Annotated in this window: 48 protein-coding genes and 3 pseudogenes (1 of these 51 running past the window's edge); 14 read left to right on the top strand and 37 right to left on the bottom strand. The window is 39.6% G+C overall.

What is annotated here, in order from left to right; genetic code table 11:
- The 4 genes from lepB to GF867_RS08930 all read right to left on the bottom strand — a co-directional run.
- Positions 1–162, bottom strand: partial view of a signal peptidase I gene (gene lepB / locus GF867_RS08940; protein WP_153832761.1) — the start only. 339 nt of this gene lie to the left of the window's left edge; 162 of the gene's 501 nt are visible here — the first part of the coding sequence; the start codon lies at positions 160–162; the stop codon falls past the left edge of the window.
- A 332-nt stretch (positions 163–494) separates the two neighbouring features.
- On the bottom strand, positions 495–1,022 hold the full coding sequence (locus GF867_RS14395; protein WP_366927803.1) for a transposase: 528 nt from the start codon (positions 1,020–1,022) through the stop codon (positions 495–497).
- 24 nt (positions 1,023–1,046) lie between these two features.
- The gene (locus tag GF867_RS14390) at positions 1,047–2,042 is read right to left on the bottom strand and encodes a transposase (protein WP_495524953.1); all 996 of its coding nucleotides are present in this window, start codon (positions 2,040–2,042) and stop codon (positions 1,047–1,049) included.
- Positions 2,043–2,259: 217 nt separating this feature from the next.
- The gene (locus GF867_RS08930; RefSeq protein WP_172973999.1) at positions 2,260–2,865 is read right to left on the bottom strand and encodes a sortase; all 606 of its coding nucleotides are present in this window, start codon (positions 2,863–2,865) and stop codon (positions 2,260–2,262) included.
- Positions 2,866–3,041: 176 nt separating this feature from the next.
- Here GF867_RS08930 and GF867_RS08925 point away from each other — a divergent pair.
- Positions 3,042–3,596, top strand: a pseudogene (locus tag GF867_RS08925) (IS30 family transposase); the annotation flags it as partial.
- A gap of 159 nt (positions 3,597–3,755) precedes the next feature.
- Here the strand turns inward: GF867_RS08925 and GF867_RS14495 are convergent.
- From GF867_RS14495 to GF867_RS08900, 4 genes and pseudogenes are all read right to left on the bottom strand, one after another.
- Positions 3,756–4,240: pseudogene (locus GF867_RS14495) on the bottom strand (S41 family peptidase).
- A 565-nt stretch (positions 4,241–4,805) separates the two neighbouring features.
- Positions 4,806–5,483: a hypothetical protein gene (locus GF867_RS08910; RefSeq protein WP_153832757.1), complete on the bottom strand. Its 678-nt coding sequence runs from the start codon at positions 5,481–5,483 to the stop codon at positions 4,806–4,808.
- 1,108 nt (positions 5,484–6,591) lie between these two features.
- On the bottom strand, positions 6,592–7,074 hold the full coding sequence (locus tag GF867_RS08905) for a hypothetical protein (protein WP_153832756.1): 483 nt from the start codon (positions 7,072–7,074) through the stop codon (positions 6,592–6,594).
- Between the two features lie 181 nt (positions 7,075–7,255).
- Positions 7,256–7,816: a TetR/AcrR family transcriptional regulator gene (locus GF867_RS08900; RefSeq protein ID WP_366927802.1), complete on the bottom strand. Its 561-nt coding sequence runs from the start codon at positions 7,814–7,816 to the stop codon at positions 7,256–7,258.
- A gap of 187 nt (positions 7,817–8,003) precedes the next feature.
- Here GF867_RS08900 and GF867_RS08895 point away from each other — a divergent pair, with 187 nt between their 5' ends.
- From GF867_RS08895 to GF867_RS08875, 5 genes are all read left to right on the top strand, one after another.
- Positions 8,004–8,942 (top strand): ABC transporter ATP-binding protein, encoded by a 939-nt coding sequence (locus GF867_RS08895; protein ID WP_153832755.1) that lies wholly within the window; start codon positions 8,004–8,006, stop codon positions 8,940–8,942.
- Positions 8,929–9,822, top strand: coding sequence for an ABC transporter ATP-binding protein (locus GF867_RS08890; RefSeq protein WP_153832754.1), 894 nt, complete (start codon positions 8,929–8,931; stop codon positions 9,820–9,822). The genes GF867_RS08895 and GF867_RS08890 overlap by 14 nt, the downstream gene beginning before the upstream one ends.
- Positions 9,823–11,382, top strand: coding sequence for an ABC transporter permease subunit (locus GF867_RS08885; protein WP_153832753.1), 1,560 nt, complete (start codon positions 9,823–9,825; stop codon positions 11,380–11,382).
- A gap of 220 nt (positions 11,383–11,602) precedes the next feature.
- Complete coding sequence (locus GF867_RS08880) at positions 11,603–12,064, top strand: Dps family protein (protein ID WP_076767045.1); 462 nt, start codon at positions 11,603–11,605, stop codon at positions 12,062–12,064.
- A gap of 167 nt (positions 12,065–12,231) precedes the next feature.
- Complete coding sequence (locus GF867_RS08875) at positions 12,232–12,477, top strand: hypothetical protein (protein WP_216650285.1); 246 nt, start codon at positions 12,232–12,234, stop codon at positions 12,475–12,477.
- 75 nt (positions 12,478–12,552) lie between these two features.
- Here GF867_RS08875 and rpsI read toward each other — a convergent pair whose 3' ends face one another.
- From rpsI to GF867_RS08860, 3 genes are all read right to left on the bottom strand, one after another.
- Positions 12,553–12,945: a 30S ribosomal protein S9 gene (rpsI, locus tag GF867_RS08870; RefSeq protein WP_153832752.1), complete on the bottom strand. Its 393-nt coding sequence runs from the start codon at positions 12,943–12,945 to the stop codon at positions 12,553–12,555.
- 14 nt (positions 12,946–12,959) lie between these two features.
- The gene (gene rplM, locus GF867_RS08865; RefSeq protein WP_311454115.1) at positions 12,960–13,403 is read right to left on the bottom strand and encodes a 50S ribosomal protein L13; all 444 of its coding nucleotides are present in this window, start codon (positions 13,401–13,403) and stop codon (positions 12,960–12,962) included.
- Between the two features lie 249 nt (positions 13,404–13,652).
- A complete protein-coding gene (locus GF867_RS08860) occupies positions 13,653–15,008 on the bottom strand; it encodes a CapA family protein (protein WP_153832750.1) in 1,356 nt (451 codons plus the stop codon).
- Positions 15,009–15,129: 121 nt separating this feature from the next.
- Between GF867_RS08860 and GF867_RS08855 the strand changes: the two genes are divergently transcribed.
- The 4 genes from GF867_RS08855 (at position 15,130) to GF867_RS08840 (ending at position 18,568) form a co-directional block, all read left to right on the top strand.
- Positions 15,130–15,654: a transcription repressor NadR gene (locus GF867_RS08855; protein ID WP_153832749.1), complete on the top strand. Its 525-nt coding sequence runs from the start codon at positions 15,130–15,132 to the stop codon at positions 15,652–15,654.
- A 101-nt stretch (positions 15,655–15,755) separates the two neighbouring features.
- Entirely contained in the window at positions 15,756–16,337 is a 582-nt protein-coding gene (locus GF867_RS08850; protein ID WP_366927801.1) for a hypothetical protein, read from the top strand.
- 343 nt (positions 16,338–16,680) lie between these two features.
- The gene (locus GF867_RS08845; protein WP_366927800.1) at positions 16,681–17,994 is read left to right on the top strand and encodes a BaiN/RdsA family NAD(P)/FAD-dependent oxidoreductase; all 1,314 of its coding nucleotides are present in this window, start codon (positions 16,681–16,683) and stop codon (positions 17,992–17,994) included.
- A 151-nt stretch (positions 17,995–18,145) separates the two neighbouring features.
- On the top strand, positions 18,146–18,568 hold the full coding sequence (locus GF867_RS08840; RefSeq protein ID WP_153832747.1) for a hypothetical protein: 423 nt from the start codon (positions 18,146–18,148) through the stop codon (positions 18,566–18,568).
- 1,013 nt (positions 18,569–19,581) lie between these two features.
- On the opposite strand, the gene GF867_RS08835 is transcribed toward GF867_RS08840, so the two are convergent.
- Positions 19,582–19,779, bottom strand: a complete 198-nt coding sequence (locus GF867_RS08835; RefSeq protein WP_153832746.1) for a hypothetical protein — start codon at positions 19,777–19,779, stop codon at positions 19,582–19,584.
- Between the two features lie 305 nt (positions 19,780–20,084).
- Here GF867_RS08835 and GF867_RS08830 point away from each other — a divergent pair.
- Positions 20,085–20,345, top strand: a pseudogene (locus GF867_RS08830) (RtcB family protein); the annotation flags it as partial.
- Positions 20,346–20,509: 164 nt separating this feature from the next.
- Here GF867_RS08830 and GF867_RS08825 read toward each other — a convergent pair.
- The 12 genes from GF867_RS08825 to GF867_RS08770 all read right to left on the bottom strand — a co-directional run bounded on the left by GF867_RS08825 (position 20,510) and on the right by GF867_RS08770 (position 34,612).
- Positions 20,510–21,703, bottom strand: coding sequence for an ATP-binding protein (locus tag GF867_RS08825; protein WP_153832745.1), 1,194 nt, complete (start codon positions 21,701–21,703; stop codon positions 20,510–20,512).
- Positions 21,704–22,965: 1,262 nt separating this feature from the next.
- Positions 22,966–23,985 carry an ABC transporter permease subunit gene (locus GF867_RS08820; RefSeq protein ID WP_153832744.1) on the bottom strand — a complete coding sequence of 340 codons (1,020 nt, stop codon included), beginning with the start codon at positions 23,983–23,985 and terminating at the stop codon, positions 22,966–22,968.
- 1 nt (position 23,986) lies between these two features.
- Complete coding sequence (locus GF867_RS08815; RefSeq protein ID WP_153832743.1) at positions 23,987–25,057, bottom strand: ABC transporter permease; 1,071 nt, start codon at positions 25,055–25,057, stop codon at positions 23,987–23,989.
- 1 nt (position 25,058) lies between these two features.
- Positions 25,059–26,576 (bottom strand): sugar ABC transporter ATP-binding protein, encoded by a 1,518-nt coding sequence (locus tag GF867_RS08810; RefSeq protein WP_216650284.1) that lies wholly within the window; start codon positions 26,574–26,576, stop codon positions 25,059–25,061.
- A gap of 127 nt (positions 26,577–26,703) precedes the next feature.
- The gene (locus tag GF867_RS08805; protein WP_153832742.1) at positions 26,704–27,681 is read right to left on the bottom strand and encodes an ABC transporter substrate-binding protein; all 978 of its coding nucleotides are present in this window, start codon (positions 27,679–27,681) and stop codon (positions 26,704–26,706) included.
- A gap of 142 nt (positions 27,682–27,823) precedes the next feature.
- Positions 27,824–29,269 carry a sensor histidine kinase gene (locus tag GF867_RS14380; RefSeq protein WP_153832741.1) on the bottom strand — a complete coding sequence of 482 codons (1,446 nt, stop codon included), beginning with the start codon at positions 29,267–29,269 and terminating at the stop codon, positions 27,824–27,826.
- Positions 29,270–30,994 carry a response regulator transcription factor gene (locus tag GF867_RS08795; protein WP_216650283.1) on the bottom strand — a complete coding sequence of 575 codons (1,725 nt, stop codon included), beginning with the start codon at positions 30,992–30,994 and terminating at the stop codon, positions 29,270–29,272.
- Positions 30,995–31,400: 406 nt separating this feature from the next.
- Positions 31,401–31,706, bottom strand: coding sequence for a magnesium transporter (locus GF867_RS08790; protein WP_153832739.1), 306 nt, complete (start codon positions 31,704–31,706; stop codon positions 31,401–31,403).
- An 82-nt stretch (positions 31,707–31,788) separates the two neighbouring features.
- A complete protein-coding gene (locus GF867_RS08785) occupies positions 31,789–31,974 on the bottom strand; it encodes a hypothetical protein (protein ID WP_153832738.1) in 186 nt (61 codons plus the stop codon).
- A gap of 33 nt (positions 31,975–32,007) precedes the next feature.
- A complete protein-coding gene (locus GF867_RS08780) occupies positions 32,008–32,157 on the bottom strand; it encodes a CBS domain-containing protein (protein ID WP_172973997.1) in 150 nt (49 codons plus the stop codon).
- Positions 32,158–32,225: 68 nt separating this feature from the next.
- Positions 32,226–32,633: a magnesium transporter MgtE N-terminal domain-containing protein gene (locus tag GF867_RS08775; protein ID WP_366927805.1), complete on the bottom strand. Its 408-nt coding sequence runs from the start codon at positions 32,631–32,633 to the stop codon at positions 32,226–32,228.
- 302 nt (positions 32,634–32,935) lie between these two features.
- On the bottom strand, positions 32,936–34,612 hold the full coding sequence (locus tag GF867_RS08770; protein ID WP_153832735.1) for a muramidase family protein: 1,677 nt from the start codon (positions 34,610–34,612) through the stop codon (positions 32,936–32,938).
- 221 nt (positions 34,613–34,833) lie between these two features.
- Between GF867_RS08770 and GF867_RS08765 the strand changes: the two genes are divergently transcribed.
- Complete coding sequence (locus GF867_RS08765) at positions 34,834–35,124, top strand: hypothetical protein (protein WP_153832734.1); 291 nt, start codon at positions 34,834–34,836, stop codon at positions 35,122–35,124.
- A 638-nt stretch (positions 35,125–35,762) separates the two neighbouring features.
- Here the strand turns inward: GF867_RS08765 and GF867_RS14245 are convergent.
- The 6 genes from GF867_RS14245 to GF867_RS08735 form a co-directional block, all read right to left on the bottom strand.
- A complete protein-coding gene (locus tag GF867_RS14245) occupies positions 35,763–38,144 on the bottom strand; it encodes a LysM peptidoglycan-binding domain-containing protein (RefSeq protein WP_153832733.1) in 2,382 nt (793 codons plus the stop codon).
- Between the two features lie 162 nt (positions 38,145–38,306).
- On the bottom strand, positions 38,307–38,498 hold the full coding sequence (locus tag GF867_RS08755; protein ID WP_153832732.1) for a hypothetical protein: 192 nt from the start codon (positions 38,496–38,498) through the stop codon (positions 38,307–38,309).
- A 263-nt stretch (positions 38,499–38,761) separates the two neighbouring features.
- Positions 38,762–40,657, bottom strand: coding sequence for a Rib/alpha-like domain-containing protein (locus GF867_RS08750; RefSeq protein WP_172973996.1), 1,896 nt, complete (start codon positions 40,655–40,657; stop codon positions 38,762–38,764).
- A gap of 150 nt (positions 40,658–40,807) precedes the next feature.
- The gene (locus GF867_RS08745; protein ID WP_153832730.1) at positions 40,808–43,744 is read right to left on the bottom strand and encodes a LysM peptidoglycan-binding domain-containing protein; all 2,937 of its coding nucleotides are present in this window, start codon (positions 43,742–43,744) and stop codon (positions 40,808–40,810) included.
- Between the two features lie 411 nt (positions 43,745–44,155).
- On the bottom strand, positions 44,156–44,386 hold the full coding sequence (locus tag GF867_RS08740) for a DUF2922 domain-containing protein (RefSeq protein ID WP_153832729.1): 231 nt from the start codon (positions 44,384–44,386) through the stop codon (positions 44,156–44,158).
- Positions 44,386–44,595, bottom strand: coding sequence for a DUF1659 domain-containing protein (locus GF867_RS08735; protein WP_153832728.1), 210 nt, complete (start codon positions 44,593–44,595; stop codon positions 44,386–44,388). Before GF867_RS08735 ends, GF867_RS08740 begins: the two co-directional genes overlap by 1 nt.
- Positions 44,596–44,736: 141 nt before the next feature.
- Here GF867_RS08735 and GF867_RS08730 point away from each other — a divergent pair, with 141 nt between their 5' ends.
- Positions 44,737–45,765, top strand: a complete 1,029-nt coding sequence (locus GF867_RS08730; RefSeq protein ID WP_153832727.1) for an acyltransferase family protein — start codon at positions 44,737–44,739, stop codon at positions 45,763–45,765.
- A 1,178-nt stretch (positions 45,766–46,943) separates the two neighbouring features.
- Here the strand turns inward: GF867_RS08730 and GF867_RS14375 are convergent.
- From GF867_RS14375 to GF867_RS08695, 7 genes are all read right to left on the bottom strand, one after another.
- Positions 46,944–48,353, bottom strand: a complete 1,410-nt coding sequence (locus GF867_RS14375) for a prolyl oligopeptidase family serine peptidase (protein WP_172973995.1) — start codon at positions 48,351–48,353, stop codon at positions 46,944–46,946.
- 2,344 nt (positions 48,354–50,697) lie between these two features.
- Positions 50,698–51,087: a VOC family protein gene (locus GF867_RS08720; protein ID WP_216650282.1), complete on the bottom strand. Its 390-nt coding sequence runs from the start codon at positions 51,085–51,087 to the stop codon at positions 50,698–50,700.
- Positions 51,088–51,100: 13 nt separating this feature from the next.
- A complete protein-coding gene (gene phnE, locus GF867_RS08715) occupies positions 51,101–51,910 on the bottom strand; it encodes a phosphonate ABC transporter, permease protein PhnE (protein ID WP_153832724.1) in 810 nt (269 codons plus the stop codon).
- Between the two features lie 12 nt (positions 51,911–51,922).
- The gene (gene phnE, locus GF867_RS08710; RefSeq protein WP_153832723.1) at positions 51,923–52,765 is read right to left on the bottom strand and encodes a phosphonate ABC transporter, permease protein PhnE; all 843 of its coding nucleotides are present in this window, start codon (positions 52,763–52,765) and stop codon (positions 51,923–51,925) included.
- Positions 52,765–53,538 carry a phosphonate ABC transporter ATP-binding protein gene (phnC, locus tag GF867_RS08705; protein ID WP_153832722.1) on the bottom strand — a complete coding sequence of 258 codons (774 nt, stop codon included), beginning with the start codon at positions 53,536–53,538 and terminating at the stop codon, positions 52,765–52,767. Before phnC ends, phnE (GF867_RS08710) begins: the two co-directional genes overlap by 1 nt.
- Before the next feature lie 184 nt (positions 53,539–53,722).
- Positions 53,723–54,712 carry a phosphate/phosphite/phosphonate ABC transporter substrate-binding protein gene (locus tag GF867_RS08700; protein WP_153832778.1) on the bottom strand — a complete coding sequence of 330 codons (990 nt, stop codon included), beginning with the start codon at positions 54,710–54,712 and terminating at the stop codon, positions 53,723–53,725.
- Between the two features lie 1,328 nt (positions 54,713–56,040).
- Positions 56,041–56,640 (bottom strand): YczE/YyaS/YitT family protein, encoded by a 600-nt coding sequence (locus GF867_RS08695; protein WP_153832721.1) that lies wholly within the window; start codon positions 56,638–56,640, stop codon positions 56,041–56,043.
- 169 nt (positions 56,641–56,809) lie between these two features.
- On the opposite strand from GF867_RS08695, the gene GF867_RS08690 reads away from it, so the two are divergent.
- A complete protein-coding gene (locus GF867_RS08690; protein ID WP_153832720.1) occupies positions 56,810–57,166 on the top strand; it encodes a hypothetical protein in 357 nt (118 codons plus the stop codon).
- Positions 57,167–57,671: the final 505 nt, after the last annotated feature.

Raw genomic sequence — 57,671 nt, 5'->3', positions numbered from 1 at the left:
CGGATTATTGTTATTTAAAGCAACAACATAACTTCCAACTTCAAGGTTTGGATCCATTGAGTCACTAAACAAACGATAAAAACTGAAAAAGTAATTAATACCGAATAATATACCAGAAATAATTACTATTTTTAGAAATCGGTTTCTTGATCCTTCTTTCAATTTATTCACTCCTTTGACAATCTATAAATTTTATTGATGATTAACAACGTTAACAATTTTTAGAATTTAATATCTTTACCAAAAATGAAAGAGAATAATAAAGTATCTGTATTCTCTATAAAAAATCTATAAAACCTTCAGTTTCAATATTAATTCCTGGATATCAAATCAAAACTTATGAAAACTCGAGCAAACCCTTACGTTTCATTACAGTTTTGTTTCGAATGCTTACTAATAAAATTCGAACTTTTATGCCAACATTTATTAATATATCAAAATCATTAAAAAAATGGAATAGCAATATTATTGTTTTATCTAATTTAAAATTTAATTTAACTGAAAATATAAAAAAAGAAAAGCGAACCCCTTGTTTTTCTTCTTATCCTTTCTGCTAATCTGGTTAAATTCATTGCCATTAACAGGATTCCAATATCATTTGAAACCCCAATTTTTCCTCTTACATGAACTCTTCGCATCCCAAAATTGCGCTTCATTTGACCAAAAACAGGCTCAACTTCTATTTTACGTTGAGCGTATAGTTGGCAACCTGAATCGCTTTCTAAGTATTCTTTGGCTTTACTTTTATAATAGTCCCATACTTCATTGACACTTATCATCCGTTGTTTACCAGATGGAGTTAATGCCAATTTATCCAATTCTGGAGTTAATTGTACTTTGTCTGTTTTATAAACCTTAAATTCACGTTCAAAACCTGTTTTATCTTTTCGTTGACTGTAATGACTAAAGCTGAATTGAACTCCCTGATCGTCTACATAACAATCTATATCTTCAACATAGTGCCAATTATGACGAAGCTTGGGATTATTTTTATCTTTTCTAGTTTGTTCTTTTCGATACATGGTGTACGGTATTAAGGGTATTTTTTACATATCATCGATAATATGTTGATAATTCTCTTCACTCCCATAACCTGCGTCAGCCACAATGCAGTTAAACTCATGGAAAAGGTCATTCGAATTTAAGAACGGAATCAGTGTGCGTGTATCGGATGGATTTGGATAGAGGTCATACGCTAAGACAAATAGATTTTGAGTGGCAATTTGAAGATTATAACCTGGTTTTATGGTGCGATTTTTCATCGCATCTTCTTTCATACACATAAAAGTGGCATCTTTATCCGTTTTGGAATAACTGTTTCTACCATCGAATTGCTTATTCGCTTCTTCGTATTTGTGTTTTCTTGGAAGATAATCCTTGGAAAGCTTTCTAAGGTGTTTTTTAACCCATCTTCTTTTTCGTTTATTAGGAGAACCACCCGGTATGATTTTGGGTTCTTCACTAATTTCATCATTTAATTGTTCCAATTTTTCTTTTGTTTTCTGAATCATGGCTTCAATGCCGACACTCGATTGAAGCTCATCTTCTTGTAGTGCAGAGTTAATCTCATTCTTTACCAACTCAACGTAGAGAGTGGCCACCTCTTGATTCAATTTAGCCTCATGTTTTTCAATTGACTTACGCCAAACAAAGGAATAGCGATTCGCATCAGCTTCTAACTTGGTCCCATCAATAAAAATAGCCTCTTCATTAACATATTGATGTTCTTTTAAAAGAGAATAAAAATGAACGAAAGCTTTACGAATTAACGTAGCTGTTAAAGGATGCACTCTGAAATCATTAATAGAATGATAGCCAACATATTGGTCATTGGTTAACCATTTCATTGGAATCATTTCCTCATTCATTTGAACAATTTTTCGACCACTATAAATGGCTCTAGAATAGGCGAAGAGAATCATCTTTAACATCATACGTGGATGATGGCCTGGACGACCTGTGGAGGTGGGTTTAGGAAATTCATTATCAGGGATTGAATCAACGAATAAGCTAATGAAACGCGCATCGTGATTTTTTGGAATATCGAAGTCTAAATTTAATACTAAAGAACAATCAGATGTGTTATAGGTTTATACATGAAAGCCACTCCTTTAAGTGTATTTGTTGGTATTTACATGATATCATGTGAGTGCTTTCATGTTTACTAAAACGATAAAATAAGGTCATTATCACAATTGCGATAATGACCTTGTCTTTTTATAGACTGGACTTTTTGCCCAGCCTCTGCTTCAGCAATTATTAAATATCACTATCAATTTGACGACATCTCACAATCTGTCTAGCCAAAGTAGAACTTGTGCACGTAAATAATGTTAAATCCCAATCCTGATTTTCTCTCTGAACTAGTTTTGAAAGTTCTGTTGGTTTTAACTCTTGCATATCTACGACCTCATAGCGATAAACATTTCCATTCACATCGATTATTTCCACTAATGCTCCCTTATTGATATATAATAACGGACCAAAATGCGTTTGATAATTATGCCCAGCAATTATTAAATTATGATTGAAATAATTTCCTTGATACCGACTAGGTGAAATTTTTAAACGATCATAATCCCACTGATCCATAACTGGTAATTCAATCCCTAAACTTTCAATTCGAATTTCTCCAATATACCAATAATCGTCTATTTTTTGCTTTGGCATTTCTTTTTCTTGATTAATAATAGGTTGATTAGCTGTGACTAGCTTCCCTTTAGGCATTGCTACTCTTAACTCTTGTATGACTTCTGCTGACTGTAATCCTGCTTCTTTATTTTCATAGTAGTTAAATGCACCCCAACTGATACTGATTAATAACAATATTATTGAGGATAATTTCCAATAATTAATCTGTTTCATGATTTTCTCACATTCTATTTTTAGGTGTTCATATCCAATTAAATACTGTAACATTCACTGCTTAATGATTCAAGTAAAATAGATGAATTGTAAAATTAAATGCGACAACAAAGAAACTCATAATAGATTCGTGTAAGATGTTAATAACCACAAAAACATACACACGGAGGTCTATTATGAGTCATACATATCTTACCATAGAAGAACGGTCAAAAATAGAAGTGCTTGTTCAAGAAGGTTATAAAATTAACCATATTGCGAACTTGTTAGGTCGTCATCGTTCAACTATTTATCGTGAACTTAATCGATGTTCGACTCCATCCTATGTTGCGAAAGCTTCTCAAGCAGATGCGAATCAACTTGCTTCTCACAAAGGCAGAAAAGCGAAACATACACCAAAGTTGCTTGAGGATATTCAACATAAACTAGAAATGACCTGGTCACCCGAACAGATTGTGGGTCGAGATTATCAAGAGAAACTATCCTTTAAAACAATCTATAACTGGATTTATGAAGGCATCTTAAACGTTCCCTTACAAGTGCTAAGACACAAAGGTAAAGGTCGCCAACCTCAAGAAACACGTGGTAAGTTCAATATTGGTCGCTCGTTCTCCGAACGACCTAAGTCAGTTAGAAACAGACAAGAGTTTGGACATTGGGAATTGGATACAATGGTTTCTTCACGCGGAAAGAGTAAAGGTTGTTTAGCGACCTTCGCAGAGCGTAAAAGTGCTAATTTGAAAAACGGTTAGTACTCGACTTCTTTGAAATATCAGTCTCAGATTGTATACTTTCTCAAAGATTTCACTAACTAATATTTTGAGCAGTTGTCATTGGAACCTTTATATACTTCATTCATTTAGCTTTGATTTATCAAAATATAGAAGAAATCATTTCAATAGCCATCCTTTGGAAACTTCAATCACATCTTCTTCTTTAAAATTTACTGAAGTATCCGGAATGATTGGCTGATCTAGATATGTTTCACCGGATAAAGTGACTATTTTATTTGTTGCTAGGTACATGTGATAGTTTTCGGCAATATAAAAAAGAGTTAAAGCAGACGTAAAACCAGCGCTATTCTGACCAAAAACGTGAACATTTTCTTGATTTTTAAACATGAGTGTCACTATTTCTGGAGCACTAGTTGTTGATTATCAGTAATAATTGCTACTTTGGAGTCACATTTTTTATCCACTGAATCAAAAAACCATACTGGCTCATCATCCAACAATACTTGTTTGTCAGTTAATTTAATAACTGAACGTTCACCACTGTTATTCTCGTAATAGAGTAATTCTCCTTCAGGTAGAAATGCTGCAAGACTAGCTAAAATTGTTGGAAAATAGCCACCATAATTATTTCGAAAATCAATAATAATACCATCAACCGTCTCAATTTCATTAAATTTGGTATGAACTGTGTTTACATATTCTTCTATAACATAACTAGTACAAAACTCGGTGTTGGAATGGTCAATAAATAAATATTACTCTCTAAATTTTCAATCACTGGATACTTAAACCATTCATTATTCTCTTTAAATTCTTCGATTAAATATGTCTTTTTTCCTCAGTCAATTCATTCCCTTCAATTTATCATATTATAGATTTCAGCCACAGCTTGCGTTGAATCATCAGTCGTTAATCCATAAGAGTGTTTCTTACCACCTTTTGGTATCGCTTTATAAAATAATTCATGTTTCATTATAGATTCACTAACGTCTTCTTCAAGATGTGGCATATTTTCATAGTATTCAACCCACGTTTCATCTATCGAGTAAATACTATGCTTATTAATTACTTAACTGCTTCGTAATAAATCTCATAAGGAGTGCTTGAGACTTCTTCAGCATTACCAACAGTAGACATTACAAACAAACATCATACTAAACATAGACATATCAAATACCTTTTCAATTTACCAATTCCTTTCAAGGTTTATCCTGGAGTTACCCATTTTGCGACAATCTCTTTATGCTGCATAATGATTGAATTTTGTTCTCTCTCAAATTCTTTATCGATCATTGAATTTGGTACACGAAATTCTTGAAAGAAAATTCGTGACTGACTTATAAATCCAAGTTCCGTTAGCTTTTCATCTATAAGTTTATAGCCCTTGCCAACTCTTATCGCCGTAGTTTGTTCATCTTCAAATGTCACAACTGATTCTAATACTAAGTAGATATTCCCATCAATTTGGAAGTATAAATATCCTTTGGAATCTCGTCCTAAGTACTCCACTTCTTCTACAAATTCTTTTGATTGATATAATCCAACCCCTTCAAAATGTTGACTCATATATGCGTTTCGAAATAAATTTTTTGACGTAGCTGAGTATTGTTCATCACGGTAAACATTTCGTTTGAAATCTCGATTTGCTGGACTGACATATTTTGCTTTGGCCATTAATTCACCATGTTGATTGATATTATTAAAAATAAATATTCCTGAAATAATAACAAATACTAAAAAGATGCCATTAACTACCTTCGAAAACCAATGAGACAAGTGACTTATCGTTGAAATAGATAGAATTGCCCCAATAATAAAAAATATTAAAATAACACCCACATCTTCATAATAAAATTGTTCCATTGCAAGCCATTGTTCATACATTCCATCACCACTTTCTATTTATAATGAATCTGCCATTTTTAGTATTAAAAATTATAATAGATGATTCTGCTTAGAATAAAATACTAAGTATTAAATTTATTTATATAGAATTAGTCTACGTTCTTTATATTACGTTGCCATCCACAGAATAACAGGCACCCTTATACATTTGCATATGGTTATGCTTTTTATATCATAACATTTTTTGTTTTTGATTACATAATTATGACCCAACATTTTAATTATTGCAAAAAGAAATTATTCGAATTTTATAATAATGGTTAATAATCTTCTTGCATTGTAACTAAAAAATCTCCTTCCTTTTCGAAATCAAAAAGGAAGGGGATCGAACGAGTCAAAAACAGCCTATGCTGAGTAATATGTTTAAGCTAACATTCAGCGAAATAGATAAAATTCTCTTGTTTCGCGCATATCTACAAATTAACAATCAAATCTTATTAAACATTCTTGCTAAGTGTTTATAAGAGTCTAAGCGTTTTTGCGGATCAAAAATAGGTGAGTAGGCTAACAATTCATTAATCCCTTGGTCGATAGGATAAATGACGTTGGGAGCACCTGTATAAGAATCTCAATACGCGAAAAAATTGTTTTAATCACTCTGTTTATTGTCGCTTTTATTGGCACATTCGCGTGTAACACGACATCTTTATGTCGTAGATTGTGGCTAACAAAGGTTAGCCAAAAGTTAGCCATTTAGCATTAACTCAACAAAAAAAGCACTCTCTCGCAATTGAGAAAGTGCTTTGATTTGAAAAATGATTGGTACTCGACTTCTTCGAAATCTCCGTCCCATATTGTATTCGTAAGCGAATGAATTCGCAACGACTCCAATAATTAACGTTTTGAGAATTGTGAAGCTTTACGAGCTTTCTTAAGACCTGGTTTAATTGCTCGAACTTTGAGTGAGTTTCAAAAAGCATTAATTCCAATGACATTTAGCTATTTAAACAGCAGAAATTTTTTTGACTTTTAAAATATTTGAAAGTAATAGTGTCAATAAATTATTCGCGAGCTGATTCAATGCTAACCAAACATAAACAAATATAATTTAACTAAAATAGAAATATATCCACATGTTATTAAATATTTATCTGTCTCGATTTCCTTCATTCATTTCTGAGATATGAATTTTGTAATTTGTAGAATCCTTTTCAACTAAAAACCATTTTTCAATAAACTTTGAACCGATTGATTCACTTCCCCACGATCTCCAAAACAATTGTTGCTTAGTTTTGTTCATATATTCAGTACGTTTTACTTGATCAAACCACAGAGAATGTTCATATCCATAGACAATTCCATCAAAGGCAACTATTTCATCATTATCATCTTTCCAAACTCCATCATTAATTGACGTCAAAGAAAAATAATCTACTAATTTTTTTGAAGGAATATATAGACTCACTCCATCAGCAAGTGAAAAATCATTATTACTTTCCCACAAATATTCATAAACAGCATACTCTTTAAGTTCTCCGTCATCATCATCATATAAATTTTCGAAATAATTATACGCTGGACTCCAAAATTGAGTAAAGAAAAAATTGTCGCATTTAATTTTACAATCCATCATGGAAATTTGTAAGAATAGCGTCGACTCCTTAGGGTAACCCTTCTATCCTCACAATTGATCTAAAAAAATATATATGAACTGAATCGACTGGTTTAGCAGCAATAATCCGTCTTCAAAGTAATAGTTAGGATGTCCATTTATAGAAGGAAAATCAAAGTAAACTTAGTCTTCGTTACGTTCACCCCAATTTTTCTAAAGTTTGTTTATATAGCTCAATAATTTCTTCACGACTAATTTTATCTTGATTATTTTTATACCAATGGACGGATTGAATCGTGATCCCCATAATAATTTGTCCTTTGTATTCATTCATCATTGTAATATCACTATTATCCTCACCTGTGTTTACATGGTTTCTTAACATACGCTGCCCATACTCTTGAACACTTTCTAACTCTACAATAATGTCCGCATTCATTTGAAGACTGAAAATGAGATATAGCAAATTATCAAATTGGTTTAGTAGTTGTTCGAAAACCAAAATAAAAAAGTTATCTTCTTCATTCTCTAAACTTTGAAACGCACGATCAAAAATTATATTCATTTTATGCTTAATGAAAAAAGTTAGAAAATCATATTTGTCTAAAAAATGTTTGTAAAAAGTTGGGCGTCGGATCATCGCTTCATCGCATAATTCCTGCACTGAAATTTTCTCAAATTCCTTTTCATGTAACAATTTCTCAAAAGCTTCGATAAGTGATATATATGTTTTTTGAATTCTTAAATCTAAATTTTCCACTTTGAAAACCTACTCCTTCATAATTAATTAACATTTCAACCCTATCTGTTAATTAATTAACAGATGCAAAATTATGTCTCTTGTTCTAGATTTCTATTCAAGTATAATCGTTAATGTGGCAAGTGTAAATAAAGAAACAAATGTTAAATAACTATCAAATGAATAATAAATGAAAGTAGGTAAACGAATGTCAGTAATCGAAGTAAAACATGTTACAAAAGATTATGGCCAGGGTCGAGGTATCTTTGATGTTTCTTTTGAAATTAAGAAAGGTGAAGTCTTTGGATTCTTAGGACCAAATGGGGCAGGTAAAACGACAACAATACGTCATCTCATGGGTTTTTCTAAACCTCATGAAGGTGAATTATCTATTAATGGTAAAGATTGTTGGAAAGCAGCAGCAATCATCAAATATGATGTTGGCTATTTGCCAGGTGAGTTAGCTTTCCCTCAAAATATGACAGGTGATCAATTCATTAAATTTATGGCGGAAGAAAGACAAATTACAGATATGACTCATACAGAAGAGCTTAAAAACATTTTTGAACTCGATACTTCAGAAGATATTAAAGAAATGAGTTTAGGAACTAAGAGAAAATTAGCCGTCGTGACGGCTTTCATGCATAATCCAAGCGTCTTAATTTTAGATGAACCAACGTCTGGACTAGATCCAGTGATGCAAGAACGTTTCATTCAATTTATTTTAAACGAGAAAGCGAACGGAAAAACCATTCTATTATCTAGTCATATTTTTAGTGAAGTCGATGCAACTTGTGACCGTATAGCCATCATAAAAGATGGTGTCGTTGTTTCAACGATCGAAGCGAATCAGTTAAAACAAAGTACAAATAAAGCATTTAAGATTGAATTTTCAAGCTTTCAAGACTACCAAACATTCTTGGAGGATACGAAATTTACCATCCCCATTAAAAGACCTGATCAAAATCAAGTCAAACTAAATCTGACCGATGAAAAAATGCAACAACTATTTATAGAGTTAAGTGGTGTCAAAGTGAACTTTATTTCAGAAATTAAGTTCACACTTGAAGATTACTTTATGGACTTTTATGACCGTAAGAAAACAGTCGCTGCTGGAGAGGAGAACTTGCAACATGGCTTACATTGAGATAGAACATTTAACGAAAGATTATGGAAAAGGTCGAGGAATATATGACGTCTCTTTAGAGATTGAAAAAGGCGAAGTCTATGGCTTCGTTGGTATTAATGGCGCAGGCAAGACCACAACCATTCGGCATATGATGGGTTTTATTAAACCAGATGAAGGAAATGTCAGTATTAATGGACTTGACGCGACGAAGAGTAGTGCCGAAGTCAAACTCTATGTTTCTTATATCCCTGGGGAAATTAATTTCCCTGGAAATACAACGGGTGAAGAATTCCTTAAAGAACAAATTTACTTATCAGGAAGAGGGAATTGGGACCGCGCCAAAGAATTAATCGAGTTACTTCAATTAGATGCCACAGCTAATGTACATGCTATGAGTAAAGGAATGAAACAAAAAACGGCAATTGTTTCAGCTTTAGCTTCGGATGCGGATATTTTAATTATGGATGAACCCACAACAGGTTTAGATCCTTTGATGCGTGATGTTTTCATTGACCTTTTAAAAGAAGAAAAAGAAAAAGGAAAGACTATTTTTATGTCGAGCCATATTTTCCAAGAGGTTGAAGAAGTTTGTGATCGTGTCGCTGTTATACAAAAAGGTAAAATTATTGATATTGTGGATATGAAAACTATTCGTTATAACAAAAATAAAGAGTACCGGATGGAATTTAAATCCGAAGAAGATTTCAAACAATTTATCAGTTTAGGCTATCAAATAAATCAGGTAAAAACAGAAGATTTACAAGTCTTTGTTCAAATTCATGATGAACATATTAATGAATTAATTCAAACTTTAAAAGATTTTGATTTAGTTTATTTCAAAGAAATTAAAGTTCATTTTGAAGATTATATTACTGAAGTATTCAAGGAGGTAAAATAAATGATATCAAAACCAATATTTAAACAAAGTCTACAATCGAACTGGAAGCTATGGTTGATCATAACAATTGTTGCGTCAATGATCATCTCTGGTTTCATAATAAGCTATGATGCGGCAGGTTACGCTTCAATTGCGGAAGCTGCTGAAGGGACAGCTTTTTCTAATATCTTATCCACTCTAACGAGTCTATTAGGGAGTTTAGAAAACTTTTATAAATTGATTGCTGTCATTCTTGGGATTGTTTATGTAGTATTTACCGCAAATAATCTTGTGGTTAATGAGGTAGATTCAGGATCTATGGCTTACACTTTGTCAACACCTATTAAACGTTCAAGTGTTATTTTTACAAAATCACTTTACTTAATCCTTTCTGTTGTATTAATGTATACCGTCATTTCACTAGCAGGGTTGACCGCTTCGCAATTGAATTATAACAATGTGACGGGTTATGCGATAAATGAGGATGTTGAAGCAGCAGCTAAAATGTTGAACCACGATGAAGATTATTTATCCGAGCGACTTTATCTAATTCAAAAAGATGAAAATGTTATGCGTGAAGCCGCTATTGCACGAGATATGGATACTGAAGCTTATGCGATTTATTTAGAAGATGTCATTCGTGAGCGTTCTTTTGAAGAAGCGGCAGAAATTATTACAGACGAGCGTTACGACATTTATGATGATGACGATGATATGGAAGATGAAGATATCGAAATTACGATGGAAGAATTAATGGAAGATCCAGGAATGATTCTAGATAGTAACGATGCCCTAGCTGCTGGTGCGCGTGTTTACGGTCTTTCAACAAATGATTATCGTAAAATTGTTCTAGATGAAATGAATGACCTTGAGAGTTCAGAAGAAGTCGAAGAAGAAGCAACAGAAGAAGATGAGGAGCAAGGCGAAGAGGAGCAAGAAGCTGAAGAAGCAGCAGAAGAAGAGCAAGAACCACAACCAACTGCTCCACAAGAAGCACCAACTCCGCAAAGACAATTAACTGAAGACAATGCCGAATTGCTACTGCAAACAGTCATCGACTCATCCGCAACAGCTTTAAACTTAAGTAGTGATCAAGTAAGTGAAAACTTAACATTACTTAAAGATCCGGAAGCCTTAGTCTTATCTACACAAACAACCGGATTAAATGAAGAACAAATTACATCAATGGCCAATCATGCGATGGTGTCTTCCGCTAGATCGGTTGATAAAGCTTTAGAATTTGATGTTGAAACGTATCTATGGTTAAGTCTGGGGCTACTATTATTAATTCTTGCAATGAGTTCAATAGCGTTCTTCGCATCAACATTGTTTAACCGTACAGGAATGGCGTTAGCAATCGGAGGCGGTATACCTTTTGCATTCTTCCTAATTACCATGATTCAACAATTAATGGATAGTGCCGATGGTCTTGAATATATAACAATAACCACACTTTTTGACACAGATGCAATTCTTGCCGGTGGAGAATTTGGCTGGGGCTTAGTAGCTTTAGGAGCAATTACCTTTGTACTATACACCGCATCAAATATTCTCTTTACGAAGAAAGATTTGCCGCTTTAATCATTATTTATTCTAACAAGACAGTTTGTGTATAAGAATTCAAGCGAATAATGAGGAGGTGAATGTTATAAAATAGACATTCGAATAGAATTATAGAAGGTAATACAAGAAGAATATTACAAATAAAATAATTTTTTCACATTTTAAGGCGTTTTATTTGTATATATTCTAAACAAGCGATACCATAATAATAGAACAAAAAATAAGGAGGAAGATATATATGGCAAGTCAAGAAGTCAAGGATTATTTGAATACAGTGGTGGCTACTCAAGGACAATTCTATATTCGCCTGCATCAGTTTCATTGGTATGTAAAAGGATCTCATTTTTTTACACTTCATGAAAAATTTGAAGAGTTATATGATGAGACAACAGAAAACCTAGATAAGGTTGCAGAACGATTACTAGCAATTGGTGGCGAACCATATGCAACACTTCAAGAATTCATTGACCACTCAGTCATTGAGGAAAAAGTCGAAGACAAAAACCTTTCACAAGATGAAATGGTTGAAGCAGTTGTAGTAGATTTAGAAATCATTACCAATTCTCTACAAGAGGGTGTTGAATTAACTGAAGAGCACGGAGACTCCCCTTCAAATGACATGTTAATTGCCATGAAAGAAGGCGTGGACAAACATATTTGGATGCTGAAAGGTTACTTAGGCAAACCAGTGGACGCATAATCACCATATAAAAATAAAACAGTTGAACAAGAAAGCACTAAGAGTCTTTAAAGATTTTTAGTGCTTTTTTGAAGTGAAGCTTATAAATTGACATTTTAGAAGCAGAGATGTAGAACACATTTGAAACTACACATGTAGACGAAAAGAATAAGAAAGAAGGAATATTGATGAATAAATATGCACGTTTCGGACTTATGATTTTGACTTCTACGGTTATTATGTATTTTATGATGTTTGTGAATGTTAATGAGTATGACCATGTTCAAATAAGTCAAACGCGTATTTACATGGCAGTAATGATGGGTGTGATTATGGCGATTATTATGATGGGCTTTATGTGGAAAATGTATGACAACAAAAAATTAAATACAGCGATATTAGTTCTTTCAGTAGTTCTTGCAATCGGGTCTTAATGTGTTCTAAAGGTCAAAAAAAGACACATTCCAACAATTTGGAAAGTGTCTTGAAACATTGATATATAAACAATATTAACGTTTTGAGAATTGTGAAGCCTTACGGGCTTTCTTAAGACCTGGTTTTTTACGTTCAACCATACGAGGGTCACGAGTTAATAAACCAGCAGCTTTTAATGCTGAACGGAAATCTGGATCAACGTTTAGTAACGCACGAGCGATACCGTGACGGATTGCTCCTGATTGACCTGAGAAACCTCCACCGTTAACGTTAACTAGGACATCATATGATCCTAAAGTTTCAGTTGCGTTGAATGGTTGTTTGATTACTTCGTGTAAGTGAGGGAATGGGATGTATTCTTCTAATGTTTTACCATTAACATTGAATGCACCAGTTCCTGGCACTAAACGTACACGAGCTGTTGAATTTTTACGACGACCTGTACCTAAGTATTGAGCTTTAGCCAAAGTTATTTCCCTCCTTAAATTAATGTGTTAATGTCTAATAATGTTGGTTGTTGAGCAGCATGGTTGTGCTCAGCTCCACCGTAGACATATAATTTAGTGAATTGTTTACGACCTAAACGGTTCGCAGGTAACATACCTTTAACAGACAATTCAACTAAGCGACGTGAGTTATTTGCTCTCATATCACCAGCTTTAGTAGATTTTAATCCACCTTGGTAACCTGAGTAACGGTGATATAATTTATCTTCAGCTTTGTTACCAGTTAAAGCAACTTTATCAGCATTGATTACAATTACGAAATCACCAGTATCGATATGAGGTGTGTAAGTTGGTTTGTTTTTGCCGCGTAAAATTGAAGCGACAACAGTTGATAGACGACCCAATGGGATATCAGTCGCATCTAGGATTACCCAGTTACGTTCAACTTCGTTTTTCTTAGCCATATATGTTTGACGCACGTTAATTTCCTCCATTTAAAAATCTAGTTGTTTGACAATACTTTTGAGTTTCCGGGGCTCAACAGTGGGGCAAACAATACCGCTATTTATAATACGTCTAAAATCCCTTTTTGTCAATAAGATTCAAGAACTTTTTTCGACAAAATATGAATAAAAGTCGTCCTGTTAAAACGGTCCGATTGCTAGACCCCTATCTTACCAAATTATACGTATAATTCCTAGCTGTTTTGTGACTTTTGTCAAAAATATTTAACGATGACTATCTATTGAATCGAGTGTCCATTCCGTCGCCAAGTGACTCAAAAATTCAAAATCGCTAGTTAAGACTTGCATATGCGTTTCTAAAGTCTTAAACCAATAATCGCCATCTGGTATTTGGTATAAATGCGTATCGGCCAATGGGACTGTCTCATACAGCTTCTCCCCTTCTATGCCCAGCACAAACGTCGGCATGAATTTGGGCTTCGTAACGATTACTTCTCCGTCTGCTTGTCTTTCAAACGTGACTTCTGTGATGCCGCCTTGTTTATTATCCAATTCTCGTTGTCCGCTTAAAAAGCTAGCCTGCGAATAGATCGCAAAGGTTTGGCCATCATTCAACCAAGCCATTGGCTGCAAGACATGCGGATGCCCACCTAATATTAACTTCACGCCAGCATTGGCTAATTCTTCAAACACATATAATTGTTGTTCATCGGGTAAGGTGCCATATTCGGGCCCTAATTGTAACGTTACCACGACTGCATCGACCTGTGGCTTCAGCCATTCTACTTCTGATAACATTGTTGGCAAATCGACAAGACTAATCAGATACTCTTCACCAGCTGGAACAGGGATCCCATTGGTTCCATAAGAATACGTTAAAAAGCCCAACGAAATACCATTCGCTTCTATAATACGTGGCGTTTGAAAATCTTCGATACTTTCATAGGAACCACTGTAAAGTAAACCAGCTGCTTTAATATGCTCAATCGATGCGTACGCCCCTTCTCCAAACCAATCGAGCGTATGATTGGTCCCGTTAGTCACGATATCAACGCCAATACCTTTCAATGCTTCAAGAATACTAGAGGGCGCATTAAATTGCGGATACCCCGTCACAGGTAAGTCTGGATAAGCTGCGATGACTTCCAAATTCGCAATTGTTACATCCGCATAACTCGTAAAGGGCGCAATTTGCGCAAGCATCGGTAGAAAATCATAAGCTTCACTCCCTAAACTAAAGTCTATAGCTTCACCACCGAAAACAGCTCCCTCTTCATTAAGGATGCCGTCTTCAGTAAGTTGTTCGATGGCTGCTTGATAAATAGGTGACTCGATATCTGCCAACCAACTGACACGGTCGTGGATTAAGATATCGCCGACGGAACGCAAAACGAGTTGATCCGGTGTTCCTTGCCAAGGTTCGGCTGCTTGCCTTTCTGGTAAACCGCTGAGATTAGGTGGTAAATTATTTTGACTTATGTCGGTTTCTGAATTGAACGTTTGTTGGAGTGCTCCATCATAACGAGAAATCTGATGTCCTACCCTAGCTTGCGTGTGATTTATTGGCGTAAATATTGCGACTAATAGTAGACTAATGAAAGCTTTGGTTCGTTTTTTCATATTGTGCCCTCCCTTACTCGTTTAATTGTTCTGTTTTTACCCACTATTTCAAAATATTATATTTTTTTTCGGCACGTGCATGCTATACTATTAGATAGAGTATGAACAAGGAGAATGGATAATGAACGGAGATCAAAGGCGAGTCAAAATTTTAAATGTGCTCGAAAATTCGCTTGAGGCTGTTTCAGCTTCGCGTTTGGCTGAGCGTTTCGGGGTAAGTCGTCAAGTAGTTGTAGGCGATATTGCGTTGTTACGTGCAAGTGAACATAATATCGAAGCAACGAGTCGTGGGTATCTATTGGTTAGCGATAATCAAGCAAGTAGTGAACGGTTCATTGGCAAAATCAGGAGTTCACATAATAAGGATTTAACTGAAAATGAATTTAATGTGATTGTGCAACATGGTGGAGAAATTGTGGATGTTCAAATAGAGCATCCAGTTTATGGTGTAATCACGGCACCCTTAAATATAAAGTCTTATGCCGAAGTAGAATTTTTCATCGACCAGATGACGGATCATAATGCCATGTATTTGTTTGAGTTAGCGAATGGAGAGCATTCACATACGATTGAGTGTGACTCAGAAGAACAATTTGAAAAGATTTTACTGGCTTTACGAGTGGCTGGTTTCAGACTGCAAGATTAGACATAATTATGGTTTGACAGTTCAAATGTGCTTTGTTAAAATAGTAACAATTAATATAATTTCTCATCATACTTGATGAATAGATTGGAAGAGGTGTTCTAGTGGTAAAATCTTATACAAGTTCTTCTTCAAAGACATTACAATTAACGAGTGCTGCCATTTTGACAGCAGTAGGTATTTTAATTCCATTGGTCATGCCGATTAAAATCGTCATTGGACCAGCTTCCTATACCTTGGGAAGTCACATTCCGATTGTAATGGCAATGTTTCTTTCACCAGTTGTCGCTTTAGCCGTTTCAGTCGGAACGACTTTAGGTTTCTTGATGGCGGGTTTTCCAATCGTCATCGTACTACGTGCTTTCTCGCACCTCGTATTTGCTACTTTAGGCGCAATCTATTTGCAGAAAACACAGGATAGTTTAGGCACAATATGGAAACGTCAAAGTTTCAGTTTGGTCATTAATCTAATTCATGCTTTGGCTGAAGTGCTTATCGTCTATTTCGTTACAGCATTTGGTCAGCAAAATTTGGACAGCAATTTCTTCTATACACTCTTTGTACTAGTGGGGATTGGAACGTTAATTCATGGGATGATTGATTTCGAGTTAGGCTATCAGTTCACAAAGATATTAACCAGTCGGACTCATTTAAAGTTTGATAATTTTTCGCGTCATCATTATTAGTGTATCATCTGTACGCCGACCTTGGGGTTGGCGTTTTTTTTTGCGATAGAAGGTTTTTAGCTTTAGGTTGATCTATCACACTTTGTATTTCGCTTTGCTCATAATCAGAGTAGCTACACCGATTGGACTGTGTAACGCTGTGGAAGGCCAGGCGCTGAGCTACTTTCATTATTTCAACAAAAGTAATGCGATATAATCAATTTAAAACTACTAAACAGAATTAAACGTCCTCGGACTCGTCCGAGTTTTTTTAGTTATTGGTGGAGTTCGTTCGATGTGACGGCTTCTTGGGTGCGGCTTATTTAGGCTGTGGTATTATTTAGTAAAGGAGGCTTTGTTTGTTGTGGAGAAATTTGATGTAATTGTTGTAGGTGGCGGTTCGAGTGGCTTGATGGCGGCGATTAATGCTGCTGAGCAGGGTGTGCGGGTGTTGGTGATTGATAAGAATCCCAAGCTTGGGCGTAAGTTGTTATTGTCAGGCGGTGGGCGTTGTAATGTGACGAATCGTACGACGCGTTCTGAGTTGATAAAGCATATTCCGGGCAATGGAAAGTTTTTATACAGTGCCTTGAATCAGTTTGATCAGGAGGATATTATCGCCTTTTTCGAGGGGCGTGGTGTGGAATTGAAGGAAGAGGATCATGGGCGGATGTTTCCGGTGACGGATTCTGCCCGTACGATTCTGGGGACTTTAATTGACGTGATGAATAAGTTAGGTGTGACGGTGCGTTTGAAAGACCCTGTTGATTCGGTCTTGTATGAGGCTGGTCGTGTGGTCGGTGTGTTAACACGTGCCGGTGAGCGTATTCTGGCGCCTTCGGTTGTCTTGGCTGCTGGTGGCCGTGCTTATCCGCGTACGGGTGCTGAGGGAGATGCTTATGCTTGGGCGCGTTCAGCTGGTCATACGATTGAGCGTTTATACCCGACTGAGGCCCCTTTGTTGTCGCATGATGAAGTGATTGTAACCAAGGCTTTGCGCGGGGTCTCCTTAAGAGATGTGGCGGTGACTTTATGGGATGTTCAGTTGGATGGTTTGTCGGCAGCCGAGATTGCGCATACTGTTTGTCACGAGAAATTGAAGGCTTTGACAATCCATCAAATGGATATGATTTTCACCCATTTTGGTTACTCTGGTCCCGCTATTCTGCGTGCGAGTGGTCATGTGAATCAGTACTTGCATCGTACTGGCTTCAAGGAAGCCTATCTGACGATTAACTTAGCGCCGAATGAGTCGCGTGAGGCATTGATGGCTACCGCTGAAGAGATGCGCGAAAAGCAATTGATGACCATTCTGAAACAGTGGATGCCGGAAGCAATGGCTGGGAGCATCTTAACGTTAGCTGGCTTGGATGCCACGACACCTTACAAGCAGTTAGTTCATGTGGAGTTTGAACGTTTGTTTGATTTAGTTCAGGCTTATCCTTTAACAGCTTACGAATCACAACCGATTGAGAAAGGTTTCGTAACCGGTGGTGGCGTTTCGACGAAAGAAGTTAATCCGTCAACCATGGAATCGCGTCTGACGCAAGGCTTGTATTTCTGTGGGGAGTTGCTGGATATCAACGGCTACACAGGTGGTTATAATATTACGGCGGCTTTCGTAACGGGTACGATTGCAGGACGCAATGCTGCTTGGTCGAGTTTCGCAGCAGAATAATTGGACAAAATATGATATTAGAAGATTCGCGTTGGCGGGTCTTCTTTTTTATAGGATCGTTTAGTCTTGATTTACTTTATACTTCGTTCAGCTTGTTTTTCTCAAGGTCATGACCACCTACTGAAGCGATGAGAGTAATCTAGCCGATGGGTTGCGACTATCGACTAGATTAGCTTGTTTTCTAGCCGATGGTTTGGAACAATCGACTAGATTAGCTTGTTTTCTAGCCGATGGTCTGGAACATTCGACTAGATTAGCTTGTTTTCTAGCCGATGGTCTGGGAGTATCGACTAGATTAGCTTGTATTCTAGCCGTTGGTTTGGAACATTCGGCTAGTTTAGCTTGTTTTCTAGCCGATAGTTTGAGACCTTCGGCTAGATTAGACTGGATTCTAGCCGATAGTTTGAGACCTTCGGCTAGTTTAGGCTGGATTCTGGCCGATAGTTTGAGACCTTCGGCTAGTTTAGACTGGATTATGGCCGGTAGTCTGCTACCTTCGGCTAGTTTAGACTGGATTCTAGCCGATGGGCTGCTAGTTTATCTTCAGAATATCAGCTACTTTTCATCATTTTAGTCGGATTTTTCACGTGCCGAAAGGTGCCACGTGAATTTTCACTCGCCATTCGGTGTCGCACAAATTGCCACACGGGTTTTAGTCTCATTTCTTAAGTTTATACTCAATAAAACGCAAGATTCGTTGATAAAACGGCCTTCTTTGAGAAATCTAGCGAGTTTTCCGGTTTCATGATTGGAGCCACACCGAAAGCAACGCGCCATTCGGTGTCGTACAAATCACCACACCGGTTTTAGTCTCATTACTTTCTACTAATAGTTTAGTCTTCTGACATTTTATTAGTAGATACTTCACTATCACGGGCTTACTCGCTCAAGGTGCTACACCGGAATTAGTGGGATTAGCGAGGGCTGGCAGGTGAGTATGCAGACTCGATAACACAACGTCATGAGGAATCCACGTGGCGATAGACGCCCTTCATTCCATTCGCGTTCAGTCAACCAGATATCTATATAAGGTTGGACGAACGTTCATTTCGACATAATACACTGACGGTGATTCGAGTCGAGGTAGATGATAGTGGGTTTGAAGGACAAGTGCTTTTAGAAGTCGATTTAAGAGCTCTAATGCAGCGTCACGCTAAACTGAAAACACCGTGCTTGAAGTACAGTCATCACTTCCTCAATTCTACCATCAAGCCCAGCGGAGTCGAGAATAATAAAGTTACTTGGTAAAGCCTACTGATAGCCTGAAGTTTCCTCATCAGCGCCTCACAGCCGTCAAGCCTGCAATTCAACCATCAAAAACAGTGGTGTCGTTCACCTGAGGTTCACGACGATTTGATAAAGAACCCGTGCCTCTGCTGAAATCGTCGCGGATCAAAGAGATACGACTCATTTTTTACTTCAAGCCAGTCACCCTTCCAAAAGCATGGCGAATTAAAGAGAAGCGACTAGTTTATAGAAATACAGACCTATCTCAATCAGCTCTTACAACGTTTCTAAGTCCGTGAGGTCAAATGCAATTCCTTAACAAACAAAAAAACCGCCTAACTTAATAGACGGTATCGCAATTTAAAAAAAGCTGGAAATAAATAATCCGAGCGTGGCCACCCCAATGACAAATGACACCAGGACCATGCCTTCAAAGCGTTTATTTTCTTGGTATTCACGCCAAGAGTTCCACAATTGGTTAATTCCTGCTAGCAATAATAAAACTAGACCGAATGTCCGGATCTCAATTAAATCAAACCACATCGCAAGATAATTCACCGCAATGGCGCCTAAAAAAAATAGCTAGTCCATTCTCCTAATTTTTTTCTTCAAAGAAACCGCCTACATTTATAGAAGAAGTTTATCATATTTAAAGAAAACTTGATAGATCGCTTGCTAAATCTAGGCCTTAATTTTCATCAAGCATTCAGAGGGCGACTAAAAGCTGGGCGCAAATATAAAAAGCTCCAACGAGGTTTTTCTTTCACCGTTAGAGCGTATCAGTCTTATTTAGTTATAAAGAGCTAGAATGTTTTAAAGGTCGATTTTTTCGGCCCAGTAGTAGCCTTGTTGCCTTTCTCGGCCGCGGCCTAGGTAATCCAGATTGGAACAATAGCACCCCGCACGGTGCCGGTCGTTTAATGTCTCGTACCGCAGCCAAACATGCCATCCTACTCAAAGATTTTAAACAACAAATGGAAGCTATCTACAGCACGTCCGTTAATCAGAAAACGATCGACGAAGCGCCTGATGCTTACAAACCGCTCTCACATATTATGGAGAATATTCATGAAACCATCGACGTGGTCGAGATGTTGAAACCCATTTATAATTTTAAAGCTTAAAGGATACTGATAAATATCATCAATCGACCTCCATCCTTAAAACACCCCCGACAAAGCCTATTATATCGGCGCTTGTGTCGGGGGTGTGATTGTAAACATATTTTAGATTCAAATCCAGTTAAAGTTAAATCTGATAATTCTACTCACTTGATTTTGACAGTAGATTATTCCGCCAACAACCAATCAGCAATATAAACGATTGGAATCCCATCTATTTGTTCAACATCATGATAGCGACCTGTTACAACCATCTTCTTATAGTTGTCCTTGATATTTAAAAGATTATCAGTTTCATGTGTATTATCAGGAATTTCATAAGCCACTTGTACATAAAGAGTCTCATCTAGTTTTCTTGCGATAAAATCAATTTCTTTACTATCAAGTCTTCCAACATCTACTGTATATCCCCTTCTCATTAACTCTATAAAAACAATATTCTCTAAACGGTTACTGTAATTACCGTCTTTTCTGCCAACTGCATTTCTTCTCAGTCCTGAATCTACTATGAAATATTTCCCATTGGTTCGCAGATATTCTCGCCCACGAATATCATATTGCTTTGCTCTATAAAATAAGAAACCATTCTCAAGCAAATCTAAATAACGATTTACAGTATGAACTGTACTTTCAACGCCTTCACTTTTTAAAGTGTTAACAATTTTTGAAGCATTCACTAACTGACCAACGTTATCAGATAAAAAGCTAATAATTGCTTTTAATACAGTTGAATCTTTTACACCCGCTCTAAATGCAACATCATTCAATACAATAGAATCAAAAATTCCAGACAAAATAGTATCTTTAATAGTCTCCTCAGCTATGACGACACTAGGAAATCCTCCAAATTTTTCATATTCAAGGTAGGCAGCATCTACTTTACGAGACTCTTTGTCTACTCCTTTTACCCTTAAATATTCTGAGAATGACAATGGATAAATTGGGATTTCAATATAACGCCCACTTAAAAGTGTTGCTAACTCTCCTGATAACATCTTAGCGTTTGAACCCGTAATAATAATATCACTATCAAAGCTTACTCGAATGCCATTCACAACTCGCTGCCATCCTTCTACAACTTGTATTTCATCAAACAACAGATAAATTTTTTTATTATCATTCGGAAGTAAAGTATTCAATTTTTCACGAAATTTTTCTTCTGTAGTAATTGTTTGATAGTCATAACTTTCAAAATTCATATAGATAATATGATCTTCCGATATATTCTCTTTTAGTAAGTATTCTCTATAAAGCATTAATAAGACTGATTTTCCAGAACGACGTACTCCCGTAATAACTTTTATGAAATCAGAATCTTTGAATTGTATCAGTTGATTTAGATAAAAGGGTCTTTGAAACATACTCTCACTCCTTGTAATATACATTACTATTCACTACGAATTTTACCACTATTTGAAGTTAACTTCAAATACAAGGTAAATGTCAGAACTTTTGAACTAAACTTCAAATGCAATCCGATTGTCTCTATACTTGAAGTTTACACACATGATTTCTCACCAAATATGTCATAAGAAAGGTAAAGGTGTCGCTCGCCAGAGCTTCCCGACGATTTACATAAGGGCAATCTTGTGCTGAATGGAGAATCTGGTCGACTCTTCACATAGAGCTGACTCGACTCTACCTTCCTAGCTACTCCCCCATACTTTCGGCCGAAGACGCCACCACCTGCCCACTTCTTACAAACAACCAGCTCGAGTTTCCCCACACAGTTCACCAACCAATTCGACAATTAAAAATAAAGGTAAGTATTCTGAAGTTTGGTAAATCATTCTTTATTTGTAAGCCCGTGATAGTGAGGTATCTATTCAACTATTTATGGACATGATAAACTATCAGCGAAAGAGTAATATCCAGGCTAGTTCGTGCGTAAATTGCTTTGTTTTCTGAGCTACCTGAATGCTGACGCTTTGCGAGCTTTAAGAGATCCGTAAGGTGTGCCGGCAGCAACCCCGGCACGATTCTAAGTCTCGCTGCTTTAATATAATCGTCGTTCACCAAAGGGAAACGACACAGCCTGTTACTTGTAAGAAAAATCTCAATCTAACCAATTCTCTTGACGGATGGTTTAGATAGGATGCTAATTCAGCAAACCATTACTATGAATCGTTTAGAGGCCGATCCTCTCTAGCTGATATAAGGCAAGCTCTCGAGTTAACCGCTCTAATTCAACGTCGTGTAAAAGCCACGTAACTATAGCGCGCTTACGTCTATCCAGCCGACTGAGATTTCGAATCAGCCAGATACACGTAGTGTTTGGTAAGCCACTGATAGTGAGGTATCTATTGAACTATTTATGGATATGATAAATTAGCAGCGAAAGGGTAGTTCCCAGGCTAGTTAGTGGGTATTTTGCTTTGTTATTGGCGACAAGCTACTTGAGCTTCGTCAGACCAAGGCAGATGGCGTTCCCTATTAAAATTGAGACTATCCAGTTAATAGTTTAGTCTTTTGACGTTTTACTAGTAGACACCTCAATATCACGGGCTTACCCTTATTTTATAATCCTTGATACCAAAAAAGACAGCCCACAATGAGCTGTCCCCAGGAGTTATATAAGCATGATCACTAAGAGCTCTACTAACTACCACGTGACCACTAAACACTAAATCTTCTTACGTTTACGTTTTCTAATCGCAATCGCACTTTGTAAGACAATAAAGAAGCAAAGCAATAGCGATAGGATAATTCTAACCCACCAACTAGACAGGGTTCCTTGAGTCGTTACCAAACTGGAAATTGTTCCTTTAATCAAGACTCCAAACAGAGTGCCTATCGGATTACCAATCCCACCTGATAACAAAGTCCCACCAATAACGGCTGAAGAAATCGCGTCCATCTCTAAACCTTTCGCTTGTTCAACGAAACCAGCCCCACTATTCAGACAGAATAGAAAACCACCAATCCCCGTTAAAAGACCTGATAAGGTATAGGTTAATAACTTCACTCTTTGGACACGGATTCCCATCATGAGGGCGCTCTGTGTGTTACCACCAATCGCATAAAGCTTACGCCCGAAACTTGTATAACGTAAGACTAGAAAAATAAGCACAACAACCAAAATTGCAATAATTACAGTTGGGTAGATATAAGCCGGTAAGTAAACACCTTTCTTATTGACCGTCCCGAATGGCAGATATATTTTGTTATTGGCCCAAGAGAGAAAGACTTCATTCTTGATCGCAATCATTTCTGTACTGACCACTGCAGTCAATCCCCTGGCTAAAAACATCCCAGCTAAAGTTACAATAAAGGGTTGGATGTTTAAGTAAGCCACTAAATAACCATGCAGTAAACCGAACAATAAACCAATCAGCAACGAACTTAAAACAGCCACATACACACTTAAGCCGGAGACTTCCATTAAATAAGCCGAAACCATTGAGATTAATGCAGTCACAGACCCTACCGAAATATCAATCCCACCGGTTATCATGACTAAAGTCAAGCCAGTCCCTATCACAATCAAGCCGGCATTCGAGATAAATAAGTTTAAGAACATTTGGGGTTTCGCAAAGCCTTTGTCCGCAAAAACAAACATCCCCATTACATACATCACAGTGAATAATAGAATCGTTATCATCAAGAGGAAGGTCGAATCATTGAGTTTCTTCTGCTTTTCCATCTTAAACCTCCCCTTGAACTTTGATCAATTTCTTACGACTAGCGAGCAATTCTTTGACAGTCTTTTGAACGGTCTCGCTTTGCGCGATGACGATAACTAAAACAACAATTGCCTTATAAACTGGTAAGCGGTCAGCGGAAACATTTAATGAATATAAAGTGGTCGTTAAAGCTTGAATCGTATAGGCTCCGATAATCGACCCCATCAAACTAAACTTCCCACCACTTAATAAGTTTCCACCTAAAGCGACGGCTAGAATTGCATCCATCTCAATATTTAGTCCAATATTATTCGCATCAGCTGAATAGATACGACTTGAGGCAATAAAACCGGCAATCCCTGCTAGAAAACCATTAATCACAAACACAATAATTTTAATTCGGCTTTCGTTCAAACCAACTAAGCGAGCCGCACTACTGTTCATTCCGACCCCTGCAATAAACAAACCTAAGGCAGTCTTCTTCAGAATAACAAAGGCGATCACCGCAACGACCGTCGAGATAATAATCGGCGTTGGAATCGGTATTCCTGAAATATAGTTACCAGGAATCTTATAAGCATCTACACGGATATAAGTAATCTGTCCATGTGTAATCAGTTGCGCAATCCCACGACCAGCTGTATATAAAATCAAGGTTGCGACCATCGGTTGAATTTTCATCTTTGCCACTAAGAAACCATTAAAGGCGCCACATAACATACCAGCTAGTAAACCAGCTCCCAATGCTAATACAATCGAATTTTGGTACTGCGACACAGAGACTTCGCCACCCGATAATATTTGAGTAACGACTGCCGCGGTCACAGCCATAATTGCTCCGACACTAATATCTTGCCCACCGGAAGCAGCCGTCACTAGTGTCATCCCAATGGCTAGAATAATTAATTCAGAGGCCCGGTTCATCACATCAATTAAGGAACCATACAACACGCCATTATTGATTGTAATCGAGAAGAAGCTTGGTGAGAGAATAAAGTTAATGACCATCATTAAAACTAGCGCAAGAATCGGTAAAAATAAATGATGCGATGCTAATCTTCTTAAATTAAAGCCTTCTTTACTATTTGCCATATTATTTCTCACCTCCCGCAATTGTCCAAATAATTGTTTCTTGGTCTAATTGACCTCCGCTCAACTCGCCAACTTTAGCACCATCTCGCATAACCACCATGCGACTACAGGTCCGAATCATTTCTTCTATTTCAGATGAAATAAAGATAATGGCCATCCCCTTCGCAGCCAAATCAATGATTAGCTTTTGTATTTCGGTTTTAGTCCCCACATCAATCCCTCGTGTCGGTTCATCTAGGATCAATAACTCTGGTTCCGTTAATAACCACCGCCCGATAATGGCTTTCTGTTGATTTCCACCAGACAATTGTTTAATCGGCGTTTCACGACTGGCTGTTTTAATCTGCAACAACTCGATGTAGCGGTCCGCAAACTCTTCAGTTTCTTTACGACTGATTTGCTTGAACATACCCCGCTTGGTCTGAAGTGCAATAATAATATTCTCACGAACAGATAAATCTTCGAATATTCCGTCTTTCTTTCGGTCTTCTGGCAGATAAGCAATCCCATGCTTCATTGCATTCATCGGTGTCTTAAAAGTCACCGCTTGATCTTTGATCAAGAGCTGGCCACCATCTTGCGAATCTGCTCCAAAAATCGTTCGAACCAGTTCACTTCGCCCTGACCCTAATAAACCCGTGATTCCAATGACTTCACGTGGATGCAAGGTTAAATCAAAAGGCTTAATTGAGCCTGTACTATATAAGTTCTTAGCTTCCAATAAAGTTTGACTACTGATTTCATCTTGGACAGCCTGACCTTTTTCTTTAATCTTTTCCAAGTCGTCAATCGTTTTACCCATCATCTTCGCAACCAGATCAGCTCGAGGTAAACTACATGTATCGTACGCCCCGACCAATTCACCGTTTCTCAACACAGTAATTCGGTCAGATATCTCATAGACTTGCTCCAAGAAGTGCGTGACAAAGACAATACCTACACCGCGTTCTTTCAATGAAGTCATCAATCTAAATAGCTTCCTCACTTCATCCTCATCTAAAGATGATGTCGGTTCATCCAAAATCAAAACCTGACAATCCCTATCCACCGCCCGAGCGATGGCAATCATCTGTTGAATGCCAATCGAACAGTCACTTAACTGCTTTTGCACATCAATTTTAATGTCTAATTTTTTCAATAACTCAAAAGCCATCTCGTTCATTTTCTTCCAGTCAATCATTCCCCATTTACGAGGTTCTTTATCCAAAAATAAATTCTCCGCTACCGTTAAATTCGGCAGTAAATTGATTTCTTGATAAACTGTTTGAATGCCGCTCGTCTGTGCAGCTTTGGGTGAATCGAAAGAAACAGGCGTTAGCGCTTCATTTAAATAAATATTACCTGAATCTTTTTCATAGAGGCCTGTTAATACTTTGATTAAGGTTGATTTCCCAGCGCCATTTTCACCCATTAACGCATGAATTTCCCCTTTTTTTAATTCAAACGCCACATTACTTAGCGCTTTAACACCTGGGAAATTTTTATCAATCCCAGTCATTCTTAACACAGTTTCATTCATAAAATTCCACCCACTTTTCTTGCTTTCGCTGACAACAACTAAAACCAACCTCACACAGCATTAATAAATACAGGAGCATCCGACGTTATATCAGACACTCCGGATTAAATTTAGATGAATCTGTAAATTAATACTCGCGAGCATCAATATCTTCTTGAGTAATGGTAGTTGCATCAAATGTTACTTCTTCAACATAAGCTAACTTATCAACTTCTTCGCCCGCTTCTAACTGTTGAATCAAGGCATCTACACGTGCCCCATGAAGTGGGTTACACTCCACGTTATAGTTGATTTTACCTGCTAAAGTTGCATCAAGTCCTGCTCGCGTCGCATCAAAGGAAATCACGACGATATCGCCATCCACACCAACTGTTTTCCCAGCTGCTTCAATCGCATCAATCGCACCAAAAGCCATATTGTCATTTTCTGCATAGACAACATCAATATCATCATGCTGCTTCAAGATACTTTCCATAACTTCTTGTCCTTTAGCTTGCGTAAATTCGCCTGTTTGTTGAGCAATAATTTCCCAACCTTGGTTAGCTTCAACACCTTCTTCTAACCCTTGGGTACGGCCGATTTGAGCAGACGAACCAATGGTTCCTTGTAAATGGACAATCTTCAATTCTTCCGCTTGAGTTTCAACCATCCACTCAACCGCCTTGTCACCTTCTAACTTAAAGTCAGATCCAACCCAAGTCGTAAATAAAGCGTCGTCTGATACGTCAATCATACGGTCAACAATAATTACTGGAATGGCAGCATCTTGAGCTTCTTGTAAAACTGTGTCCCACCCTGTTTCTGTAACAGGAGCTAACACAATATAGTCAACTTCTTGTTGAATAAAGTTACGAATCGCCGTAATTTGATTCTCTTGTTTCTGTTGTGCATCATCAAAGATCAAACGATAACCATTAGCTTCAACGAAAGTATCCTGCATCGACTTAGTATTTGCTGTACGCCAGTCCGATTCAGCCCCAACCTGAGAAAAACCAACAACGATTAAATCTTCAGCTTGAACAGTAGTAGGAAACGCACCAAGAATAAATGATAAACCAAGGACAACGGATACTAAGGTCATCAATCTTTTAACTATATTTTGCATATGAACACTCCTTGTTTTTTATTATTGAACGACTTGTTCATTTATATGATACAACTAGAACGCTTACATTAATATGGATAATCATTGCCACAATATGACTTATTATTCTACAAATACATCCCAATGGTAAAATTTTTCGAAATCAATGACTTATCTTTGGAAAACGCACTTGCACCTCGAACCATTCACCCTCCACCGAATTAAAAGACAAACCACTCCCTTGGACAAAATATAACCTTAAACGTTGTTGCACATTCATTAATCCTAATTGGGTCAAACGTTTCTCGCTGTTTACATTCCTTGACAAGTCTTTCAATTGCCTTTGACTCATACCTACACCATTATCCCAAACACGAATCACGATTTGCTCATCCTCAATTTCACCTGATAGTCTGATTTTACCTTTACCACGTTTGAGTTTGATGCCATGGTACAAAGCATTCTCAACTAATGGCTGCAAACTCAGTTTCGGAATTTGATAACTATATAAAGACGAATCTAATTCAATCGAATATTCTAATACATCGTTATATCGAATCTTCTGAATTTCCAAATAACTTTCGACCTGCTTCATTTCCGTTTCTAAATTAATGACATCTTTTCCATTACTTAAAGACGTCCTGAAAAACGCTCCTAGACTAGATACCATTTGAACGACTAATTCACTTTGCTCACTTTCAGCCAACCAAATAATCGAATCCAATGTGTTGTATAGAAAGTGCGGATTAATCTGTGCTTGTAACAGTTCAAACTCAGTCTTTCGTAACAATTCTTGTTCCTCAGTCATATCAAGCATTAATTGTTCGAGCTGTTGACTCATCACGTCAACCCCTTGGTCCAACTCAATAAATTCCACATTATCGGTATGAATCGGGGCACTCGAAAACTCTCCCAATCCAACTTGTTGTGTCTTATGTATCAGCTGTTTAATGGGTGACACCATCCGACTAGTAAAGCGAACCGCTGAACTTGCCAGAGCATATAAAACAATAAAATAAGTTAGAATGCTCAAACCCACTACCCAAAAAGTTCTTTGTTGAATGACTTTTTGAATATTAGCTAAAACTTGTAGTTCCTCAGAGATATAATCATTCATATAGGTCTCAATTAAACCAGTAATAATATAGATATTATTCTCCAAAGATATCATTCGATCATCATACCCTAGTGTCTCGGACAGCTCAATCATTACTTCATCTAAACGATTGAGTAAATTCAACATACTCTGCAAGCGCCACTGGTTCATCGAATCTGTCGTTGTTTCTTGTAGTCTAGCCACAATCTCAGAAGCTTGGACAATATCTGATTGAGGCAAAGTTTGGTAATCTCTAGCCCCAACCACATAATAGTACATCTCTAGATCCAATTTATTCTTAAACTCATTATTAAATTCTGCCGCCACATTCGCATTCTGTAAAGAAGCATGGTACTCATGGTTAAAGAACATCATTATAATTAATAAAATTGCTATCATTACTGAGAACACAAACAGAATCGAAAAAGACCAACGATCTAATTGTTCTTTAAAAGCCATTCGTTTATCTGTACGTTTATTCTTAGTACCTTCTCTTCGAATTTTCTCAAGCACTTAAATCACCCCTTTACGATATTTACCAGGGGATACATTATGATGTCTCTTAAACAGGCGACTGAAATAACTTACATCTCGATAGCCCACTGCTAAGGCAATCTCATAATGAGTTTGATTAGTCGTACGTAGTAGAATCCTTGCTTCACCCATTCGGACTTCCGTAATAAACTCTGTTACTGTCTTACCTGTTTCCTGGCTAAAAATTGTTGTAAAGTGAGCAGGACTAATATTCACACTATCAGCAATGTCATTCAATCTTAAGTCAACATCACCAAAGTGTTCATAAATATAAGCACTCGCTTCTTTTATTACATTATAATAGCGACTCTTTGTTTTCTGACGATGAGCTACCAATACATTGCCCAATGCTTCTTCTAAATAAGACTCCAAAAGTTGCTTCGATGGCTCTTGTTCAAAGGCAACTGGTAATTTAATTGCTTGATCTAAGTCTTTGTTTAAGTCTCGATCTAATGCTTGAATAAACACTTGTAGGGCCATATAACTACTCAAAAACATGTATTGAACAAAAGCTTGGCTTTGCCATTGCGTCTCAGACACATCTGATAGAATTCTTTCTATAAAACTAGGGATGTCCTCTATACGTCCGTCAAGAATAAAATCCGTTAGTACTTTAGAATCTGTCCACTCTACAGGTATCTTCTCAAAGGATAGAAAATCTAACTCATGGTCTAGTTCTTCTCCCAGTTTCTTTCCATGACTAAAAGTCTCCTTATGCGTCTCAATAGCTCTTAATTCTCTGACAATTTCTCCTTGCTTCTCAATTTTCAGCACAGAATTAATTCGAGGTGGATTATAAGAATAATTTATTTGATTTGTCTTAATCCGCCACCATTGTTCTAATAAACGGTTACGGCCAATATTATAATACTCAGACACTTCACTTAGTCGATTAAATGAATTCGTTGTTCCAATCAAGAACACCAAATCATCATATTCTTGTTCGAAAAAACTTAGAATTTTAAACTCTGCTTCAAAAGCTCTCTCCTGAATTTCTTCATCGGCAGCCAATAAAAAGACTGTTAGTTCATTACTACTTTTATACTCAAATAAACCAGGAATCGTTGTTAATTTTTCAATCATTTCGCCGCGTATACGCTCGATAATTTTCCAAGAAAAATCAGCCAAAAAGCCCGGATCCTTCGGCTGAATCATTATCAGCAATAATTTATAATGATCTTTCAATAAATCTAACTTCAAATGATTGGCTTGTTCAATCAAATCCAAAACCTCTCTTGAGTCAATCAGCAGTTGTTCAAAAAATAAACGTCGCTTTTGATTAAACGCCTCTTGATGTAGTAAAGCGAGTGATGCTTCTTGTTCAACCATCTTCACTTTTTCTTCACGTATTCTCACCAATAAGTCCGTCAATTGAGCCTTCGTAATCGGCTTTAACACATAATGTTCGACACCAATATTAATCGCCTTTTGCGCATACTCAAACTCGTCATAGCCACTCAGAATAATAATTTTAGTCTTAGGATAATGTTGTTTAATAATCCTGCTCAATGATAAACCATCCATAAAAGGCATTCGGATATCCGTAATTACAATATCTGGCTGTAACTCTTGAATCATTGGCCAAGCCAACTCACCATCAGCTGCTTGCCCAACCACCTCAAAACCTAGCTGCTGCCACTCTACTAACTTTAACATTCCATCGCGTATCAACTGCTCATCCTCTACAATAAATACTGTAAACATCGATTTCATCCCTTCAGTTAAATAAGCTAATAATCACACATGCACTTATAAATAATCATACGCTTTCCCACTGTTAATTGAAAGCGTTTTTCAATTTAAGGGTAACATTAATATGATTTTTAAAATGGATGATCTAGACTACTTGTGTAAAACCGTATACTCACCTTTCAATCATGATTATGAATAGATAGTCGAAGTAAGCCCAATCATTAAAATTATTCTCCAATAAAAATAAGCGGATTTTATAAGATGGTTAGGTCCCTCTAAAAATCCGTTTATTTGTTATCAATACTTTTCAATTATAATAAATGCAACAATTGAGTCGCTATGCTAAAGTGAATCATTGAACCAAATGGATCGTTAATTGCGGTGATAAATAGCCCTGAAGCAACGGCTGGATCGATTTTTAACTGTTAATTAGGATTGGAATCACCGCACCCCCTACTGTTGAGATACTCAAATTAAGCCATAGGGAAATGCCGATAATAATCGCTAATAAACTATTGCCGTAGTAAATCACACCAACTAATCCTAAAGTTAATCCAGCTGCCACACCTAAAACCGTTCCTACTAGAAATTCTTGCCAAACGACTTTGACTAAACTTTCATCTTTTCGACTATCACCTACGATAATTTTATACACAGCTACTGCTAAAGATTGAGTGCTCAAGTTTCCTGCAGAATCCAAAGTAATTGGAATATAAGCCGCCAATAAAAACTACTTCATTTAAAGTTTCTTCAAAATAATTAATAAGCGATGCACTAATTATATCAAGGAAAATTAGATTAATAATTCAAGGCAATCGAGCACCAGCAATACTCCAAATTATTTCCTCAGAATTTCTTTGCTTTTTGGGCTTACTAATCGAAGAGATTTCATTAAAGTCTTCGGTCGTTTCCTCAACAATAATATCCATAACATCATCGACTGTAATAGCCCCTAGCATTTGACCAACTGAATTGACGACAGGCAGTTCCACCAAGTCATAATCTTGTGATACTCTCGTAGCAGCCTATTGATCCGCACTTGAATCTACCGACACCAGACGAGTCATCATAATATCGCCTAAAGTTTGTTCATGTGTATGTAAAATTAAATCACGTAAAGATACTACACCAATTAATTTTCCTGTCTCACTCGTGACATAAATGTAATAAACCATTTCCTCTTTTGGAGCGAGACCGCGAACACACTCTTCGGTTTCTTTAATCCTATCCTCAACTTTTCCCATTAAAAACTTTTGGTCATCACTGAACCGGCAGCTTCTGGCTCATACGCTAGTAATTTTTCTATCATACGACGCTTGTCTGTGGCAAATAAATCAAGAAGTATACGAGTATCGACATCTGACAAATCATTTAAAAACCTCACAACATTATCGACTTCCATATGCGATAACAACTGACTAATATAAATTGAAGAGAATATTTCGTATAACTCGCGCTGCTCCTCGAGTGACATCCATGCGAATAATTTATCAAACTCATCCAGGGTTAAGAACTCTTCAATTTTCTGCTTATTTTTAGTGTAAAGCGCATGGAATGATTCCATTTGGTCTTTTACGTGTAACTGGAAGAAAAGCTCCCGGAATGTTTGACGATTATTATGCTTGGCTGCTTTATAAAATTGCTTCGTAATTCATTATAAAACTCATTCCTTTCAGAAGGTGCAGTCTGGCGCCTTTCTATTCTACTGACTAAAGTTTTTACTAAATACCTCATAGAACTCTGACTCGGATCCATGCTCCTCACCACCTAAAAATTCCAATTCTAAAATTTTGAGTGTTGGTGAGGAAATCCTCGGAGAGTCCGAGGCTGTTATCCGCTCGCTTGCGTGTTTCATCTATAAAGAGCGCCACCCAATTTCATGAGCTTGTGTTGATCGGCTCATGTTTGGGTGGCGCTTGTTTGACTTATAATGTTTGTTCTTATTTAGGCTGATTACTCAGACGCTTCTTCGCTTGATTCTTCTGATGTTTCTTCAGTCGTTGCTTCTTCTGTGGCTGCTTCTTTCTCAGCAAGTTCTTCGGCGGTTGGGCCTGTTGGTGCTGAGATGTAGATTGTGCCGTTAACGAGGACTGCTTCGGCTGGAAGTTCGTTCCATGCGCGTAGGTTTTCAACTGTCACTTCGAAAGTTTGGGCGATTTCGTTAAGCGTTTCGCCTGGTGTCACGGTGTATGAATTTGCCGTTGGGTCCGTTACGATGACTTCGTCGCCTACTACTAACTCGTCTGTTTCTTCCAATTGATTCCAATTGCGTAAGTTTTCAACGAGTGTGTTGTTTTCTGTCGCGATGCTGTCTAGCGTATCACCTTCTGCGAATACGTGAATTTTTGGTTCGATGTTAGGGTTCGTGACGTTTAGTTCGTCCCCTTCAGCTAATGTGCTATCAGCTGTTAGCTCGTTCCATTCTAAAAGTTGTTCTTCTTTGATGTCGTATTCTTTGGCAATACTTGCGATGTCGTCACCCTCTACTACTTTGTGTAGGCGTGGTAATTCAGCTTTGCGCAAATTGCTGTCAACTTCGGTTGTTTCAGTCGCTGGTACTGTTTCTGTTGCGTCCGTTGTTGGTGCAACAACTAGAATTTGTTGTCCAATTTGCAACAAGTTGTTTGGCAAGCCATTGATTGACATCAAGTATTCTTCTGTTGTGCCATACCATTGTGCGATATCCCATAGGTTATCGCCTTGTTGGACTGTATAGTAGTCGCCGTCTGTTTGAGGCGGTGTCCAAGTTGATTCAGATGTTGAACTTTCTGGCACGTACGCACTGCCACTTGGTCCGTAAACTGAAATGCGGTCACCAATATTCAAGAAATTGCTCGACATACCGTTCCAAGCCATTAGTTGTTCTTCGGTTGTACCGAACCACTGCGCAATATCCCATAGGTTATCGCCAGCTACAACTGTATAAATACCGTCGTTCGTCACTGTTCCAGAATCGCTTGAGTCTTCAGTTGGCGCTGTCCATGAGCTGTCATCTGCTGGTCCATAAACTGCGATACGGTCACCGATATTCAAGAAGTTGCTCGACATACCGTTCCAAGCCATTAATTGTGCTTCCGTTGTACCATAGCGTTGTGCTAAGTCCCAAAGGTTGTCACCGGCAACTACCACATGCACGCCATTGCTAACAGGTTCGTTAGGGGTTGGTGTATAGGCTGTGTCACCATATAAAACAATCTTCTGACCAATTTGTAGCAAATTCGTTGATAAGCCATTAATCGCCATCAACGCTTCTTCGGTAGTGCCGTAAGTTGCTGCAATATTGTATAAGTTATCGCCCGCTTGTACGATATAAACACCGTCGCCTGAAGTAGTATCAGATGGTGTTTCATAGTAGCCATCATCTGACCAGTCTCCACTTGGCAAGATAATTTCCTGTCCAATTTGTAGGAGATTTGACGATAAGCCATTGATAGCCATCAAATAATCTTCGGTTGTCCCATTATCGATCGCAATTCTATATAAGTTGTCTCCCGCTTGAACGGTATACACATCCTGCGCATAAGCCACTAGTGGTGCAGACGCTGTTGCTAATAGACTTGCGGTTGTCAATATAGCTGCTGACCTCGTCACCCATTTATTTGTTTTTTTATGTAAATTTTGTAGTTTCATTTTCCTTATGCTCCTTCATCTAGAACCCAAAAGTTTCTGATAATTAATTCAATTATAACATGTTTACAGATGAGTCAAAAGAATTTCTACCCAATGTCATCAATCAGTAATCAAATACTAACAAAATACGACCCGATATAGTTGGTGCGTTGGAGGATTCGCGTGGAGCAATTGTTGGAGTAGTTGGCTTGAAGTCTACTAACTGATAGACGAAGGGAATCATGTCTCAGTTTAGAAAAGTGAAGCACGATTCGAATCCAATCATGTTCCAGTTTCAAAAAGTGAAGCACGATCCGAATCCAATCATGTTCCAGTTTAAAAAACTCGAGCACGATTCGAATGCTATCATGTCTCAGTTTCAAAAAGTGGAGCACGATTCGAATATAATCATGTTCCAGTTTAAAAAAGTGAAGCACGATTCGAATGCTATCATGTCTCAGTTTCAAAAAGTGGAGCACAATTCGGGTGTAATCATGTTCCAGTTTAGAAAACTGGAGCACGATTCGAATTAAATCATGTCTCAGTTTCAAAAACTCAAGCACGATTCGAATATAATCATGTTCCAGTTTCAAAAAGTGGAGCACGATTCGAATCCAATCATGTCTCAGTTTCAAAAAGTGGAGCACAATTCGAATCCAATCGTGTTCCAGTTTCAAAAAGTGAAGCACGATTCGTATCCAATCATGATCCAGTTTCAAAAAGTGAAGCACGATTCGAATCCAATTATGTCTCAGTTTCAAAAAGTGGAGCACAATTCGAATCCAATCATGTTCCAGTTTCAAAAAGTGGAGCACGATTGGAATCATCATTAATCTAGCTGATTCTCTCGGACTTTCGACTAGAATAGCTCTTAATCTAGCCGATCCTCTTAACCCTCCGGCTAGAATAACCTAAATTTCTACAGCAAACTACAACTAGCCCAAAGACCTGCCAAACCCCACAAAACCTAAAACACAGCGGTGTCGTGCCCTTCGGTGCACGACGATTTGATTAGAGCAGCTAGACGGATAAATCGTGTCGGCTGATATGGACGACACTCCACTTGCTCTTCGATTTTCAGAGGGAATCAGTAGCTTCAAGTAGCGGTCAATTATCATGCACAAAAACGCCCAACAGCGCGAGGGTGTTGGGCGTTCATATTTTGGATGGGTTAGCGGCCGAAGTAGCTTGTGATACCCGTGACTAAACCACCGATTAATTTTTGTTGGTAAGACGGTGTGATCAATTTTTGATGTTCCGCCCAGTTGTCTAGGAAACCAAGTTCAACAAGGGTTGCTGGCACGTTGCTCGTACGGGTTACGTGCAAGTTTTGTTGGCGCGCACCTTGGTCGTTGGCACCTGTTGCCTTAATTAAAGCGCTTTGGATTGATTCAGAAAGTTTCTTGCTGGCGTTGATACGTGTCCAGTTGTCAGTATCAAGCGTTTTATAACCGGGTTCATCGATGTTCGGGTGGTGATAAAGTGTCACAATCCCGTTCACGCTACCACCGTATGAAGCTGGCATCGCGTTATGGTGGATACTCACATAAATATCTGGCATCAATTCGTTCGGCTCATCATCACGCTCACGAATATCAATTTCAATGTCGCTCGTACGTGACTCGTAAACCATATAGCCTAATGAACGCAGACGTTCAGCTAGTTGACGCGTGATATTAAGGTTCAAGTCTTTCTCCGCCACGCCATAGTTATAAGTTCCTGTTTCACTACCACCGTGGCCCGCATCTAGGTAAACCACGCGTTGATTAGCTGGTACTTCAACTGCCGCATCAGCCGACACAAAACCGACCGTCACGCCATTCTGCGCCACTTCGTAAAGTTTTTTACCTTTTGAATCCTTCGTTTCATTCACAACTTGGAATCTTTGGCCAAAATACTTAATCGAATCAGCTTTCGTAGCGCTACTTAAGCTCGAACCGACATAGAAGTCTTGATTCTTTTGATTGATTTTAACATCAAATGACTCTTCCGTTTTATCGCCATCGTCCACTACTGGTGGCGTTGGGGTTTCCGGATCAGTAGGTGTTGGCGAAGGAGTTGGTGTCGTCACTTTACTTGGATCGCTCACGTAGAACACATCGCCTGAGTAAATATAGTTTGATGTTAAGTTGTTCCACGCTTTTAATTGTGCAATGGTCACACCATTGTTGTTCGCGATTAACCATAAGGAGTCACCCGATTTAACCGTGTAAGTTTTAGCCGTTGTTGGTGTTTCTTCTTTCGGTGTTTCTTCTTTCGGTGTTTCTTCTTTCGGTGTTTCTTCTTTCGGCGTTTCTTCCTTCGGCGTTTCTTCCTTCGGTGTCTCTTCTTTTGGTTCTTCTGGTTTAGGTGTTGGTGTCGTCACTTTACTTGGATCGCTCACGTAGAACACATCGCCTGAATAGATATAGTTCGATGATAAGTTATTCCACGCTTTTAATTGTGCGATGCTTACCCCATTATTGTTCGCAATTAACCATAAGGAATCTCCTGATTTAACCGTGTAAGTTTTAGCCGTTGTTGGTGTTTCTTCCTTCGGCGTTTCTTCCTTCGGCGTTTCTTCTTTAGGTGGTGTCGTTGGTTCTTCTGGTTTAGGCGTTGGTGTTGTAGTCGTTGTCTTCGATACAATTAATTTATCACCTGAATAAATATAGTTCGACGTTAAATTATTCCAAGCTTTTAATTGCGCAACCGTAATATTGTTGGCTGTTGCTATTTTGTATAAATAATCGCCTGGACGTACTGTATAAGTTTTCGTCGTAGTCGTCGGTGTTTCTTCTTTAGGCGGTGTCGTTGGCGTCTCTGGTTCAGGCGTTGGAGTCGGTGTTGGCGTTGAGGTCGCCGGATTCGACACCACTAATTTGTCACCTGAATAAATATAATTTGACGTTAAATTATTCCACGCTTTTAATTGCGCAACCGTCACATTGTTGGCTGTTGCTATTTTGTATAAATAGTCGCCTGGGCGTACTGTATAAGTCGCCGTGCTTGGTTGAGTTGGCGCTGGCGTTTCAGGTGTTGTCGGCGTCGTAGGAGTCGTCGGTGCTGGCGTTGTTGTACCAGGATTTGTCACCACTAATTGATCGCCTACGAAAATCGCATCTGAACTCAAATTATTCCATTGACGCAATTGAGCAACTGTAATACCATTGCTGCTCGCAATTTTCCATAAAGTGTCCCCGTAAGCCACAGTATGTGTTCCACTTGCAACACGTGCTTTCGTCATTGTGACAGGTGCTTCTTGAATAGCCACTTCAGGTGCTGCTTCTACTTCCGGAACTTCTTCCGTTTCAGCCTCAGTGACCGGCTCAGCTAATTCTTCATCTGCCGCCACTACTTCTGACATTAATTCCGCTACTGCCGCTTCAACTTGAGCGGTTTCATCTTCCGTTAACGTTGCTGCATCGTCCGCTACCATTGTTGCATCATCCGTCAATTCTTGTGCTTGCACTTCGACAGAAGTTGCCATACCCAAAGCAACCGCTGAAAGTAAAAGCGAAGACGATAACACGATCCAACGGCCTTTCGATTTATGCATGATTTTTCTTTCCACAGTCCGAACTCCTCACTTAGATAGTTTATATACAATACATATATAACAATTGTACCATGAAGTGAACTACTTTACAGTTTTTTATGTTACAAATTGATAACAATTGATATTCTCATTACCGAAACATCTAAGATAAGATTCAGAATATTACAGGGATACCTGTTAGCTGCTACACGATTTTGCACGTTCTGTTGGATCCCCATCCGTACGTCTCGAAAAACCACCTGCCATTGGAGTTCCAGCCGAACGTCGCGAAAAACCAAGAATTGCTAAATACAAGCGGTGTCGTGCAAGCACGACAATTATACCAGACCCTCTTTTCTTTAATCGTCGTGAGCTTGCGGCGAACGACACCTTTATCCTTTATCTTTTATCTTTTATCTTTTATCCTTTATCTTTTATTTTTTATCTTCTATATTCATTCCTTTCCACTTCCCCTCCTCTTCCAGCAATCTTCTTTTCTTCTTTAATATTTCAAGACTTCTCTTTGCAACAACTCGCGTAGCTCAGCGACTTGTTTTCCATAGCGGTATCAAGCACAATCACATTTAAATCCCTTATAACTCAAAAATGGCCCGACGCTCTCAAGGCTGTCGGGCCGTTACTGCTATAGGTTTTTACTGACGACGTTTGCGGTAGGCTTGAACAATCAAGATGGCGCCACCTAATAAGGCGAGTACACCAATACCGTAAAACACTATGTTACGAGACTCACCGGTGTTTGGTAACTGTGGTTGAGTGGCTAATTTACGGTAAACGTAAGTGACGGTATTCTTGCTTTCGTCTGCTGAAACAATTCCTTTTTCTTGTCCAACAATCGAGTCAAGCTCGTAGCCATCAATGGCTACACGTGTCATCTGGAATGTGCTGCCAATTTCGCGTGCATTAATTTGTGATGGTAAGAGGCGGTTGCCCTCTGTATCGACAAAATGCACAATCACACGAGCGTGAGTGGCTACAGCGGGTTCGGTCACAGTGATCGGAACTGCCACAATATCTTGAGAACCATCCGCATAATTTGCGATGATGTTCGTGAAAGCAGAGGCGACTACCGTGTCAAAAACACTTTCATCTTCCCAAACGAATGACATGTCTGGTGGTAATTCGTCCTTATTAGCAATGGCTTCATGAGCATCAGGCACTACACCTTTTTCTGTTGTCACTAATGTAACTGGAAGTGGTGTATACAATTCAGCTTCTGGTTCGGGTGTTAAGTCTTCCACAACCGTTAACAAGACGCTTAAGTAGTCAACGGATGTATCTGGATAAGTGACCACGACCACAGCTTCGACGTCTTCGGCAACCACTTCAAAGATGCTTTCATCTTGCCAAGCAAATTCAGTGCCGTTTGGTAATTCATCGAAGTTGGCAAGCGCATCAATCGCAGCAGGCACTACGCCAACTTCAGTTGTGATGGCTTGGGCAACGGGTGTGAAATTATCCGCGTCTGTTGCTGCTGGCGTGACAGTTATCGCTACGGCAAGCATATCCGCTGAGCTATCGGCATACGTCACGATGACGTTTTCCAATACATTGGTTTTTGCTTCATCGAAGACCGCGGTATCTTGCCAAGAATAGAGAGCATCGGCTGGTAAATCCGCTGCGTTGGCAATCGCGCTAATGGCTTCCGGTACAACGCCAATCGTAGTTTCAACTAAATCGACTGCAATCGGTTGATAACTATCCGCAATCGGGGGTACCGCATCTGGATCTTCAACAGTGACTAAGACGGGCAACATATCAGTTGAACCATCACTATATGTGACGACTAAGTTTTCATTGATTTCAGTTTTTACTTCACTAAAGACTGCTTCGTCTTGCCATGTCACCACGACATCAGCCGGTAATTCATCGAGATTCATTAAGGCATCCGCTGCTGGTGGTACGACATTCAATTGAGTGGTCACCAAGTCAATTGCTCGCGGTGCATAACTCTCTGCTTCCGGAGCCGCTGCTTCAACGGTTACCATCTGTGGAATTGTGTTCATAGAGCCATCAGGGTAAATGATGTGAATCGGCGTCACTTTATCGACACCGGGTGTTTCGAAATCAGCTGGATTCCCCCATTCGATGATGGTGCCCTCTGGAAATGTCACGCTATTGATGACGCGTCCTTCAAGACTTGGGAGTGTTCCAGCAGTGACAAGTAAATATTCTGTAGAGCCAAGTGGTTCGTAGATGATCGCATCAGTTAATTCTTCCACGACTTTCACATCGACGGCCACCGTTTTAGTTGACGTATCTTCATAAGTGACTTCAACATTGCCTTCTACCAAATCGCTCACCGTTTCGAAAATTGTTTCATCGACCCAGGCGAAGCTAGCAGGTAAATCAGCGCTGTTTTCGATGGCATCTGCCGCATCAGGCACGGCATTGAGTTCAGCAAATAGTAACACAACGGGTTCGGGTTCAAAAGTATCAGCTTGAGTTGCTTGTGCATGCACCGGGACTAAGCCACCTACTAACAGCCAGGATAAAAGTCCAGCGAGCACGCGGTTCATGATTGTTTTCATCGCAAATACCTCCTTTTTCCTCACTTCCATTATACCACTTTTGAAAACGGATACATCGTGATTTATTCGAAGAAAGATAGAAGATTCTATGAACAAAATACTCCCCCACATATAGCTTGTGGAGGAGATGGTTTTGAATCATATTTTGGCTTAGTTGGTTAGGCGGTACCAGTAAGTTGGGATGCCGGCATAACTTGTGTAGCCCTCGATTGGGGTAGTGGAAATACCGTTATCACTGTAGTTCGCATGGATAATACTGCTATTACTTAGCGCGACACCGGTATGGCCGCCTGCACCGAGTGAATTGCCTTTGACTCCGGATACGAAAATGTCGCCTTCTTGCACTTCATCACGACTAATCGCAGTTAACAGCGTGCCTTCAAGGGCAAATAAGGATTCAGTCGTACCCGGCCAAGTGCCTTCAGCGATGTAGCCGCCAGCCATTAGCGCAAAGAATACGGCACTCGAGCAGTCATAACTATCCGGACCTAAACGGTCAGACATTGAGTAAGTCACATTGCCTTCACGTTCTTTGAACCAATTAATCATCGCTTGGATACCAGCTGATTCAACGGTATCCCCATCCGAATTTTCATTGGTGTTCTCGTTTGGCTTGGCGTTTTCTGATGAACCATTAAGGTTGGTTACGATTAAACGATCATTCGGGTTGATCACCGAATTAGCCGTCAGATTATTCCAGCTCGCTAAATCTGAAACAGAAACACCATATTGTTTGGCAATTGAATACAAGTACTCACCACGGTTTACAGTATGCGTTTGTTGCGTTTCGGACGATGTGTCATCGTCTGCTTCGGCTGTGCCTCCTGTATTCTGGTTAACATTTGGATTATTGACAACAAGTTGCTGGTTAGCATGAATCAAGTAACTTGATAGGTTATTCCATTCTTGTAACTGTGAAACCGTCACGTTATTTTTCTGGGCAATTGACCATAAGGTATCCCCTTGATTAATCGTATAGCTTGGTTGTTTGCTTGATGAACTGTCATTACCAGCTTCAGTTTCTTTTTGCGTATTATCGCTAGTTGGATTGGATACAATCAATTGACCGTCAATATGGATGACAGTACTTGATAAATTATTCCATTTGATTAAATCCGCAACTGTTACATTGTTGCGTTGGGCGATTGACCATAAGGTATCTCCCTTATTGATGGTATGGCTTGCGCTCGTTTGGTTAGAATTATTGTTAGTGCTACCGACGGTCTGTGAATGATTACCTTGGTTCGCCACATCTTGTTGACGCTTCTCATCGCTTGAGTTGGTAGCGTTATTCGGATTCGAAACAATTAAAGATGCATTGGTAATAATCAAGTCGCTCGATAAGCTATTCCATTCTTTTAACTCGGCCACGCTGACATTAAATTTGCGTGCCAAGGACCATAAGGTATCACCTTGGTTAACCGAATGCGTCTGGTTCATACTTGAATTGGTAGAAGCGACGATTGACATTAACTGAGTAGGTGTCTCTGAGTTTGTGTTTGATTCAGGTAATTCTTCAGAAGGGTTAGCTTCCGATAAGGCTGGTGACTCTGTTGACTCTGTTGGCTCGGGTACAAATTCTGTTTCTGGATTTTCGTCGGATTCAGATTCAACTGGTTCTTCTGAAGTTTCTGAGTCTTCTGGAATTTCAGTTTCTTCTTCTGTGCCTTCTTCTTCTTCTGTGCCTTCTTCTTCTTCTTCTGAATCTTCTTCGGAAATTTCAGGTTCTTCTGGAGTCTCAGGTCCTTCTTCTGAATCTTCAGGAATTTCTGGAGTCTCGGTTTCTTCTTCTGACTCTTCAGGATTTTCTGGAGTCTCAGCTTCTTCTTCTGACTCTTCGTTTTCCTCGGAAATTTCAGGTTCTTCTGGGGTTTCAGGATTTTCTGTCAGTTCTGATTCCTCTTCAATTACTCCAGCTTCTTCCGAAATTGCTGTGTCTTCTTCTACCACTTCTGGTGCTTCAGAATCTACTACGTCTTCTTCAACTACTTCAGTCTCTTCTGAAACTGCTGCGTCTTCTTCAACTACTTCAGTCTCTTCAGAATCTACTGTGTCTTCTTCTACCACTTCTGGTGCTTCAGAATCTACTACGTCTTCTTCAACTACTTCAGTCTCTTCTGAAACTGCTGTGTCTTCTTCTACCACTTCTGGTGCTTCAGAATCTACTACGTCTTCTTCAACAGCTTCTGGTGCTTCAGAATCTACTACGTCTTCTTCAACTACTTCAGTCTCTTCTGAAACTGCTGTGTCTTCTTCAACAGCTTCAGCTTCTTCCGAAATTGCTGTGTCTTCTTCTACCGCTTCTGGTGCTTCAGAATCTACTGTGTCTTCTTCTACCACTTCTGGTGCTTCAGAATCTGCTGCGTCTTCTTCAATTACTTCTGATGCTTCCACAACTACTGACTCTGCTTCAAGCTCCTCAGCTTCTTCCACAACTACTGACTCCGCTTCAAGCTCTTCAGCTTCTTCCACAACTACTGACTCCGCTTCAAGCTCTTCAGCTTCTTCTAAAACTACTGAGTCTTCTTCTACCACTTCTGGTGCTTCAGAATCTACTGCGTCTTCTTTGATCACTTCTGGTGCTTCAGAATCTGCTGCGTCTTCTTCAATTACTTCAGCTTCTTCCACAACTACTGACGCTTCTTCGATCACTCCATTATCTTCGAAAACTTCAGTATATTCTTCGGTTGCTTCAGGCATTTCAACTTCTACAACATTTTCAACTTCTACTTCTGGTACTTCTGGCGTTTCGACAACGGGTGCTTCTGGTACTTCTACCGTTATCGGCGCTTCTATTGCTAATGTTTCTTCCACTACCGGTGTTTCCACGCTAGCTTCAATCGCTGTTTCAATCGCTGTTTCAACCACTACCGCTTCCTCTACCATCGGTGCTTCCATACTTGCTTCAACGACATCTTCCGTTACCATAGCTTCATCTGTGGCAGCAGATGATTCTATCAAAACCTCGGATGTTTCTTGAGCAGATACAAGCGTCTGTGACGACGCACCTAACATCATTGATGCTACAAGCGAAGTGGAAATCGTGACCCACTGCCCCTTGCGTTTATGCATTTTCTTTCTTTCCATTCAACACACTCCTTATTGAGTAGAATTTAACTGAAGCCATCATAACAAATGAATATTTTTGTTTGACGGCATGCGGTTACACTGGCTTTACAATCTTGTCGCAAGCCTCAACTTCGCAATATATTCATTCACTAACCTTTGATAAACACTGTCCTAGCAACACCATGCTGAGTCATCCTCTGCTTGCTGGCTTCACTCTTAAGTTTTTCTTAACGCTTTCTTAAAAAATAACAGCTTATTCAGTGGTCAAAATTATCATATTCATTGCTTTTTCATAGCACTTTCATTATCACTTTGTTACGGTTTTCAGCCACGGGTGCCAACCCGTTTACGTCTCGCAACGCAAAAACTCCCCCTATAAAAGGAGGAGTTCGTTAGACGCAAGCGTCTTGGTGGCCTATTTCATCTAGATTATTCTTGGTCTAAGTCGAATAGGTTTGTGGTAATGGTTTCGACGTAGCGGGCGGCGTGTTTGTCGACGTAGAGCGGGTTGCCGTCTTTTTCGAAGGCGTTAATCGCAGCGATTTGGTCCATGGCTCTTTCGACTGTTTCGCGGTCTAAGTCTTCGCGTGGGTGGTTCAGTTTCAGTGTATTATTTTTGCCGTCAGCTGTTTTAAAGATCATTTGTAGTATTTTCATCATTAACCTCCAATAGTTGTGTAGCGTGTGCGTTCGACGATGGTTAAGTCCCCGGTTGGGTAGGCTGCGATGTCGCTGATGGCTGCGTGGATGCCGCTTAATTCCTCGGGTGACACGCCTTCCTTCAAGTTGGCGAATGTTTGTTTAATCGCTTTTTCTGAGCCGTCGTTGTACTGTACCTCTAGTGTTGCTTTTTCAAATTGTCCTAACATTTCCTTACCTCCTGTGTGTTTTTGTAAGCTGCTTACACCCTATAAACGGTTTGTTGCGAGCGTTTGTCATCGAAAAGTCAAATTGTTTAAAAAGATTCCATTTTTTTGTTAGAATACACATTCAAAGGAGTTTGACAAAATATGACACACAATTATGCGATTGATCGAATAAAATTTCTGGCGGCGATGGCGGTCGTGTTGATTCATGTCACAGCTTTCCTCGAAACGGAGGGCTTGGCAACCTTCGCCAACTATTACTGGTACCGACATCTCTTGAATTTCGCGGTGCCCTTCTTTTTCGCGACGACCGGCTATCTGGTGGCCCAACAAAAGGATACAGCGAGCTATCTACGGCGATACCTGACCAAAATCTTGGTGATGTATGTGGTATTCACCTTGTTTTATCTGTTAGTCGATGCGTTTATTTTCGTGCCGACCAGTATGGCGATGGGGGCTAGTTTTCCGAATGCCCTGCTTCAATATTGGCACACCCTGAGTTGGGTGAAAGTTGGCAACGGGCAAATTGGCCATTACCACTTATGGTATTTATGGGCACTGTTTTTAGCTAGTCTTATTCTCTATTGGTGCGTTAAACGTGGCTGGAGTCCGACACAAATTGTAGTGGGAGCGGTGGTGATTTACTTAGTCGGGCGCTGGTTAATTACAGTAAACTTACACTGGGAGTTGTTAGCGAATGGTGGTTTTCCAAAGGCTTTGGTGAGTTTAGTGGGAGGCTATTATGTGGCCAAACGGAATCTGGCTTGGCGTGGCGGTCTGGTGACTGCCTTGATAATATTATTCGCTTATCAAGCCTTGAGTCTATCGGATATTCATTTCTTTGCAGGGGAGTTTGTTTTAATTTTAGCGATCTGGGTCTTGATGACCTACGTGAACGCTCGCCCCGGCAAGTCGAGCCCACTTTCACGCTGGGCTGCTTACTCGATGGAAATTTATTTATTCCATCCGATTTTGCTGACAATCTACTCTTATTCAAGTAACGTCGATCCGAATATCGAAATCCAATCACATGGCTGGCGGATTATTTTGATGACTTGCACGACTGTGGCGATTTCCATCTTCTTGTATCCCTACTTTGATCGATTCTATATTCAACCTGTGGAAGAACGCTTAGAACCAAATCTCGACCGCCTGGTCCGCAAATTGACTTAATGAAGTTGACCCATCCGCATTGGTGCGGATGGGTTTTGTAATATAAGATTTTATAAGTTTTATGTTGATTTATCACGCTTTGTACTACGCTCAGATAATGATTTTCCAAGGCGGTGGTCGCTTTCAAAGCCTCACGGTTGTGAGGGCTTTGAAAGCTCAATCGGCTAGGTGTGTCTAATTCGCTGCGCTCAAAGTCACACCAAGCGATTCTATTAGGAGCGATGGATTGCCCTTATACCGCTTTGGAAAACAATTCGCTTAGCTAGGTTAAGTATTCCAACAAAAGTAAAGCAATATATTCAAGTTAAAACTGCTAACCGAAATTCAAAGTTTTCAGACTCGTCCGAAGTTTTCTGATACTGTTTAAATCAACAAGACTGTGTGACTGCAACATGGCTTTGGGAGCTTCCGACCAAGTGGGAGGAAGCAACTGCCTTGGACTAGGTGTCTAATCATAAAGTGCCCTTTCAATATGTTAACTCAGACTTCGAGTTTGATGATTGAAGGCCTCAATGTTCAATCTCAAACCGCGAGTTTGAACATTGAATTGGAATTAGGCTGATTTATCCGATAAATCTGACAAATAAGCGGCTATAAAGACTAAATAACGAGCGGGACATCACCTTACAGGTGATGGTTTTCATTCAATGTGTTAACTCAGACTCTGAGTTTGATGATTGAAGGTCTCAATGTGTTAACTCAAACCGCGAGTTTGAACATTGAATTGGAATTCCGCTGATTTATCCAATCAATCTGACAAATAAGCGGCTATAAAGACTAAATAACGAGCGGGACATCACCCTAAAGGTGATAGTTTTCATTCAATGTGCTAACTCAGACTTCGAGTTTGATGATTGAAGACCTCAATGTTCAATCTCAAACCGCGAGTTTGAACATTGAATTGGAATTCGGCTGATTTAACCGATAAAACTGACAAATAAACGGCTATTAAGATCAATTCACGAGCGGGACATCACCTTACAGGTGATAGTTTTCATTCAATGTGCTAACTCAGACTCTGAGTTTGATGATTGAAGCACTCAATGTTCAATCTCATAAGCGTGAGGATCGAAGCGACCTCCGCCTTGGAATTCGATAAGCTGAGCGAAGCACAGCACACTAGACTTATAACACACAAAAACGCCCACTGCATCACACAGTGGGCGCCTTTATATTTTCTATAAGCGTTGTTTGTTAATCCAGTGGAAGATGGTTTCGAATTCTTCAACACCATCCGTATCATCCGTCACTTTGTAGGATCCACCAAACAAAGCATTAGACGGCTCATAACGGCTATCTTGGCGAATGCGCTGTGGATGTTGCACCCCGCGCACCTGATTATTGAATAGGTAAATCCAAGATAAATGGCCATCATATTTTTCATCTAATTCATCCAAGCCACGAACCGTTTCAAAATACGAGAACCAGACATTGCTCGCACCAGCTTTGACAATCCGACGGTAAGTCGGTTCCACTGTCAAGAAGGGTACGACTGTATGGTCATTCGCCGCATGCACGAACCAAATCGCCTCGCTGGCTAATAGTCGTATTTTGTCATCGGTTAAACAGAGGGTTTGACTCGGTTTGTAACGCAAGTTGCCGAAACGGTCCGTCGTCGTTTCGTAGTAGCCACGACGATCGCGCTCGAAGCCGTAGAAAGAATAGGCCTCAGCCACCGGGAAAGCCGCCGCGAAAGTTTGCGGATATTCCAACAACATATTCATCGTCATATAACCGCCGTTCGAGCAACCACCCAAGTAAATGCGGTGACTATCAACGTTATCGTGACCGTCCACATATTGACGAATCGTATCCATCAAAATCTCGGTGTAACGTGATTTACCGGCACCAGGACCCGTACGGTCCTCCCCTTCATCCATCCAGAAGGTTGGCGTCTGAACGACCAACACATGCGCCCCTTGACGCAAACCATTGGTAAATTGCGACTGAATTTCAGGACGTGTTAAAGCCGTTACCTCATTCCCCAACAGAGGTACTTCGATATCCGTGCCCCCTTCAGCCGAACCATGTAACCACACAATTAAAGGTAATATATCAACAGGCGACAAATCCTCAGGCTCATAAGCCGCATACGTTAGACGCTGCGCCTCGACTTTGCCCGTCGTAGGATTCACATAATCACCACTATAAGCACTACGAATTGAAAAGGCATCAGAATCCGGCGAAATTCGCTGATCAATCGCATCCACACGAATCTCTCCAACTAACTCTTCCTGATACTCAGCAGCAGTAAATTTGAGGTCAGTGATACTCACAACATAAGTCTGTGCCCAACGAGAAAAACCAGTCACCGGATCCAACTCAAACGGATGAGCCTTATTCCCAGGCGATTTCGCATGATAATGTGTATCTAATTCTAAAGTAACAAAAAGACTCGACACTTCCGACTCTCCAAGATGATGTCCCTCTGAATTTGATAAATAAGCTGCCAATACCTCGCGCTCAACATCATTCGTTTTCACAACAGCCGAGCTAAACTTAACCTCACCCGAAACCGGCTGCCTCAAAGCTAACACGAGACGCGACACCGCAGGCCCCCACTCAAACCCATTTATATAAAGACTCACATCTTGGATAATACGCTCATTTGCAACGATTGTACCTCCACCTCCATCTGTTCTATACCCTCTAGTATAAAGAAAATTCTACCAAATGTCATATATAATTCCCTAGCCTCAATACGCCCCAATATCAAGTTGCGAAATCCATTGCGCCCAACCCCGCCTGACCGCTGAAAAAGCCCAACTATTATTATATAAAGCATCCTACTTAACCTTGACTATCATGATTAAGCAAGCACTCTTTTTCAGCAGCCATCCACCCAACAAAACCGCTGACTAACCAAGCAGAAGATACAATCGTGACGGCCGACTCGGCCGACACTCCTTTTGTGTTTGGATCTTTTAACTTTACACTTCTAGAGTTTAGTAGATAAGTAGCAGATTTCAGACGAACAACTGGCGAAAATGGGAAGGCTGAGTTTGGCAACCAGTTTTAGCTTTCAATGTGCAAACTCGGACTCTGAGTTTGATGATTGAAGCCCTCAATGTTTAAACTCAAACCGCGAGTTTAAACATTGAATTGGATTTGGTGAATTTTCCAACTAAACTCGGTGAAAATTAGAGAATCTGGATTAAGGGACCAGCTGGGTATCACCCTACGGGTGATGTTTCTCTTTCAATGTGCAAACTCGGACTCTGAGTTTGATGATTGAAGCCCTCAATGTTTAAACTCAAACCGCGAGTTTGAACATTGAATTGGTATTTGGTGGATTTTCCAACTAAATTAGCTGAATATGAGAGAATCTCGATCAAGTAACCAGCTGGGTATCATCCTACGGGTGATGTTTCTCTTTCAATGTGCAAACTCGGACTCTGAGTTTGATGATTGAAGCCCTCAATGTTCAAACTCAAACCGCGAGTTTAAACATTGAATTGGTATTTGGTGGATTTTCCAACTAAATTAGATGAATATGAGAGAATCTCGATCAAGTAACCAGCTGGGCATCATCCTACGGATGATGTTTCTCTTTCAATGTGCTAACTCGGACTCTGAGTTTGATGATTGAAGCACTCAATGTTTAAACTCAAACCGCGAGTTTGAACATTGAATTGGTATTTGGTGGATTTTCCAACTAAATTCGGTGAAAATTTGAGAATCTGGATTAAGTGACCAGCTGGGTATCACCCTACGGGTGATGTTTCTCTTTCAATGTGCAAACTCGGACTCTGAGTTTGATGATTGAAGCCCTCAATGTTTAAACTCAAACCGCGAGTTTGAACATTGAATTTCTTTTTCGAATGCCAAGTTTGAAATGACTTCTTTTTCAAAAGAAGTCACCTTTTTTGATTTTTTAGACTAGCCGCAGTTGCTTTTCTTCTTCAAAGAATACACATTAGTAACTAACTATCATTATATTTTTAATTCATATCAGATTATTGACTAGTATGGATTCTATCGTGTCAACTCAAGATTTGAGTCGACTCATTGACTTAGTTAACGTGTCAACTCAAAATCCCAGTCGACACATTAGAGTCTAATCTCCACTTTTTTTGCTAATTTACATCTCAAATTGCAACTTTTCCAGATAAATCTCGGAATTTCCAGCTGAAAACAACCGATAATCCTGATTTTTTTTCTAATGTGTCAACTCAAGATTTGAGTCGACTCATTGACTTAGTTAACGTGTCAACTCAAAATCCCAGTCGACACATTAGAGTCTAATTTCCACTTTTTTTGCTAATTTACCTCTCAAATTGCAACTTTTCTCTGATAAATCTCGGAATTCCCAGCTAAAATCCACCAATAATCCTGAATTTTTTTCTATAGTGTCAACTCAAAATCCCAGTCGACACATTAGAGTCTAATTTCCACTTTTTTTGCTAATTTACATCTCAAATTGCAACTTTTCTCAGATAAATCTCGGAATTCCCAGCTAAAATCCACCAATAATCCTGAATTTTTTTCTATCGTGTCAACTCAAGATTTGAGTCGACTCATTGACTTAGTTAACGTGTCGACTCAAAATCCCAGTCGACACATTAGAGTCTAATTTCCACTTTTTTTTGCTAATTTACATCTCAAATTGCAACTTTTCTCAGATAAATCTCGGAATTCCGTTAGCAGTCTTGACTTGATAATACATCGTCACTTTTGTTGGAATACTCAACGTAGCTCAGCGACTTGTTTTCAAAAAGCGGTATCAAGGGCAATCGGCACAGCTTGCTCTGACTATGAGCGAAGCGATTTAGACAGAGCCTAGCCGATTGAGCTGGAAAAGCCTGAGCGATAGCAAAGGCTTTGAAAGCGACCACCGCCTTGGAAAACAATAAGCTGAGCGAAGCTCCAATACCAATCCATATAAAATCATAAAAAACGTGCTCCACCTCATTAGGCGAAGCACGTTTATGATTAGTCTTTAGTTTCCACTAGCTCGATTGGGAGCCCGTCGGGATCCTTGAAGAAGGTGTAGGCTGAGCCGGTGAGTTCGTCCACACGGACAGCTTCTAGTTCAAGGCCGTGAGCTTGTAGTTCTGCTACCGTTGCTGCCATATCGCGGACTGAGAAGGCTAAGTGGCGTAAGCCACGAGCTTCGGGTTGGTTCACGCGGGCTGGCGCATCTGGGAAGGAGAACAGCTCAATCAGGTAGTCGCCGTTCAAGGCTAGGTCAACCTTCCAAGAGTCGCGTTCGGATCGGTAAGTTTCAGCTAGAATGGTAAAGCCTAAGATGTCACAATAAAAGCGTTTGGACACTTCGATGTCTGACGCAATAATCGCAAGGTGATGAACTTTTTCTAACATTGACAACCGCCTCCTAACCGTGTGCTAGTTTCTTACGGATGTAGCTTGATGAGAACTCGACAATTAGGATCAGTACGATTAAGCCAAGCAATAAGGCACCGACTTCACTCCAACGGTATGAGCTCATTGCGAAGATCAAGGGAGCACCAATCCCACCCGCGCCGACGAGTCCTAGTGTGGTCGCATCGCGCAAGTTCATGTCAAAACGGAAAATCAAGGTAGAGAGTAAACTCGACCATAATTGCGGCAGAATGCCGTGGCGTATTTTGGCAAAAGTGTTACAGCCCATCGCGTCTAGCGCCTCGATAATTGAGGTGTCGATGTCATCGATAGTTTCGCTAAAGAGTTTCGTCAACATCCCAATCGACGTCACTGATAGGGTCATCAGGCCGGCGAATGGACCAGGACCTGTCACACGAATGAACATCAGACCGTAAACAAAGGCTGGAATGGTACGGATTAGAATCACGACCAGACGCGTCACAATCACGACTGGGAATGGCACAACTTTCGATGAAGCGAGAAAACTCAGTGGGAATGAGAATACTGCGCCCACTAGCGTACCGAGAAAGGCGATGGCCATCGTTTCTAATAATAGGTAGCCGACCGATTGTTCGGACCAGTTAAATAATAGTTCGGTTGACGGTGTGAAAATACCGCGAATGATGTTACCTGCGATTTCGACCCCGTTTTTCGTGACGTTCACACTGCCGACAGTTGTTGCCGACCATAATAATAAAGCGACAACTAGTAGCGTCCAGAAGGTGCGTGACACACGATTTGTTTCTTTCTTTTCATACATGGCATTAATTTTGTCTATCATCTGGGCCACCTCCTATGTTAATTTCTTGCGCAGATAGCGGCTAATTGTTTCAATAATCGCTACCGTCACAAAGAGCGTCAAAAGAATCATGCCGACTTTGTCGTATTGACGCCAAGCGATGTTCTCGTTCAGGATAATCCCTAAACCACCGGCCCCAACATATCCTAGAATCGCCGCATGACGGACGTTCCCTTCAAAGGTGTAGAGTGTGACAGATAAGAAACTTGGTAACACTTGTGGGCGAATCGCGCCTAAAAAACTGTAAAGGCGGTTAGCTCCCATTGATTCCATCGCTTCATAAGGTGCCATATCCACCGTTTCGATTTGTTCATACAGCTGCTTGCCGATGAATGAGAAGGTAAATAAGGCGATGGCTAAGGTACCGGCGAACGTTCCTAAACCGAAGACATATGTCAAAATCAATGCAGATACTAAAGTAGGTAAGGTGCGGATGATACTCAAAAGAAACTTAACCACACCTGAAACTGCCTTATTGCGTGTTAAGTTAACGGACGCTAACATTGCCGTAGGAATCGCGACTAAGGCACCAATAACCGTTCCTAAAATCGACATTTTAATCGTGTCCACCAATGGTTGGATAACTGAATCAAAGAAGGTCCAGCGTGGTGGAACCATCGCAATCAGGATTGTAAAGAACTCGTGACCACGTTTAGCCAACGTTGAGAATTTGAAGTCTGTTAATTCAACCGAATAGTACACAGCGATTAGAACAAGAATGACAATAAATGGCGTGATTGAACGCTGTTTAAAAACTTTCTTTCCATTCGGTAACACTATTTCTTTAGGGGGTAGCAAACGATGACGTAAAGATTGTTTTGGCTTATGTGATGCCATTAAACTTCACCTACCATCTCTTCAACCATATCTGGTTTTTGTCCCTTATAAATTTGATCTAGAATGCTTTCGGTTACTTGATCGGATGGACCATCATAAACGATTTGACCATCTCGAATTCCGACAATACGGTCACAATATTCTAATGCTAATTCCACGTGGTGAATATTAATTAAGATACTAATATTATCCGCTTGGTTAATTTTCTTGAAGTCGTTCATCACGACTGCAGCCGTTACAGGGTCCAATGAAGCAACCGGCTCATCCGCTAGAATAATCCCTGGGTTTTGCGCCAATGTACGCGCCAAAGCTACACGTTGTTGTTGACCACCTGACAATTGGTCCACACGTGTATAAGCCTTATCTAAAATTCCCACACGGTCTAAAGCCGCTAATGCTTTCAATTCTTCTTCTTTTGTAAAGTAGCCTAATAAGACACGCCAGAATGGTAAGTCTGGTACAAAGCCATTCAAGACGTTTGTTACAACTTTCGCACGTGTTACTAAGTTAAAGCCTTGGAAAATCATCCCTACTTGACGACGGAATTGACGTAAAGATTTTCCTTTTAATTGCGTCACATCCACATCATTCACAACTAAATCGCCAGCTGTTGTCTCAATCATTTTATTAATGGTACGAATTAGTGTCGATTTACCCGCACCTGATAAACCAATAATCCCCACGAATTCCCCTTGCTCAATTCGCAAATCAATATTGTTCAAGCCTAAAACGCCATTGTCATAACGTTTCGACACACCTTTCATTTCAATCATAGCTATCCTCTTTCCATAAAAATTATTTCTTCAGTCGCAATCATACCATTTAACACTGCCAATTGCATTCAAAATACGAATAAAAATCCACTTGCGCTGTGTATTCATATTTTGGAATGAAAAAGGGCATCATACTTTTCAGTAGATGCCACTTATAGGGGTGTTAAATTCGGAAAAAATGAGCTTATTCAGCGCCTTCTAATAAGATTTTTTGCGCTTCACGTTCAGTATCGTAATCTTCAGAAGTCGCTGGTTGGTATCCTTCGTGACTATAAATCGCGATAACTGCTTTACCTTCTTCAGTTTCTGAAATGTTAATGAATGCTTGTTGGATGGCAGCTTTTAATTCATCTGTCATAACTTCAGCGTTCTTAGACACTGAAACTGTATCATTGTAGACATTTGGTGCAACACCAATGACGTTTGTTTCTTCCCAAATGCTTGCTTCACGGCCCATTTCAGTTGTCCATTGCTCATCATAGTCACGACGTAAGTCAGCAAACCCAACAATAATATCCACTTGTTCAGATGCTAAACGTGCGATTGAAGATGCGTAAGATTCTGATTGAACAGCGTGTGATAAGTCCGAAACACCTTTATCATAGCGCTCACTTAACCAAATTGTTGGATAGATGTAACCTGATGAAGAAGATGAAGACATAACAGCCCAGTTTGCTGAGTCTAAGTCTTCCCAAGTTAATTCTTCGCCTGCATTAACTTTAGCTGCTAATTCTTGCCCTTTTTCAGATGGTCCAGCAATGATTAAAGATTTGTAGTAAGTAACTTGTTCGTCTGAAGTTTCAGTTGCCTCACCATCGTTCCAGTCTGCTGGATTCTCTGAATCTTTTGTTAAACCAGCACGTGTTGATGTTAATAATACCTCTACATCGTCACTGAATAATACGAATGTTCCACCAGGAATCAAGCCGATTTCTGCTGTTCCAGCTGACATTGCTTCCCCAACTGCTTCATAACTTGTTCCAACCGTAATTTCGATTTCGCCAACATTGAAGCCTAACTCTGCTAATTCATCAATTAATAATTGTTTCAATGGTTCAGTTGTTGTAATAATATCTTCTGGATCACGCGATGGTACGAAAGCTACTGTTAACTTGTCAATTTCTTCTTGTGCTGAAACCTGAGCTACTGGTGCAAAAACGCCCGCTGCCAACATTGTAATTAAACTAAATACCGCTAAAAACTTTTTCAAATTTTTCTCCTCCAAAATATCTTTCGATATATTCTTGTACTGCAAGCAATATGATAACACGCTTTTGTAAATTTACCGTAAAGATGTTCGCTTTTACTGTAAAATATACGTAAAGATTTTCTAGCCAAATCTGAACAGGCTGATTTCAATTCTCACTACCTCAACATCGCCAGATCTGACTCCCTAACCCTAACTTTGTTGTTAAAAACTCAACGCCACCTCAACTTCCCCTTACTTAACACCCTTCTATTTCTGCCATTATTCTAACACTATTCTCCCTTGAAAGGAATGGATATCATCAGAAAATTGGCGCAGTTTCTCGAACGTTCGATTGGGAGGTGCGAGGGGTGCGATTGTCGGGGCTGGTGGAAAATGCGGCTGCGAGGCTGGTGGAGGGAATCGTGCCCAGTTTGGAGAACTCGAGCACGACTATTTCAATTAAGCTTAGAATCATGTTTCAGTTTCAAAAACTCGAGCACGATTGGAACTGAGTCGTGTTCCAGTTTGAAGAACTCGAACACGATTATTTCAAATAACCTTGGAATCATGTCTCAGTTTCAAAAACTCGAACACGATTGGAACGGAATCGTGCTCCAGTTTGGAGAACTCGAGCATGATTAAATCATGAAAAAAAGCGGTGTCGTGTCCCACGGTACACGACGATTATATTAGAACCACAGGCAATTTTAATCGTGTCGGCCAGTTGGCCGGCACTCCTTTTGCTCTTCGTTTTTAATGAAGCAACGAAGAGCATCAAGATGCTTAACAGCGTGCCTTCGAAAAAAAGTTGAGCGAAGTATAAATCATGAAAAAAGGCGGTGTCGTGTCTCACGGTACACGACGATTATATTAGAACCACAAGCAATTTTAATCGTGTCGGCCAGTTGGCCGGCACTCCTTTTGCTCTTCGTTTAATGAAGCAATTAAGAACATCAAGATGCTTAACAGCGTGCCTTCGAAAAAAAGTTGAGCGAAGTATAAATCATGAAAAAAGGCAGTGTCGTGTCCCACGGTACACGACGATTATATTAGAACCACAAGGCGTTTAAATCGTGTCGGCCAATTGGCCGGCACTCCTTTTGCTCTTCGTTTTTATTGAAGCAATGAAGAACATCAAGACGCTTAACAACCTACCATGAAAATTCAATATCCCTTACCAATTAAGCTACTAAAGCTCGATCCGCCACCTATCCAACCTCATCTAACCTTAATATCCCAACAAAATCAACTTACACAAAAAGCGCGCCAGCCTTCACCATAAGATGATAGGTTAGCGCGCGTTATTTAAATTATTATTTTGCCGGGGAAAATTTGGTAATCCAACCTGAGAAAATTCCGATTAGTTTACCGTTGAAAACCGCGCTCAGGATTGAACCATAGCCGAAGGTCGCGCCCAACAGGATACCTACTATAATAAATGCGACGTCCATTACCGTGCGAACGATGGTCGCATCAATGCCTGTACGTGAGGTGAAAATTAACATCGTTGATTCCATTGAGCCTAAACCGAACATCGCGCTCATATAAACTGCGATACCTAGTGAGAAAATCACCACACCCAATAGTACTAAAACGACTGTTGGCAAAGATTGTAGCGGCGCCATTGGTGTCATCAACATGTTCGAGAACACTCCCGTGAAAATCCCATTAATAAAACTCCCGACCCCAATATGTCGACGGTCCACAAAGAAAACCGTCACCAACACAATCGTGTTAAAGATACTAATCATCGTTCCAAGCTCTAGCGGAATATGTTGCACAACTCCATCCAAGAAAGTACTCAAGGGGTCAACGCCCTGTCCAGAAAAAATAAACAAATTCAAACCAATCGACATCAACATGGTCCCAAGTACCACCACAAGTGTCTTCTTAATAAATTGCTGTGTATACACATTCTCGCCTTCTTTCTAACTCTAATTTTACACGTCCCAACTGCTCATTATATCACATAGGATTAACTTAACACATTAGAGTTCAATGAAACTACCTCATACACCTATCATAATACAGCCAAAATACTCCTCCACAACATTGTGGCCAAAAACCACCGAGAGCCGCGCTATGCTAGCCGATGCTTCAACACTTTCGGCTAGATTAGCACCGATTCTAGCCGCTCCTCACAGACTTTCGGCTAGATTAGCACCGATTCTAGTCGATGCTCACAGACTTTCGGCTAGATTAGCACCGATTCTAGCCGCTCCTCACAGACTTTCGGCTAGATTAACTCATATTCTAGTCGATTCTCTAAGACTTTCGGCTAAATTAACACCGATTCTAGCCGTTTCTCACAAACTTTCGGCTAGATTAGAACCGATTCTAGTCGATTCTCACAGACTTTCGGCTAGATTAGCACCGATTCTAGCCGTTTCTCCAACACTTTCGGCTAGATTAACACCGATTCTAGCCGATACTCACTAACCTTCGGCTAGATTAGGGCCTTTGCTAGCCGATACTCACTAACCTTCGGCTAGATTAACGCTAAAATGGACCCTATAGAATGGACAGTGATTTTTACGGCCTCATAAAAATATAGACAGCGTGGAATAAGATAGATATATTATCTGTACACTAATAAAAAGGCTAGCTTGTTTGAATAGACACAAGCGAATAAGGTGCTTGTTTTTTACAGACACTGCTAACTCGTCCAGTTTTTCTAACAGACACGTTCGATAAGGCCACATCTTTAGCTAGACAGCTAAAGAAAGGCCTAGCGTGTACTTTATCCAGTATTTCATTATGAAGCATTTTAGACAAAGGAGTCCATACGATGGCCAAACACATATTAACACAAGAACATATCGATCAATTAAGATTATCTCCTTATATCTTATCAGTCACACAATCGCAGATTCGTTACACTGACGAGTTAAGAGCGCTCTATTATCAACAAAAAGATCAATTTGAATCTGGGATTGACTGGTTA

The sequence above is a fragment of the Fundicoccus ignavus genome (genome assembly GCF_009659375.1).
Lineage (GTDB): Bacteria > Bacillota > Bacilli > Lactobacillales > Aerococcaceae > Fundicoccus > Fundicoccus ignavus.
Note: the sequence above shows the minus strand (reverse complement) of the source record. Positions and strands in the feature narration are given on the sequence as shown.

What these genes read in the sequence shown, in the direction of transcription:
- GF867_RS14395 (WP_366927803.1), bottom strand. Translation starts at nt 1,022, where the DNA reads ATGTATCGAAAAGAACAAACTAGAAAAGATAAAAATAATCCCAAGCTT.
- GF867_RS08930 (WP_172973999.1), bottom strand. Translation starts at nt 2,865, where the DNA reads ATGAAACAGATTAATTATTGGAAATTATCCTCAATAATATTGTTATTA.
- GF867_RS08910 (WP_153832757.1), bottom strand. Translation starts at nt 5,483, where the DNA reads ATGTATGAACAATGGCTTGCAATGGAACAATTTTATTATGAAGATGTG.
- GF867_RS08905 (WP_153832756.1), bottom strand. Translation starts at nt 7,074, where the DNA reads ATGGATTGTAAAATTAAATGCGACAATTTTTTCTTTACTCAATTTTGG.
- GF867_RS08895 (WP_153832755.1), top strand. Translation starts at nt 8,004, where the DNA reads ATGTCAGTAATCGAAGTAAAACATGTTACAAAAGATTATGGCCAGGGT.
- GF867_RS08890 (WP_153832754.1), top strand. Translation starts at nt 8,929, where the DNA reads ATGGCTTACATTGAGATAGAACATTTAACGAAAGATTATGGAAAAGGT.
- GF867_RS08885 (WP_153832753.1), top strand. Translation starts at nt 9,823, where the DNA reads ATGATATCAAAACCAATATTTAAACAAAGTCTACAATCGAACTGGAAG.
- GF867_RS08880 (WP_076767045.1), top strand. Translation starts at nt 11,603, where the DNA reads ATGGCAAGTCAAGAAGTCAAGGATTATTTGAATACAGTGGTGGCTACT.
- GF867_RS08875 (WP_216650285.1), top strand. Translation starts at nt 12,232, where the DNA reads ATGAATAAATATGCACGTTTCGGACTTATGATTTTGACTTCTACGGTT.
- GF867_RS08860 (WP_153832750.1), bottom strand. Translation starts at nt 15,008, where the DNA reads ATGAAAAAACGAACCAAAGCTTTCATTAGTCTACTATTAGTCGCAATA.
- GF867_RS08855 (WP_153832749.1), top strand. Translation starts at nt 15,130, where the DNA reads ATGAACGGAGATCAAAGGCGAGTCAAAATTTTAAATGTGCTCGAAAAT.
- GF867_RS08825 (WP_153832745.1), bottom strand. Translation starts at nt 21,703, where the DNA reads ATGTTTCAAAGACCCTTTTATCTAAATCAACTGATACAATTCAAAGAT.
- GF867_RS08820 (WP_153832744.1), bottom strand. Translation starts at nt 23,985, where the DNA reads ATGGAAAAGCAGAAGAAACTCAATGATTCGACCTTCCTCTTGATGATA.
- GF867_RS08815 (WP_153832743.1), bottom strand. Translation starts at nt 25,057, where the DNA reads ATGGCAAATAGTAAAGAAGGCTTTAATTTAAGAAGATTAGCATCGCAT.
- GF867_RS08810 (WP_216650284.1), bottom strand. Translation starts at nt 26,576, where the DNA reads ATGAATGAAACTGTGTTAAGAATGACTGGGATTGATAAAAATTTCCCA.
- GF867_RS08805 (WP_153832742.1), bottom strand. Translation starts at nt 27,681, where the DNA reads ATGCAAAATATAGTTAAAAGATTGATGACCTTAGTATCCGTTGTCCTT.
- GF867_RS08795 (WP_216650283.1), bottom strand. Translation starts at nt 30,994, where the DNA reads ATGTTTACAGTATTTATTGTAGAGGATGAGCAGTTGATACGCGATGGA.
- GF867_RS08780 (WP_172973997.1), bottom strand. Translation starts at nt 32,157, where the DNA reads ATGGTTTATTACATTTATGTCACGAGTGAGACAGGAAAATTAATTGGT.
- GF867_RS08770 (WP_153832735.1), bottom strand. Translation starts at nt 34,612, where the DNA reads ATGAAACTACAAAATTTACATAAAAAAACAAATAAATGGGTGACGAGG.
- GF867_RS08765 (WP_153832734.1), top strand. Translation starts at nt 34,834, where the DNA reads ATGTCTCAGTTTAGAAAAGTGAAGCACGATTCGAATCCAATCATGTTC.
- GF867_RS08750 (WP_172973996.1), bottom strand. Translation starts at nt 40,657, where the DNA reads ATGAAAACAATCATGAACCGCGTGCTCGCTGGACTTTTATCCTGGCTG.
- GF867_RS08745 (WP_153832730.1), bottom strand. Translation starts at nt 43,744, where the DNA reads ATGGAAAGAAAGAAAATGCATAAACGCAAGGGGCAGTGGGTCACGATT.
- GF867_RS08740 (WP_153832729.1), bottom strand. Translation starts at nt 44,386, where the DNA reads ATGATGAAAATACTACAAATGATCTTTAAAACAGCTGACGGCAAAAAT.
- GF867_RS08735 (WP_153832728.1), bottom strand. Translation starts at nt 44,595, where the DNA reads ATGTTAGGACAATTTGAAAAAGCAACACTAGAGGTACAGTACAACGAC.
- GF867_RS08730 (WP_153832727.1), top strand. Translation starts at nt 44,737, where the DNA reads ATGACACACAATTATGCGATTGATCGAATAAAATTTCTGGCGGCGATG.
- GF867_RS08720 (WP_216650282.1), bottom strand. Translation starts at nt 51,087, where the DNA reads ATGTTAGAAAAAGTTCATCACCTTGCGATTATTGCGTCAGACATCGAA.
- phnE (WP_153832724.1), bottom strand. Translation starts at nt 51,910, where the DNA reads ATGATAGACAAAATTAATGCCATGTATGAAAAGAAAGAAACAAATCGT.
- phnE (WP_153832723.1), bottom strand. Translation starts at nt 52,765, where the DNA reads ATGGCATCACATAAGCCAAAACAATCTTTACGTCATCGTTTGCTACCC.
- phnC (WP_153832722.1), bottom strand. Translation starts at nt 53,538, where the DNA reads ATGATTGAAATGAAAGGTGTGTCGAAACGTTATGACAATGGCGTTTTA.
- GF867_RS08700 (WP_153832778.1), bottom strand. Translation starts at nt 54,712, where the DNA reads ATGTTGGCAGCGGGCGTTTTTGCACCAGTAGCTCAGGTTTCAGCACAA.
- GF867_RS08690 (WP_153832720.1), top strand. Translation starts at nt 56,810, where the DNA reads ATGCTAGCCGATGCTTCAACACTTTCGGCTAGATTAGCACCGATTCTA.